The 56,799-nt window shown below is 68.6% G+C and carries 52 protein-coding genes, 1 rRNA gene and 1 pseudogene (1 of these 54 only partly in view); 23 read left to right on the forward strand and 31 right to left on the reverse strand.

Annotation, left to right across the window (positions count from 1 at the left end; translation table 11 throughout):
• The 4 genes from ACFXHE_RS37240 to ACFXHE_RS37255 all read right to left on the reverse strand — a co-directional run.
• Positions 1 to 88, reverse strand: a 16S ribosomal RNA gene (locus ACFXHE_RS37240); the annotation flags it as partial.
• A 560-nt stretch (positions 89 to 648) separates the two neighbouring features.
• Positions 649 to 1,938: a tyrosine--tRNA ligase gene (gene tyrS / locus ACFXHE_RS37245; protein ID WP_379389365.1), complete on the reverse strand. Its 1,290-nt coding sequence runs from the start codon at positions 1,936 to 1,938 to the stop codon at positions 649 to 651.
• A 207-nt stretch (positions 1,939 to 2,145) separates the two neighbouring features.
• Positions 2,146 to 2,571, reverse strand: coding sequence for a DoxX family protein (locus ACFXHE_RS37250; RefSeq protein WP_354848373.1), 426 nt, complete (start codon positions 2,569 to 2,571; stop codon positions 2,146 to 2,148).
• A 103-nt stretch (positions 2,572 to 2,674) separates the two neighbouring features.
• Complete coding sequence (locus ACFXHE_RS37255) at positions 2,675 to 3,349, reverse strand: FadR/GntR family transcriptional regulator (RefSeq protein WP_379389533.1); 675 nt, start codon at positions 3,347 to 3,349, stop codon at positions 2,675 to 2,677.
• A 214-nt stretch (positions 3,350 to 3,563) separates the two neighbouring features.
• Between ACFXHE_RS37255 and ACFXHE_RS37260 the strand changes: the two genes are divergently transcribed.
• Positions 3,564 to 5,171: a 2-isopropylmalate synthase gene (locus ACFXHE_RS37260; RefSeq protein ID WP_379389535.1), complete on the forward strand. Its 1,608-nt coding sequence runs from the start codon at positions 3,564 to 3,566 to the stop codon at positions 5,169 to 5,171.
• 6 nt (positions 5,172 to 5,177) lie between these two features.
• Here the strand turns inward: ACFXHE_RS37260 and ACFXHE_RS37265 are convergent, their stop codons facing one another.
• The 5 genes from ACFXHE_RS37265 to ACFXHE_RS37285 form a co-directional block, all read right to left on the reverse strand.
• A complete protein-coding gene (locus tag ACFXHE_RS37265; RefSeq protein ID WP_379389368.1) occupies positions 5,178 to 5,753 on the reverse strand; it encodes a Clp protease N-terminal domain-containing protein in 576 nt (191 codons plus the stop codon).
• Between the two features lie 111 nt (positions 5,754 to 5,864).
• Positions 5,865 to 6,488: a DNA-3-methyladenine glycosylase gene (locus ACFXHE_RS37270; RefSeq protein ID WP_379389370.1), complete on the reverse strand. Its 624-nt coding sequence runs from the start codon at positions 6,486 to 6,488 to the stop codon at positions 5,865 to 5,867.
• 91 nt (positions 6,489 to 6,579) lie between these two features.
• Positions 6,580 to 6,873, reverse strand: coding sequence for a DUF3761 domain-containing protein (locus ACFXHE_RS37275; protein ID WP_379389372.1), 294 nt, complete (start codon positions 6,871 to 6,873; stop codon positions 6,580 to 6,582).
• A gap of 122 nt (positions 6,874 to 6,995) precedes the next feature.
• Positions 6,996 to 7,919 carry an RNA polymerase sigma-70 factor gene (locus ACFXHE_RS37280; RefSeq protein WP_379389374.1) on the reverse strand — a complete coding sequence of 308 codons (924 nt, stop codon included), beginning with the start codon at positions 7,917 to 7,919 and terminating at the stop codon, positions 6,996 to 6,998.
• 112 nt (positions 7,920 to 8,031) lie between these two features.
• Entirely contained in the window at positions 8,032 to 9,219 is a 1,188-nt protein-coding gene (locus ACFXHE_RS37285; protein WP_379389376.1) for an NAD(P)/FAD-dependent oxidoreductase, read from the reverse strand.
• A 179-nt stretch (positions 9,220 to 9,398) separates the two neighbouring features.
• Here ACFXHE_RS37285 and ACFXHE_RS37290 point away from each other — a divergent pair, with 179 nt between their 5' ends.
• The gene (locus ACFXHE_RS37290) at positions 9,399 to 10,118 is read left to right on the forward strand and encodes a DsbA family oxidoreductase (protein WP_379389378.1); all 720 of its coding nucleotides are present in this window, start codon (positions 9,399 to 9,401) and stop codon (positions 10,116 to 10,118) included.
• Positions 10,119 to 10,124: 6 nt separating this feature from the next.
• Here ACFXHE_RS37290 and ACFXHE_RS37295 read toward each other — a convergent pair whose 3' ends face one another.
• On the reverse strand, positions 10,125 to 11,333 hold the full coding sequence (locus ACFXHE_RS37295) for a low temperature requirement protein A (RefSeq protein ID WP_379389380.1): 1,209 nt from the start codon (positions 11,331 to 11,333) through the stop codon (positions 10,125 to 10,127).
• 300 nt (positions 11,334 to 11,633) lie between these two features.
• Between ACFXHE_RS37295 and ACFXHE_RS37300 the strand changes: the two genes are divergently transcribed.
• Positions 11,634 to 12,347, forward strand: a complete 714-nt coding sequence (locus tag ACFXHE_RS37300) for a response regulator transcription factor (protein WP_379389382.1) — start codon at positions 11,634 to 11,636, stop codon at positions 12,345 to 12,347.
• Positions 12,337 to 13,368, forward strand: a complete 1,032-nt coding sequence (locus ACFXHE_RS37305; RefSeq protein WP_379389384.1) for a sensor histidine kinase — start codon at positions 12,337 to 12,339, stop codon at positions 13,366 to 13,368. Before ACFXHE_RS37300 ends, ACFXHE_RS37305 begins: the two co-directional genes overlap by 11 nt.
• Here the strand turns inward: ACFXHE_RS37305 and ACFXHE_RS37310 are convergent.
• From ACFXHE_RS37310 to ACFXHE_RS37325, 4 genes are all read right to left on the reverse strand, one after another.
• Entirely contained in the window at positions 13,295 to 13,750 is a 456-nt protein-coding gene (locus ACFXHE_RS37310) for a hypothetical protein (RefSeq protein WP_379389386.1), read from the reverse strand. The two genes, ACFXHE_RS37305 and ACFXHE_RS37310, sit on opposite strands and share 74 nt — an antisense overlap.
• The gene (locus ACFXHE_RS37315; RefSeq protein WP_379389388.1) at positions 13,747 to 14,853 is read right to left on the reverse strand and encodes a molybdopterin-dependent oxidoreductase; all 1,107 of its coding nucleotides are present in this window, start codon (positions 14,851 to 14,853) and stop codon (positions 13,747 to 13,749) included. Before ACFXHE_RS37315 ends, ACFXHE_RS37310 begins: the two co-directional genes overlap by 4 nt.
• Positions 14,854 to 15,236: 383 nt before the next feature.
• The gene (locus ACFXHE_RS37320) at positions 15,237 to 15,926 is read right to left on the reverse strand and encodes a DUF2064 domain-containing protein (protein ID WP_379389390.1); all 690 of its coding nucleotides are present in this window, start codon (positions 15,924 to 15,926) and stop codon (positions 15,237 to 15,239) included.
• Positions 15,923 to 16,588 (reverse strand): glycosyltransferase family 2 protein, encoded by a 666-nt coding sequence (locus ACFXHE_RS37325; protein WP_379389392.1) that lies wholly within the window; start codon positions 16,586 to 16,588, stop codon positions 15,923 to 15,925. The genes ACFXHE_RS37320 and ACFXHE_RS37325 overlap by 4 nt, the downstream gene beginning before the upstream one ends.
• Before the next feature lie 125 nt (positions 16,589 to 16,713).
• Here ACFXHE_RS37325 and ACFXHE_RS37330 point away from each other — a divergent pair, with 125 nt between their 5' ends.
• Entirely contained in the window at positions 16,714 to 18,099 is a 1,386-nt protein-coding gene (locus tag ACFXHE_RS37330; RefSeq protein WP_379389394.1) for a hypothetical protein, read from the forward strand.
• A gap of 15 nt (positions 18,100 to 18,114) precedes the next feature.
• On the opposite strand, the gene ACFXHE_RS37335 is transcribed toward ACFXHE_RS37330, so the two are convergent.
• Positions 18,115 to 19,173 (reverse strand): NAD-dependent epimerase/dehydratase family protein, encoded by a 1,059-nt coding sequence (locus ACFXHE_RS37335; protein ID WP_379389396.1) that lies wholly within the window; start codon positions 19,171 to 19,173, stop codon positions 18,115 to 18,117.
• 208 nt (positions 19,174 to 19,381) lie between these two features.
• Between ACFXHE_RS37335 and ACFXHE_RS37340 the strand changes: the two genes are divergently transcribed.
• The 3 genes from ACFXHE_RS37340 to ACFXHE_RS37350 are packed head-to-tail and all read left to right on the forward strand — an operon-like array spanning position 19,382 to position 21,529.
• Positions 19,382 to 20,116, forward strand: a complete 735-nt coding sequence (locus ACFXHE_RS37340; RefSeq protein WP_379389398.1) for an ABC transporter ATP-binding protein — start codon at positions 19,382 to 19,384, stop codon at positions 20,114 to 20,116.
• Entirely contained in the window at positions 20,113 to 20,901 is a 789-nt protein-coding gene (locus ACFXHE_RS37345) for an ABC transporter permease (RefSeq protein WP_379389400.1), read from the forward strand. Before ACFXHE_RS37340 ends, ACFXHE_RS37345 begins: the two co-directional genes overlap by 4 nt.
• Positions 20,902 to 20,917: 16 nt before the next feature.
• A complete protein-coding gene (locus tag ACFXHE_RS37350) occupies positions 20,918 to 21,529 on the forward strand; it encodes a TetR family transcriptional regulator (RefSeq protein WP_379389402.1) in 612 nt (203 codons plus the stop codon).
• Between the two features lie 422 nt (positions 21,530 to 21,951).
• Here the strand turns inward: ACFXHE_RS37350 and ACFXHE_RS37355 are convergent, their stop codons facing one another.
• From ACFXHE_RS37355 to ACFXHE_RS37365, 3 genes are read right to left on the reverse strand one after another with little or no spacing between them, the layout of a single operon-like run.
• Positions 21,952 to 22,173, reverse strand: coding sequence for a Trm112 family protein (locus tag ACFXHE_RS37355; protein ID WP_379389404.1), 222 nt, complete (start codon positions 22,171 to 22,173; stop codon positions 21,952 to 21,954).
• Positions 22,174 to 22,183: 10 nt separating this feature from the next.
• Positions 22,184 to 22,672, reverse strand: a complete 489-nt coding sequence (locus ACFXHE_RS37360) for a GtrA family protein (protein ID WP_379389406.1) — start codon at positions 22,670 to 22,672, stop codon at positions 22,184 to 22,186.
• Positions 22,669 to 24,870, reverse strand: a complete 2,202-nt coding sequence (locus ACFXHE_RS37365) for a hypothetical protein (protein WP_379389537.1) — start codon at positions 24,868 to 24,870, stop codon at positions 22,669 to 22,671. The genes ACFXHE_RS37360 and ACFXHE_RS37365 overlap by 4 nt, the downstream gene beginning before the upstream one ends.
• A 381-nt stretch (positions 24,871 to 25,251) precedes the next feature.
• Here ACFXHE_RS37365 and ACFXHE_RS37370 point away from each other — a divergent pair, with 381 nt between their 5' ends.
• Complete coding sequence (locus ACFXHE_RS37370) at positions 25,252 to 26,307, forward strand: glycosyltransferase (RefSeq protein WP_379389538.1); 1,056 nt, start codon at positions 25,252 to 25,254, stop codon at positions 26,305 to 26,307.
• Complete coding sequence (rffA, locus tag ACFXHE_RS37375; RefSeq protein WP_379389408.1) at positions 26,304 to 27,443, forward strand: dTDP-4-amino-4,6-dideoxygalactose transaminase; 1,140 nt, start codon at positions 26,304 to 26,306, stop codon at positions 27,441 to 27,443. Before ACFXHE_RS37370 ends, rffA begins: the two co-directional genes overlap by 4 nt.
• A 53-nt stretch (positions 27,444 to 27,496) precedes the next feature.
• Here rffA and ACFXHE_RS37380 read toward each other — a convergent pair whose 3' ends face one another.
• Entirely contained in the window at positions 27,497 to 27,943 is a 447-nt protein-coding gene (locus ACFXHE_RS37380; RefSeq protein WP_379389410.1) for a MarR family winged helix-turn-helix transcriptional regulator, read from the reverse strand.
• Between the two features lie 141 nt (positions 27,944 to 28,084).
• Between ACFXHE_RS37380 and ACFXHE_RS37385 the strand changes: the two genes are divergently transcribed.
• The gene (locus ACFXHE_RS37385; RefSeq protein WP_379389412.1) at positions 28,085 to 29,560 is read left to right on the forward strand and encodes an MFS transporter; all 1,476 of its coding nucleotides are present in this window, start codon (positions 28,085 to 28,087) and stop codon (positions 29,558 to 29,560) included.
• A 70-nt stretch (positions 29,561 to 29,630) separates the two neighbouring features.
• Here ACFXHE_RS37385 and ACFXHE_RS37390 read toward each other — a convergent pair whose 3' ends face one another.
• From ACFXHE_RS37390 to ACFXHE_RS37400, 3 genes are all read right to left on the reverse strand, one after another.
• Positions 29,631 to 30,503, reverse strand: coding sequence for a sterol desaturase family protein (locus tag ACFXHE_RS37390; protein WP_379389414.1), 873 nt, complete (start codon positions 30,501 to 30,503; stop codon positions 29,631 to 29,633).
• 85 nt (positions 30,504 to 30,588) lie between these two features.
• A complete protein-coding gene (locus ACFXHE_RS37395; protein ID WP_379389415.1) occupies positions 30,589 to 31,188 on the reverse strand; it encodes a TetR/AcrR family transcriptional regulator in 600 nt (199 codons plus the stop codon).
• A gap of 147 nt (positions 31,189 to 31,335) precedes the next feature.
• On the reverse strand, positions 31,336 to 34,269 hold the full coding sequence (locus tag ACFXHE_RS37400; protein ID WP_379389540.1) for an AMP-binding protein: 2,934 nt from the start codon (positions 34,267 to 34,269) through the stop codon (positions 31,336 to 31,338).
• A gap of 396 nt (positions 34,270 to 34,665) precedes the next feature.
• Between ACFXHE_RS37400 and ACFXHE_RS37405 the strand changes: the two genes are divergently transcribed.
• From ACFXHE_RS37405 to idi, 4 genes are all read left to right on the forward strand, one after another.
• On the forward strand, positions 34,666 to 36,072 hold the full coding sequence (locus ACFXHE_RS37405; protein ID WP_379389417.1) for a family 2B encapsulin nanocompartment shell protein: 1,407 nt from the start codon (positions 34,666 to 34,668) through the stop codon (positions 36,070 to 36,072).
• A 15-nt stretch (positions 36,073 to 36,087) separates the two neighbouring features.
• A complete protein-coding gene (locus tag ACFXHE_RS37410) occupies positions 36,088 to 38,142 on the forward strand; it encodes a family 2 encapsulin nanocompartment cargo protein terpene cyclase (protein WP_379389419.1) in 2,055 nt (684 codons plus the stop codon).
• A gap of 68 nt (positions 38,143 to 38,210) precedes the next feature.
• Complete coding sequence (locus tag ACFXHE_RS37415; protein WP_379389421.1) at positions 38,211 to 39,083, forward strand: geranyl diphosphate 2-C-methyltransferase; 873 nt, start codon at positions 38,211 to 38,213, stop codon at positions 39,081 to 39,083.
• A complete protein-coding gene (idi, locus tag ACFXHE_RS37420; RefSeq protein WP_379389423.1) occupies positions 39,080 to 39,646 on the forward strand; it encodes an isopentenyl-diphosphate Delta-isomerase in 567 nt (188 codons plus the stop codon). The genes ACFXHE_RS37415 and idi overlap by 4 nt, the downstream gene beginning before the upstream one ends.
• 39 nt (positions 39,647 to 39,685) lie before the next feature.
• On the opposite strand, the gene ACFXHE_RS37425 is transcribed toward idi, so the two are convergent.
• The 3 genes from ACFXHE_RS37425 to ACFXHE_RS37435 all read right to left on the reverse strand — a co-directional run bounded on the left by ACFXHE_RS37425 (position 39,686) and on the right by ACFXHE_RS37435 (position 43,083).
• Positions 39,686 to 40,957, reverse strand: a complete 1,272-nt coding sequence (locus tag ACFXHE_RS37425) for a globin domain-containing protein (protein WP_379389425.1) — start codon at positions 40,955 to 40,957, stop codon at positions 39,686 to 39,688.
• Positions 40,958 to 40,965: 8 nt separating this feature from the next.
• Positions 40,966 to 41,424: an RrF2 family transcriptional regulator gene (locus ACFXHE_RS37430; RefSeq protein ID WP_379389427.1), complete on the reverse strand. Its 459-nt coding sequence runs from the start codon at positions 41,422 to 41,424 to the stop codon at positions 40,966 to 40,968.
• A gap of 168 nt (positions 41,425 to 41,592) precedes the next feature.
• The gene (locus ACFXHE_RS37435) at positions 41,593 to 43,083 is read right to left on the reverse strand and encodes an NCS1 family nucleobase:cation symporter-1 (protein WP_379389429.1); all 1,491 of its coding nucleotides are present in this window, start codon (positions 43,081 to 43,083) and stop codon (positions 41,593 to 41,595) included.
• A 141-nt stretch (positions 43,084 to 43,224) separates the two neighbouring features.
• On the opposite strand from ACFXHE_RS37435, the gene ilvA reads away from it, so the two are divergent.
• Positions 43,225 to 44,448 carry a threonine ammonia-lyase gene (ilvA, locus tag ACFXHE_RS37440; protein WP_379389431.1) on the forward strand — a complete coding sequence of 408 codons (1,224 nt, stop codon included), beginning with the start codon at positions 43,225 to 43,227 and terminating at the stop codon, positions 44,446 to 44,448.
• 27 nt (positions 44,449 to 44,475) lie between these two features.
• On the opposite strand, the gene ACFXHE_RS37445 is transcribed toward ilvA, so the two are convergent.
• Positions 44,476 to 44,799, reverse strand: a complete 324-nt coding sequence (locus tag ACFXHE_RS37445) for a DMT family transporter (protein ID WP_379389433.1) — start codon at positions 44,797 to 44,799, stop codon at positions 44,476 to 44,478.
• A gap of 48 nt (positions 44,800 to 44,847) precedes the next feature.
• Between ACFXHE_RS37445 and ACFXHE_RS37450 the strand changes: the two genes are divergently transcribed.
• The gene (locus ACFXHE_RS37450) at positions 44,848 to 45,075 is read left to right on the forward strand and encodes a hypothetical protein (RefSeq protein WP_379389435.1); all 228 of its coding nucleotides are present in this window, start codon (positions 44,848 to 44,850) and stop codon (positions 45,073 to 45,075) included.
• Positions 45,076 to 45,215: 140 nt separating this feature from the next.
• Here ACFXHE_RS37450 and ACFXHE_RS37455 read toward each other — a convergent pair whose 3' ends face one another.
• On the reverse strand, positions 45,216 to 48,152 hold the full coding sequence (locus ACFXHE_RS37455; protein ID WP_379389437.1) for an ATP-binding protein: 2,937 nt from the start codon (positions 48,150 to 48,152) through the stop codon (positions 45,216 to 45,218).
• 189 nt (positions 48,153 to 48,341) lie between these two features.
• Here ACFXHE_RS37455 and ACFXHE_RS37460 point away from each other — a divergent pair, with 189 nt between their 5' ends.
• The 6 genes and pseudogenes from ACFXHE_RS37460 (at position 48,342) to ACFXHE_RS37485 (ending at position 53,300) form a co-directional block, all read left to right on the forward strand.
• Entirely contained in the window at positions 48,342 to 48,689 is a 348-nt protein-coding gene (locus ACFXHE_RS37460; protein WP_379389439.1) for a VOC family protein, read from the forward strand.
• A 49-nt stretch (positions 48,690 to 48,738) separates the two neighbouring features.
• Entirely contained in the window at positions 48,739 to 49,194 is a 456-nt protein-coding gene (locus tag ACFXHE_RS37465) for an iron chaperone (RefSeq protein WP_379389441.1), read from the forward strand.
• Positions 49,195 to 49,425: 231 nt separating this feature from the next.
• On the forward strand, positions 49,426 to 50,718 hold the full coding sequence (locus ACFXHE_RS37470; protein ID WP_379389443.1) for a DUF222 domain-containing protein: 1,293 nt from the start codon (positions 49,426 to 49,428) through the stop codon (positions 50,716 to 50,718).
• 9 nt (positions 50,719 to 50,727) lie between these two features.
• Positions 50,728 to 50,979, forward strand: a pseudogene (locus tag ACFXHE_RS37475) (hypothetical protein); the annotation flags it as partial.
• Positions 50,980 to 51,633: 654 nt separating this feature from the next.
• Positions 51,634 to 52,935, forward strand: coding sequence for a hypothetical protein (locus ACFXHE_RS37480; RefSeq protein ID WP_379389445.1), 1,302 nt, complete (start codon positions 51,634 to 51,636; stop codon positions 52,933 to 52,935).
• Positions 52,936 to 53,117: 182 nt separating this feature from the next.
• Entirely contained in the window at positions 53,118 to 53,300 is a 183-nt protein-coding gene (locus ACFXHE_RS37485; protein WP_354848491.1) for a hypothetical protein, read from the forward strand.
• 60 nt (positions 53,301 to 53,360) lie between these two features.
• Here the strand turns inward: ACFXHE_RS37485 and argH are convergent, their stop codons facing one another.
• The 4 genes in view from argH to ACFXHE_RS37505 are tightly spaced (at most 54 nt apart) and all read right to left on the reverse strand, a layout consistent with a single transcriptional unit that may run on beyond the window.
• On the reverse strand, positions 53,361 to 54,782 hold the full coding sequence (gene argH / locus ACFXHE_RS37490) for an argininosuccinate lyase (protein ID WP_379389447.1): 1,422 nt from the start codon (positions 54,780 to 54,782) through the stop codon (positions 53,361 to 53,363).
• Complete coding sequence (locus ACFXHE_RS37495; RefSeq protein ID WP_379389449.1) at positions 54,779 to 55,006, reverse strand: hypothetical protein; 228 nt, start codon at positions 55,004 to 55,006, stop codon at positions 54,779 to 54,781. The genes argH and ACFXHE_RS37495 overlap by 4 nt, the downstream gene beginning before the upstream one ends.
• Complete coding sequence (locus ACFXHE_RS37500; RefSeq protein WP_379389451.1) at positions 55,006 to 55,695, reverse strand: SAM-dependent methyltransferase; 690 nt, start codon at positions 55,693 to 55,695, stop codon at positions 55,006 to 55,008. The genes ACFXHE_RS37495 and ACFXHE_RS37500 overlap by 1 nt, the downstream gene beginning before the upstream one ends.
• 54 nt (positions 55,696 to 55,749) lie before the next feature.
• Positions 55,750 to 56,799, reverse strand: the 3' portion of a protein-coding gene (locus ACFXHE_RS37505; protein WP_354848500.1) for an argininosuccinate synthase. Its footprint extends 153 nt past the window's final position; 1,050 of the gene's 1,203 nt are visible here — the last part of the coding sequence; its start codon lies beyond the right edge, outside the window; its stop codon occupies positions 55,750 to 55,752.

Here is a 56,799-nt window from a genome sequence, read left to right on the forward strand (position 1 = left end):
TGTACCCCGAAGGGCCTTACCGCTCGACTTGCATGTGTTAAGCACGCCGCTAGCGTTCGTCCTGAGCCAGGATCAAACTCTCCGTTGAAGACTCTCGATCCACTCCCGAAGGAGCCAATCAGAAGAATGTTCGCAGAGTCCGAAAACCTAGCGATATAAACGCCAGCTGGAAATTAGCTGACTTAAATGTCCGACCCCAGCACACGGGGGGTGTGAGGCCGGAACCAAATTAAATATTTGGCACTGACATTCATCGACACACTATTGAGTTCTCAAAGAACACACGCACAAGCAATCGATCCAAAGTTGATTGGATGTCCTGCGAGGCAACTTTTCCAGCCTAGCCGCGAGACTCCGTAGAGTCAAGGGCCAATTTTCTGGCTGGCGTGTTCATGTCCGGCGCTCCTCGTCCAACCTCGTATCCGCTTCCGATGATTTCCAGCCTCTGAGCTGGGCGTTTCGGTCCCGGTCGGTGTCCGTGTCGCTCTGACCTGGACTAAGTTACGCGGCGGATAACGCGAGGTCAAATCCGCTGGTCGCGAAGTCGTTTGCGCTGGTAAACGGGCTGCTGACCGGGGCGATCGGCGACCTGGGCCACTGGTTTGTGACCCAGGTCATTTCGATCTTGTTTCGGTATCGGCGAACCGGTCAGTCGGCCGCGCGGCGCACGCCGGCGAAGTTCTTCTTGCCGCGACGCAGCACCAGCCAGCGTCCATGCAGGTAGTCGGCGTCGGACGGGGTCCACTCCGGATCGGACACCTTCTCGTTGTTCACCGCGGCGCCGCCCTCGTTGACCGCGCGACGGGCCGCACTGCGGCCCTCGCACAGACCCGAGTCGACCAGCAGATCCACGATGGTGGAGGTTCCCGTCGCTTCGGCGACCTTGCCGTCGACCGCGGATTCGGCCAGGGCGGCCGACAGCGTCGACTCGTCGAGTTCGCGCAGATCGCCGCGGCCGAACAGGGCCTGGCTGGCCAGCTGCACCGCATGGGTGTTCGCCTCGCCGTGCACGAGCGTGGTCATCTCGGCGGCCAGTCGCTTCTGGGCCTCACGGGCGAAGGGGCGCTCGGCGGTCGCCTTCTCGAGTTCGTCGAGTTCCTCGCGGGAGAGGAAGGTGAACCAGCGCAGGTAGCGGACCACGTCGGCGTCGGCGGTGTTCACGAAGTACTGGTACCAGGCGTAGGGGCTGGTCATATCCGGGTCCAGCCAGAGGCTGCCGCCGCCAGTGGACTTGCCGAACTTCTTGCCGTCGGCCGAGGTCACCAGCGGGACGGTGAGGGCGTGCACGTGCTCGCCGTCGACCCGGCGGTTGAGCTCCACGCCCGCGATGATGTTGCCCCACTGGTCGGAACCGCCGACCTGCAGCGTGCAGCCGTATTCGCGGCGCAGCTGCAGGAAGTCGTTGGCCTGCAACAGCATGTAGCTGAACTCGGTGTAGGACATGCCGTCCGACTCCAGTCGGCGCTTGACGGTGTCGCGGGCCAGCATGACGTTCACCGAGAAGTGCTTGCCGATGTCCCGCAAGAACGAGACCGTGCTCAGCGACCCGGTCCAGTCCATGTTGTTGGCGATGATCGCCGCGTTCGGGCCGTCCAGATCCACGAATCGCTCGAGCTGGGAGCGGATGCGGCCGGCCCATTCGGCGACGGTGTCGGTGGAGTTCATGGTGCGCTCGCCGACGTCGCGGGGGTCGCCGATGAGACCGGTCGCGCCACCGGCCAGCACGATCGGGCGGTGGCCGGCGCGCTGGAAGCGCTTGAGTGCCAGCAGGGGAACCAGGTGTCCGGCGTGCAGGCTGGCCGCGGTCGGGTCGAACCCGGCATACAGGGTGATCGGGCCCTCGGCCGCGGCCGCACGCAGGGCGTCCAGGTCGGTGGACTGCGCGATCAACCCGCGCCAGGTCAGTTCATCGATGATGTCGCCGCTCACGGTCCCCATCTTTCCATTCCGCCTCTCCGCGACTTTTTCGCCCGGCCTCGGTTCCGTCGCCAGTACTGCATGCGGCCGCCGGTGGAGAGCCGAAACAATTTGGCCGTCCCGACGAGTTACCCCGGTCGCAACGAAATCAGTTGGCGCGTGACATACGAGGAAACCCGTCGCCGAGTTTCGTCGGCGACGGGCTGCGGGTCGAGCGACTATCCGGGGTCACTTCACCAGGTTGGTGAAGGTGGAGAAGGAGGCGCGGCGCTCATAGGCGATCCAGGCGAAGACGCCGACCAGGATGAGCGGGAACACCGCCAGGGCCGGGGAGCCGAGGACGAAGGCCTGGGTGGCGGCGGCGCACACCATGGTGATGGACAGGCCCGCGGCGGCGGGTCCGTTCAGGCGGGCGACCAGCAGGCCGATGCCGCCGGACACCTCGACCAGGCCGGTGAAGTAGCGGAACCAGTCGCCCCAGCCGATCTGGTGGAAGACGCGGACGGCGTCGGCCTGGCCCGCGAACTTCGGCAGGCCGGAGGCGACGATGAAGAACAGGCCGAGCACGATCTGCAGGGTCCACAGCACGCGGTTGCGGAGCTTGCTCGGGGTGGCGGTGATGGCGACGGTCGGGGTGGCGGCGATGGCGGTCATGTCGAATGTCCTTCCGGGGCTTGTCGGTTCGGTGTCGAACTCGCTTGCTCACTAGGACGGGGGCCGTCGCGGAAACTCATCGCCGCTCGGGAGAATTTTTTGGCTAGGGCTCGAAGGCGGCTTTGAGCGCGGTCAGGTGGACGCGGCTGGCCGTGGCGGCGGCCTCGGGATCGCGGGCGCGGATGGCGTCGTAGAGGTGCTCGTGCGCGTCGTGGTCGGTGGCCGGATCGCGCATGGGGCGGATGCGGAGCATGTCGATCATGGCGTGGCGCGAGCGCGGGACGAAGGCATTGAACAGCTCGAGCAGGATGTCGTTGTGGGCGGCGGCCACGACCGTGCGGTGGAAGGCGGTGTCGGCGTCGACCAATCCCTCGACGGAGTCACCGCTTTCGGCGCGGGCGGCCAGGGCGCGGAGCATGGCGCGCATGTCGGCGGGGGTGCGGCGGCGAGCGGCCAGGGCCGCGCCCTCGGCCTCGATGGCGATGCGGGCCTCGATGACGGTGACGATGTCCGAGCGGCGCAGCACCGTGTCCCAGTCCTCGGCGACATCCAGGGCGGTGACGAAAACGCCCGCGCCCTGGCGGCTTTCGAGCACGCCCCTACCTGCGAGTTCGCGTATGGCCTCGCGGAGCGTCGAGCGGCCGACGCCGAGCTGGGCGGCGAGCGTGGTCTCGCCGGGGAGACGGTGGCCCAGCTGCCACTCCCCCGCACGAATTCGCGAGAGCAGGACCTCGGCGGCCTGGGCGGCGAGCGGATGCCTCTGTACCTGCGCCACTATTGCTCGGCCTCTCTACTTGTCTGAGGAGTGAATCCCCTCTAGTCTAGTCCCCATGCTTCTGGGTGCCCTGCTTCTCCTTCACCGCCGCGGCGGGGTCTGACCGACCGGCACCCCGCTAGCGGGCTCGCTGTGCTGCGCCGGTCACCTCCTCCGACGCGAAAGCGAATCTCCCGTGAGCACTCCCCCGAGCTGGAATCGTCAGCAGCCGTCCGTCATGCCCTCGCATCGGTATCGCGATGTGTACCAACGGGTTTCGGTGCCGCTGACCGAACGTTCCTGGCCCGCCAACCGGATCACGACCGCACCGCTGTGGGTGCCGGTGGATCTGCGCGACGGCAATCAGGCCCTGGCCGAGCCGATGGATCCCGACCGCAAGCGGCGGTTCTTCGAACTGCTGGTGGCCATGGGCTACAAGGAGATCGAGGTCGGCTATCCCAGCGCCTCGCAGACCGACTTCGATTTCGTGCGGTTGATCGGGGCCGAGCGGCTGGCTCCCGAGGACGTCACCATCGTTGTCTTCACCCCCGCGCGCCGGGATCTGATCGAGCGGACCGTGGAATCGGTACACGGCATTCTCAATGATGTGGTCATCCACATGTACACCGCCACCGCGCCGACCTGGCGGAATGTGGTGCTGGGCAAGACGCGCGACGAGCTGGCCGAGCTGATCACCGCCGGCGGGCGCGACGTGCTGGAACTGGCCGGGGACATGCCGAATGTCCGGTTCCAGTTCTCGCCCGAGGTGTTCATGCTGACCGAACCGGATTTCGTGCTGGATGTCTGCGACCGCATGACGACCCTGTGGGACGCCACGCCCGAGCGGCCGGTGACGCTGAACCTGCCCGCGACGGTCGAGGTGGCGACGCCGAATGTGTATGCCGATCAGATCGAGTACATGCACCGGAACCTGGCGCGTCGCGACAGCGTGATCCTGTCGGTGCATCCGCACAATGATCGCGGCACCGGGATCGCGTGCGCGGAGTTGGCGGTGCTGGCCGGGGCGCAGCGGGTCGAGGGGTGCGTGTTCGGCAACGGGGAGCGCACGGGCAATGTGGATCTGGCGACGCTGGCGTTGAATCTGCATGCGCAGGGCGTGGATCCGATGATCGACTTCTCCGATATCGACCACGTGCGGCGGACCGTCGAGTACTGCACGCGGCTGCCGGTGCACGAACGCCATCCCTACGCGGGTGATCTGGTGTACACGGCGTATTCGGGGACGCATCAGGACGCGATCAAGAAGGGGTTCGCCGAGCATCGCGAGCGCGCGGCCCGGTTGGGGCAGCCCGAACGTGAAATCGCCTGGGAGGTACCGTATCTGCCCATCGATCCCGCCGATGTCGGCCGCTCCTACGACGCGGTGATCCGGGTCAATTCGCAGTCCGGCAAGGGCGGGATCGCGTACCTGCTGGAGACCGAGTACGGCCTGGAGTTGCCGCGCCGCCTGCAGATCGACTTCGCCCGCCACGTGCAGCACCACACCGACCGGACCGGGACCGAGGTGTCGGCGCGGACGCTGTGGGAGCTGTTCACCGCGACCTACGCGGGGAGCCCGGCCGATTCGGGTATCCCCGCCGACGCGACGGTCGAGGACGCCATCGGTCTGCTGGGCCGGCGTGGGTTCTCGGTCGAGGTGTTGTCGGTGACACATCAGAGCGTGGACCGCGCCGGAGTCGATCCGGCCGTCGCCTACCTGGAGTACCGGACGGACGATGGCGTGGCCTGGGCCTTGGGTACCGGTGAAACCTCCGCCCGCGCCACGGTTTCCGCAGTGCTGGCGGCCGGGGAGCGAGCCGCCCGGGCGGTACCGCTGAGCGTGTAGCCGGAGCTACCCGATGATGTCGCCGAGGACGGTCCCGGTGCCGGGGCCGTCCAGGCGGCGTTCGAGTTCGGCCACCCGGTGTTCGAGTTCGGTGATGCGCTGGCGGAGTTCGGCTTCGGCCGAGGGTGCGCCGGTCGGGCCGGGGCTCGCGGCCATGCGGGCGTCGATCCGGTCACGGAGGTCGTCGGTCGTGGCGCCCTCGCTGATGAGGACCTGCGAGGCCACGCCGGAGCCCTCGGCGACCAGGGCCAGCAGCAGGTGTTCGGGGCCGATATGGTTGTGCTGCAGGCGCATTGCCTCGCGCAGCGACATCTCCAGCACTTTCTTCGAACGGGGTGTGAAGGGAATGTGCCCGGCGGGGGCGCTGTTCTCCTGGACGCCGACCGCCTGGTTCACCCGCTCGCGGAGGCCGGAGAGGTCCAGGCCCACGTCCGCGAGGGCCTGCCCGGCGATCGGATCACCGCCGTGCAGGATGCCGAGCAGCAGGTGTTCGGTTCCTATCCAGTCGTGCCCGAGCAGGCGGGCCTCCTCCTGGGCCAGCACGATGGCGCGGCGGGCAGTGTCGGTGAACCGTTCGAACATGGGCTATTCCACCTAGGGTGAGCTGTCGATCCGTTCACCGTAGTCCTCCGGTCCGCCCGCCGATACGGACTCCGGTGCGCCGCATTCCGCCCGGCGCGCGGACGATCCGGACTAGGCGGAACGATCCAGCTTGGGAGCGCGCGGGCTGCGGCGGTAGGTCGACACCGCCGGGGAATCCGGCAGCCACAGGCGCCACGGACGATCGGCTGCCAGGCTCACCCCGACCCGGGGACCGGCGGATACGGCAGCGGGATCGGTGATCTCGGGGCCGAGTTCCAAGCGAATCGGCGCGTCCGGGTCGAAGAGGTGAGTTCCGTAGTCGTCCAGGCGAATTCCGAGGGCGCTGCCGACATTGCCGGGGCCACGCGCCAGGTCGGCGTCGGTTTTGGCGGCGGGGCGGCGGGTGCGGGCGAGATCGTGGCCCGCGATGATCTCCCCGGCCCGGACGAGGACGGCACTGGCGACGCCGTCGGGACCGCTGGTGACGTTCACGCAGGTGTGCATGCCGTAGCTGAAGTAGACGTACAGCACGCCGGGCGGGCCGAACATGACCGCGTTGCGCGGGGTGCGGCCGCGGCCGGAATGGGCGGCCGGGTCGGGCCACGGGCCGGCGGGGTCGCTCCCGTAGGCCTCGGCCTCGACGATGCGCAGGCCCACCGCACCGGACCAGAGCGTGCTGCCGAGCAGGCGCCGCGCGGCGCACAGTGGTTCGACGGCAAGCTCTTCGGCACTCACGCCGACCTATTGTTCCGCACGGCCGTCCCGCCCGGAGTGCCGGGACGGCCGTGCGGGGCCCGTTACCGCGTCGCCGGAGCCGAAGCGGTGGTCAGAGCCAGGTTGCGACGCCGCCGTGGTGCGAGCAGGTGCCGCTGCGGTGCTGACTGAAGCTGTAGGTGCCGTCCTTGCAGCGGGCGGTAGCCCCGTCCGGGACCGTGGGAGACTGCTCCGGGCGCGGCACGCAGGCGCCGCTCACGTTCTCGTATTCGCTGGCAGCGCAGGCGGTGTGGAGCACCGGCGCGGCGACCGCGGGACCGGCGAGCGCGCTGCTCGCACCGATGAAGGCCGCGGCGGCCCAGGGCAGAATGTGTCGCGCCGCACGGCGCTTGGTATAACCGATCACTACGAAATCCCTTTCAGAATAGCGGTGTCGAAACGGGAGCGGATGCCCCCGACGAGCGCCGAACAGTACGGGACCGCTATCGCCGCGACACCGGATTCCTGTCGACCGACCGATTCGGTGACCTATTCGCCGCCACCCTGTTGCTGAATACCGGCCAGTTTGTCCGGATTCACCTGGAAGCGAATGTTTTCGATGTGACCATCGCGAATGTCGTAGGTCAGAGCACCCACGCGGTAGTCGCCGATCATGGCCAGCACGCCGAGTTCACCATTGATGTAGGCGGATTCGAGGCGGATGCCCGCGCTGATCGGTTTGGCCATGGCGCCGAGCATCCAGCGAGCCACATGGTCGGGACCGTAGAGCGGGCGGCGGGCGGCGGTGACCTTGCCGCCACCGTCGTTCCACAGCGTCACGTCGGGGGCCAGCAGTTCCATGAGCGCGTTGACATCTCCGCCCTGGGCCGCGGCCATGAACTTCTCGGTGATCTCCGAGCGGATCGAAACATCGGTGTCGAAGCGCGGGCGGCGCGAGTGCACATGGGAGCGGGCGCGATGCGAGATCTGGCGGACGGTGGCCTCGGGGCGGCCCAGGAAACCGGCGATCTCGGCATGCGAATAGCCGAAGACCTCGCGCAGCACGAAGACCGCGCGCTCGACCGGGCTCAGGGTTTCGAGGACGACCAGCATGGCGGTCGACACGGTGTCGGCCATCTCGGTCTCCTCTGCGGCGTCGGCCGTGCTGGTGAGCAGTGGTTCGGGCAGCCACGGCCCGACATAGGTCTCGCGGGTGGCGCGCGCCGAGGTGAGGCGGTTGAGCGCCAGATTGGTGACGGTGCGGACCAGATAGGACTTGGGGTGGGTGACCGTGTCCCGGTCCACCTCGTGCCATTTGATCCAGGCGTCCTGCAGGACGTCCTCGGCGTCGGTGACGGTGCCGAGCATCTGGTACGCGGTGCCGAACAGCAGCCTGCGGTGGGCGACGAAGGGATCGATCGAATCGTCCTGCCGGGCAGCGGGTACGGGCTGGTCGGGCGTGTGGTCCTGCATGGGACTCATACCTACCGGGTCTTGCGAAATGAATCCATCGACGGGCCGGGATGTCGCATCGACATCCCGGCTACCTGGGCGGACGCGAACCGGAGAGAAGTTCGGGTCGTTCTCAGCATGCGATCGCGCGGGTGGCACGGCCGCCGTTGGCGAACTGCACCTGCATGTTCATGTGCCTGCTCATCTTGTACACCGGCACCGGGCTACCGCTGACCTGCTCCTTGTATACGACGGCGGCGCGGCCCTTCAGGTACCAGCGGCGCGGGGTGTCGTCGGCCTCGGTGAACTGGATGACCGCGTCCTTGCGGCCCAGGCTCACCGGCTGGTGGATGTAGCCGAAACGGAAGGGCTTCACGGTCTTTCCGCGCAGCCGGCGGGCCAGGCTGTCGGCGGCGTAGGCGGCGGTGGGCATGCCGCTCTGGCAGGTGCCGTGCAGGACGCCGAAGGGCATGCGCACCGCGGCGGCGTCGCCGATGGGCAGGATCTCCGGGTGCGAGACCGAGCGCAGGGTGGTGTCGGTGACGATCGATCCGCGCTCGTCCACGGCGATTCCGGCCTGGGCGGCCAGTGGCGACACCTTCACGCCCGCGGTCCACAGGGTCAGGTCCGAGGCGATCAGGTCGCCAGTGGTCAGGCGCACGGCATCGGGCAGCACCTTGGCGACCTGCACACCGACCTTGCGGACGATGCCGAGCCGGTCCAGGGCGCGGTTCAGGTGCGCGCGGGCCTTGTCGCCCATCATGTGTCCGGGTTCCTGGGCGCTGATCAGGGTCACGGTCAGGCCCGGGTGCGATTCGGCGATCTCGGTGGCCGCCTCGATACCGGTCAGACCGCCGCCGACCACGGTGACAGTGCCTGCGGCAGCGGCGATTTCGGTGAGCCGGTGCGAGAAGCGGCGGGCCTGGCGCGGATCGTTGAGGGTCCAGGCGTGGTGGTCGGCGCCGGGCACGATCGAGGTGTCGGTGGTGCTGCCGAGGGCGTAGATCAGGGTGTCGTAGGGCAGGTCGGTGGCGTCGTCGAGGGTGACGACGCGGGCTTCGGCGTCGATGGCGACGACGGCCGCGCGGTGGAAGACCACTCCCGAACCGGCCAGCAGCTCGGGGATGCGATGGTCGGCCAGTTCCTGCCCGGCGGCGATCTGGTGCATGCGCAGCCGCTCGGTGAAGCGCTCCGAGGGGTTCACCAGTGTGATGTGGGCGTCCAGCTTGCGGGTGCGGCGGGCCAGGCGGATGGCGGCCAGCATGCCGGTGTAGCCGGCGCCGAGGACGACGATTCGGTGAGTGTTGGTGGTGGCGTTCATGGTCGGCTCCGTGGGGCTCGTTCCTGCTGGGTCGGGCATGAGACAGGACAGCCCCGCGGAACGTGACAACCCGCCATTGTGAACTGGGTCACAGCGGAACATTCGGGCCCGGTCGCCGGTTGGCAGAGGGGTGGCCGGACCATCCGGCCTGCGGAAACAGCGTCGGAGTGTGAGGTGTGATGGCCGTACAGGTCGAGATCTGGACCGATATCAACTGCCCGTTCTGCTATCTGGGCAAGCGGCGTTTCGAGGAGGCGCTGGAGGCGTTCCCGCATCGGGATGCCGTGTCGGTGGTGCACCGGTCCTTCGAGCTGGACCCGACACTGCCCCGGGATCACAGCGACGCGGTGGTGCCGCACATCGCGGAGAAGTACGGCATCAGCGAGGCGCAGGCCGCCGCCAATGAGCGCGGCATCGCGGCGCAGGCCGAGGCGGTCGGGCTGCCCTACCTGACCTCGGGACGGGACTTCGGGAACAGCTTCGACATGCATCGGCTGCTGCACTTCGCGCTCGAGCAGGGCAAGCAGGAGCAGCTGCTGGATGCCTTGTACACGGCCAACTTCGCCGAGGAGGAGCCGCTTTTCGGAGATACCGAACGACTGGTTCGGGTCGCGGTGGCGGCCGGATTCGACGAGGCCGCCGTACGCGAGGTGCTCGCGGATCCCGAGGCCTACGCCGACGCGGTGCGTGCCGACGAGGCCGAGGCCGCCCAGCTGGGCGCGCGTGGCGTGCCGTTCTTCGTGCTCGACCGCAAGTACGGGGTGTCGGGCGCGCAACCGTCGGAGGTGTTCGCGCAGGCGCTGGAACGGGCGTGGAGCGATCACGCGCCGGAGCTCGAGATCGTCGCGGACGGCGAGGCCTGCGGTCCCGACGGTTGCGCGCTGCCGCAACGGGATTGAGCGCGGCTAGCGATCGCCGTCGCGAATGATCCGGTGCCCGAACCCCGAGATGTCCTGCAGGTACGCGCTGCGCTCCCCGGATCGGAGTCGGAGCAGGTCGTCTGCGATCACGAAGCCGTAGGCGACCAGCATCAGGATCACGAGCTGTCCCCAGGCCACCCAGGCGATGCCGATCGGCGCGGTGGCCAGGACGGCGATCGCGGCGATGAATCGCAGACCCGGGCGGGGAATGCCCAGGGCCAGCCGGAACAGGCACTGGCCCAGCAGGAACAGGGCCACGCCGCCCGAAAGCGCCAGTGCCGCGGCCTTACTCGCGGGCTGATTGCCGTGCCCGATGGTCATGGAGATGCCGGCCGCGGTCAGGATGATGCCGAGCACCAGCACGAACAGTGAATAGCCGTAGGCGAGTACCGCGGTGCGGATCTGCGCCGGGCCCCGCAGTGCCCGCAGCCGGTGCTCGCCGCGCTCGTCGTCGAAGCCGAAATAGGCCCACCACAGCACATATCCGAGGGTGAGGCCGAGGCCGGCGGTCGCGACCAGGCCGACGGTGAGGTCCATACCGGTCAGGTTCGCGCCGATGGCCACCACCGATTCGCCCAGCGCGATGATCACGACCAGACCGTGGCGTTCGCAGAAATGGCTGGGGCGGATGACGAATCCCTCGGTACGGGCCAGGTACGGCGAGACCACCTGCACCGCGACCGCGATCATCCACAGCACGGCGCGCACCCAGCCCTCGGCGATGCCGCCCGCCAGTACCAGCGCCGCGGACACGGCATTGAGCGGCGCGAGACGCAGGATCGCGGAGCTCGCCCCCCGGCTGCCCGACCTCGCGAACATGACGCTGTGCACCGTGTTGATCACGAAGTACCCGAGCCCGAAGGCCAGCCCGGAACCCTGGAACGCACTCGGAATCGCGAGGGCGATGACGAAGAAGCCGAACATGCCGATGAGCAGGAACGTGCGGCGCGACGAATTGCTCGGGGCGACCTCATTGGTGAGGAAGACGTACCCGCTGTACATCCACCAGATGATGGCGAACATGAGCGCCACATGCCCCAGCTCGGACCAGCCGGGATGGTGGGTGAAGGCGTGGGCGAGCTGGGTGATGGTGAAGACGAAGACGAGGTCGAAGAACAGTTCCAGGGTCGAGGCCCGGACCTGTCCGCCTTCCGCTTCGACCTCGCCGGCCGGGCCGGACATATCGCTGGTCACGTCCAGAGCGTAGAGCCGCCCGGCTCCGGCCGCCGCTTGCGCCCGGCCGCCGGCCGATCCCGCGCTCGGTGCGCCCAGCACCGCGCCAGCCAGGCGATCGGCCGCCCCGATACCGTGACCGCGGCGACCACGCGGAGCTCGGCGGCCGCGGCCGGCTCGGGGCGCGTTCGATGCCCACTCGCACCCATCGCACGGGCGTTCCGGGCGCCGTCGCGCGGGGTGGTGACGAAACTGTGACGGCGACTGCGGGAATGGCTCGGACCAGGTGATTCGCGGTTCGACGCCGCCTAGGGTGGGGAGATGCGGATTCTGGTGGCGGATGACGATCCCGTGGTGCGCGAGGTGGTGCGGCGGTATCTGGAGCGGGACGGGCTCGAGGTGGTCGAGACCGCGGACGGGCCTGCGACCGCAGCCGTGCTGGCCCGGAACGAGATCGATCTGGCGGTGCTGGATGTGATGATGCCGCCGCCGGATGGGATCGATCTGACGCGGGCCGTGCGCGCGGGCGCGCATCCGGAGACGCCGATCATTCTGCTGACCGCGCTCGGCGAGGAGGACGATCGGGTGGTCGGGCTGCAGGCGGGGGCGGACGACTATGTGACCAAGCCGTTCAGTCCGCGCGAGCTGGCGCTGCGGGTGGCGTCGGTGCTGCGGCGCACGCATCCGCAGCCGGTGGCCGACGAGGTGCTGCGCGGGGACGGGGTGGAGTTGAACCGGGCGGCGCGGACCGTGGTGGCCGGTGGGATGCCGGTCGAATTGACCGCGCGCGAATTCGATCTGCTGGCCTTCCTGCTGGCGCACCAGCGGCGCGTCTTCAGCCGGCAGGAGTTGCTGGCCGAGGTGTGGGGCTGGAACTTCGGCGACCTGTCCACGGTCACCGTGCACGTGAAGCGGTTGCGCGCCAAACTCGGCGCCGCACATCGGATCGAGACGGTGTGGGGTCGCGGATATGCCTGGGGCCGCGCCGATCTCGGCACCGATCCAGGAACCGAGGAGGTGTCCGGTGCCGACTGATACACCCGGGCTGATCGGGTACGCGCTGGCGGGAACGCTGCCGGTGGTGGTGATCGGCGCACTGCTGCTGCGCTACACCCGCAATCGCGCGATGACCACGAGCATGGCCGTGCTGGTGCTGATTCCGACGCTGGCCACGCTGTGCGGGGTGGTGGCGGTGAGCGGGCTCATGTTCGGGGCCGAATTCGAGCGCACGGCAGTGGTATTGGCCGTCGTCACCGCCGTCACGGTGCCCGCGGCTATTCTGCTCGGCCGCGAGCAGGCCCGCGCCACGGTGTGGGAGCGCGAGATGCTCGAGCAGGAGCGCGCGGCGGAACGGTCCCGGCGCGAGCTGGTGGCCTGGGTCAGCCACGATCTGCGCACCCCGCTGGCGGGGATTCGCGCCATGGGCGAGGCGCTGCTGGACGGGGTGGTGTCGCGTCCCGAGGATGTGCAGCGGTACGCGGACCAGATTGTGCGCGAGACGAATCGGCTCTCCGCGATGGTGGACGACCTGTTCGAGATGTCGAAGATCAATTCGGGGGCGCTGCGGCTGCAGATGGAGCCGGTCGATCTGCGCGAGCTCATCGACGAGGTGCTGGCGGCCAACCGGCCGACGGCCGAACGTGCTCGGATCACCCTGGCCGCAACGCAACCCGAGGACAAGATCGTGGTGGCGGGCAGCGATCGGGCGCTGGGCCGGGTGCTGACCAACCTGGTCGCCAATGCCATCGCGCACACCCCGCCCGGCGGGCGCATCGACATCTCGGCGGGCGCCGACGACGGGCACGCCTGGACCCGGATCGACGACACCGGGCCCGGCATCTCCGAAGCCGATCTGCCGCGCATCTTCGAGGTCGCGTACCGCGGCAGCTCCGCCCGCTCCCCCGGCGCGGCCGAACTCGGCAGCAGCAGCGGCATGGGGTTGGCCATTGCCGCCGGGCTGGTGGCGGCGCACCACGGGGACATCACCGCGCAGAATCGTTCCGACGGTGCGCGATTCGAGGTCCGGCTGCCGCTGCTGACCACCGACGGGCGGTGAACAGCAGGTAGGCGGCTACCCCCGCCCAGACTACAGCGAGCGCGACCAGCAGGCCGACGGTATAGTCGCGGTCCAGGATGGTGGCGTTGCCGGGGACCGCGCCCTCACGGCCGAACACCGGGACGGCGATGAGTATCAGGGCCAGGCTGATGAACGCGCCCACGGCGTAGGCGGGCCACCAGCGGGCGGGCAGCACGAGGCGGCCGAGCGCGCCGGCGAGGGCCGCGGCCGGGCCGAAGACCAGGTTCTCGGCGAGGATGACGCCGATGAACCAGACCGCGACCGAGCGCAGGTCCGGGGTGCTCATCTTCAGCAGCAGTTCGACGCCGTACGCGGCCAGGCCGATGCCCAGCGCGCCCAGCAGGATTCGGGTGATCATCATGACAGTTCCTCGATCGATTTCAGCCATTTGGTCTGCAGGACGCCCGGGCGGCTGGGTGCGATGAGGCGGCAGGGGTAGCCGTGGTCGAGGGCCAGGTCTTCGCCATTGAGGCGCAGGGCGATCAGCGTGGCGGCATCCACCACGTGAGTGCGGGGCAGGACGGACGAACCGTAGATGCCGGTCGTCTCCAGGGACACGAAACGTACGTCGCCGCCCCCGTATTCGCCCACCCGGGCCAGCAGGTCGCGCAGGCGGACACCGGACCAGTGGCCCTGCGCACTCCAGCCTTCGACGCAGGCGATGGGCAGTGCGCTGTCGGCCTGCGGCAGGGCCTCCAGGTCGGCGCGGGAGAAACTGTGTTCGCGGCCACCGACTTTCACCGTCAGCGCGTACTGCGGCGAGCGGGCGGTCTCGGCAACTCCAGCGGCTGTGGCAGTCCGGTTGATCGGAACACCTTGCGGGCCTTCGCCACTGCGTGGCGCGAGCAGGGAGACCCAGCGCAGGAACGGGATCGACTGGCCCGCCACCGCCAGGCCCGCCACGATCGTGCCCAGCCCGGCCGCGGCGAGCACCGCGCGCCGCGATACACCCGGCTGCGCGCGTTCCGATTCTCCGGCCTGTTCGGTATTCGGGACAGGGTCGTCGATCGGGCGCGAAAGCGCCTGCCGCACAACGGGAAGCTTGACCGCCAGATGCACCAGGACCGCACCGAAGGCCACGTACGCCATGGCGTGATGTGTGGTGGTGAAGAAGAACTTCCACGGGTAGAACTGCGCAGTATTGAAGAGCCCGGTCACGATCTCGAACAGCACCGCGCCGATCAGCACTGCCACCGACAGCCGCTCCAGCGCGTCCGGAAGACCCCGCCGCAACGACGGTTTGATGAAGAACCGCGGATACACCGACCAGAACTTCACCAGCAGCAGCGGGATCATCATGACCCCGACCGTCACGTGCGTGCCCTGCGTGAGCCGGTACAGCCACACCGGATGCGCGGGCCACCAGAACCAGTCCGGCGGATGCTGGATCAGGTGGCTGATCAGGCCGGTCACGAACAGGATGGTGATGCCGACGCCGAGGGCAATGCCCGTCCGCGCGGCCACGGCCGTGGAGCGGGCAGGACTCAGCCGATCGGAAAGCGCGACCGGCAGCAACAGTTGGAGCGGCCCGGTCCCCTCGATCCGGCCGGCCCCCTCGACCGGGTCACGATGAGCTGTCCCACCAGACTGGGCCGTCCCGCTGGGTTTAGCTGCCCCGCCGGACTGAGCTGCCCCGCCGGACTGAGCTGCCCCAGCGGGTTGAGCTGCCCCAGCGGGCTGGGCCGTCACGCCGGGCTGAGCTCTCCCGCCCGACTGGACTTTTCCGCCGGGTTGGACTGGCCCGCCGGGCAGTACGGGTTTATCGGGCGGTGCGGTGGGTTCTGACATGGCGTCCGCGGCGGGGCCGGTTCGGGCGGCCACCGCGGGCTCCTTTCCAAGCTCGAATCTCAGAGTGGGGCGGGGGTTTTCGCGGTCACCAGGTCGGCGACGGCGCATTTGAAGCGGCCGCGGGACACGGCCGCTACGGAGACGGCGTCGGCGTAGGTGTCCACGTCGGTGAGGGTGGGGAGGGAGTGCACCCGGAATCCGCTGTGGCGCAGGGCTGTTGCGGTGAGCTCGCCGGTGCGGGGGGTCGACATGGGGACGTCGGTGAGCAGGTGCGCCGGGCGCGGCTCGGGGAGACCGAGGGCCCACCAGCCGCCGTCCGCCGCGGGGCCGAGGACGGTGTCGCCGGTGGCCACCAGGCGCGCGGCCGAGCGGTTCAGCAGGTCGGCGTCGACCTGCGGGGTGTCCATGCCGATCTGCAGCACCGGGACACCGAACTCGGCGGCATCGACGTGGGCGTTGGCGAGGCGTTCGCCGAAGCTGTCGCCGCGCTGCGGCACCACGGTCACCTCGCGCAGGGCGGCGGCCAGTTCGACCGAACGCTCGGCGCGGTCGAGGTCGCCGGTCCAGGCGACGACACTGTGCCGGATGCCGCTCTCGCGCACCGCGTCCAGCGTGTCGAGCAGGGCGCAGGCCGCCAGGTAGGCGGCGTCGACCGGCGAGAACGGCGGTGTGAGACGGGTTTTGGCGAATCCGGGGATGGGCGATTTGGCCACCACGAGCATGGTGGCGGGGACATCGGTCGGGTTCATCGCACGCTCCAGAAGTCTCGGGCGGCACGCACGGTGCCGAGCCAGGAACCGGAGACCTTGGACTCGCCGTGAGTCCGCGGCCGATAGGTGATGTCGCGCTCCAGCACCAGCCAGCCCGCGCGGGCCGCACCGGTGAGCAGGGCCAGTGGATAGCCGGAGCGGGCGTGCAGGTGGCCGAGCGCCTGCAGGCGGTCGCGGCGGGCCACCCGCATGGCGGCGATATCGTGCACCGGCAGGCCGTAGCGGCGCCGCAGCCGGAAGGCGAAGGCCCAGTTGCCGATTCGCGCATGCAGGGGTTGCGCACCGGGTACCGCCGCGCGGCGGCGACCGACCACCATGTCGACGTCGGGGCCGAATTCGGCCACCAGCCGTGGAAGTTCGCCGGGATCGAGGGAGCCGTCGCCGTCCAGGACGGCGACCAGTTCGGTGCGGGCGGCGTCGACGCCGGCGTGCACGGCGCTGCCGTAGCCGGGGGTCGATTCGGTCACCACGGTCGCTCCGGCGGCACGCGCGACCTCGGCGGTGCCGTCGGTGGAGCCGTTGTCCACCACGATCACCCGGTAGCCCACCGGAATTGCTGACAGTACGCCGGGAAGCGCTTCCGCTTCGTCCCGGCAGGGGATCACCACCGTGACCCCGGGTACGGAGTCCAACTCGGTCATGGCCTCGACCGTACGGCCAATCGGGGTCTTCCGGCCCCGGGACACGCATGACGAAAGTATGACAAGACCAGGAGAAATGGCGATCCGGACAGTTCCGGCGGTTTTCGGAGCCTAGGGTTTCCGGCATGGCGAACGCTTCCGCGACCCGGGTCGCGCGCTACGTCTCCACCCGTGTCGACGGCTATTGCGCGCTCGCGGCTCTCCTGTTGGTCTTTGCCGCCTTTGCGTTTCCGCGAATCGAGGGCAAACCCTGGCGGGATCGGCTCTACGCCGGGGCCGCGCCGATCTTCGGTAACTGGCTGCCGCATCTGGGGTGGGGCACGGTGCCGGCCGTCGCCCTCGCCGTGGCCGTGGTGCGTTTCGGCCCCGATCTGGCACGGCGGCTGTCGTGGGGACGACTGCTGCTGGCGGCGTGGGCGACGGCGACGGCGTGGGCGTTCGCACTGGCCATGGTGGACGGCTGGCAGCGCGGCTTCGCCGGGCGGCTCACCACCCGCGACGAGTACCTGCACGAGGTCGGCGGAGTGCACGACATCGGGGCCATGCTGCGCGGATTCTCCGGGCGCATCCTGGATTTCCAGCCCGATTCGTGGACCACCCACGTGTCCGGGCATCCGCCGGGCGCGCTGCTGGTGTTCGTGCTGCTGGACCGGATCGGATTGGGCGGCGGAGCCTGGGCGGGACTGCTGTGCGTGCTGGCCGGGACCAGTGCCGCGGCGGCGGTGCCGTTCGCCATCCGGGCGCTGGGGTCCGAGCATCGGGCCCGGGCCGCAACGCCTTTCCTCGCGCTCATGCCCGCGGTCATCTGGATCGCGGTCTCCGCGGACGGGCTCTTCGCCGGGGTGGGCGCCTGGGCGGTGGCATTGCTGGCGTTGGCGACCCGGCTGGAGCGCGGCTGGCCCCTGCTCGCGCTGGCGTCCGGAGTGCTGTTCGGGTTCACCATTTTCCTGAATTACGGCCTGGTGCTCATGGTGATTCCGGCCGCGGCGGTGCTGCTGGCCCGGTCGCTGCGGCCCGCGCTGCCGGCGCTCGCGGGTGCGCTGGCGGTGGTGGCAGTCTTCGCGGCGGCGGGATTCTGGTGGCTGACCGGCTATCACCTTGTGGTGCAGCGCTACTACCAGGGCATTGCCCGCGAGCGGCCCTACTCGTACTGGGTCTGGGGCAATCTCGCGGCGACGGTGTGCGCGGTGGGGCTGGCCACCGCCGCCGCGGGCAGCCGGGTGCTGGTCGAACTGGAGATCCTGCCGGTGCAGCCGTGGCGGAACTGGCTCTCGCGCTGGCGCTCCCATGTCGATCCGGCGGCGCTATTGGCCGCCGCCGGGATCACCGCCATCCTCATCGCGGACATCAGCGGGCTGAGCAAGGCCGAGACCGAACGCATCTGGCTGCCGTTCGATGTGTGGGCGCTGTCGGCGACCGCGCTGCTCCCCCGCCACAGCACGCGCTTCTGGCTCGCCGCGCAGGCGGCGGGGGCGCTGCTCGTCAACCACCTGATCCTGACGAATTGGTAGTCGCCGCAGCCGAATTCACCGCCAGGTGGGGGCTCCGTTCCCGGCGGCGGAGCGTAAAGGCGCGGTCGCGAATTCGGCGAGCCCCAGACTCGGGGTGACGGCGGCGACGAAACCCAGTGAGCGGCGTGCGCGTTCGGGACTCGCCACGATGTGGCGGACGTCGCCGGCGCGGTAGTCGCCCGTCACCACGGGCTGTTTGCCGCCGCAGGCGCGGGCCAGGGTGGCGGCCACCTCGCCGATGGTGATGGGGGTGCCCGAGGCGATATTGAGCGGGGTGAACGTGCCGAGCGGGTGTTCGAGGGCGGCGACATTGGCCTCCGCGATATCGCGGACGTGAATGAAATCGCGGGCCTGCGTGCCGTCTTCGAACACGCGCGGGGACTCACCTGCCTCGAGTGCGGAGCGGAAGATGGCGGCGACCCCGGAATATGGTGTGTCCCTGGGCATATCGGGTCCGTACACATTGTGGTACCGCAGTGCGGTGACGGTCCCGCCGGTGGTCGCGGCCCAGGCGATGGCGTAGTGCTCCTGGGCCACCTTGGAGGCGGCGTAGAGGCTGCGCGGACGCAGGGGCGCGTCCTCGTCGATGGGCGCCCAGGTGAGGGGACGGCCGTCGGGGCCGCGGTAGTCGAAGCGGCCGTTGTCGAGATCGGTGCGGGTGCGCGGGGCCGGCTCAGCGAGCACGCCCGCGGAATCGACGTAGCGGCCCTCGCCGTAGACCACCATCGAGGAGGCCAGCACCAGGTGGCGGCAGTGGGCGCGGTGCATGGCCGCGAGCAGCACGGCGGTGCCGAGGTCGTTGTGGCTGGCGTAGGCCGGGGCGTCCTGGGCGCTGACGCCCGCGCCGACCACGGCGGCCTGATGACAGACGACGTCGATGCCGTGCAGGAGATCGCCGAGGGCGTCCGGGTCGCGCACGTCCACCCGGGCGATGCCGGGCGGGGGCACGGCGGCGGATCCGTGGGCGGCGGCGAGCATGAAGTCGGCCGCGACGACCTCGTGTCCGGCGGCCAGTGCCGCGCGGTGAATGTGCGAGCCGATGAATCCGGCTGCGCCGGTCAGAAGTACACGCATGCGGCGATTCTGGATGGACCGCCGCCGGAATGCGCCCGGACTGGCCGACCTCGCGTGATTCGTCACGATTTGGTCAGCGGAATCGGTCAGATACGACCGGATCGCCACGCCGGAAAACGACACGCAGCGGGGTCTTGCCCCCGGGCCCCGGATGAGCGCACAATTCATCACGTAGTGAATTCAACACTCGATGAATTGAGGGTGACCCGTGACGGCACCAGCGACGACAACCGACGCCATCGCCATCGAGCACCTGGAAGTGCGGCGCGGCGGGCATCAGGTTCTGCAGAACATCTCCCTGACCGTTCCCCGGGGCAGCATCACCGGACTGCTGGGGCCGTCGGGGTGCGGGAAGACGACGCTCATGCGCAGCATCGTCGGGACACAGATCATCGAATCCGGGTCGGTGTCCGTGCTCGGTGAGGAGGCCGGATCGCGCGGGCTGCGGCGGCGGGTCGGGTACGTGACCCAGGATCCGAGCATCTACGACGACCTCACCGTGGCCAACAATGTCGCGTATTTCGGTGCGCTGTACGGGGCTTCGTCCGCCGACGTCGAAACGGCGCTGGCCGCCGTGGGTTTGAGCAGTCATGCGGGGTATCGCGGCAACGAGCTGTCCGGCGGGCAGCGCACCCGCGTGTCCCTGGCCTGTGCACTGGTGGCCGATCCGGAGCTACTGGTCTTGGACGAGCCGACGGTCGGCCTCGACCCGGTACTGCGCGCCGACCTGTGGGAGCAGTTCCAGGCGCTCGCGAAGCAGGGCCGGACACTGCTGGTTTCGAGCCACGTCATGGACGAGGCCGAGCACTGCGACCGGCTGCTGCTCATGCGGGAAGGCCGGCTGCTGGCGCAGCTCACGCCCGCCGAATTGCGGTCCGACACCGGCGAATCCAGTCTGGAGAACGCCTTCCTCAAGTTGATCCGGATGGGAGAAGAGCTGTGACCGCGACACTTTCACGCCCCGCGGGCCCACGGCCACTGGGCTGCTACACCGCCACCACCGTGCGCATCCTGCGCCAGCTGCGCGCCGACAGGCGCACGGTCGCCATGATCGTGCTGGTGCCCGCGCTGCTCATGACGCTGCTGTATTTCGTGTACAAGAACTATCCGACCATGCCGGGCGCGCCGCGGCTGTTCGACCGGGTCGGCATCACCATGCTCGGCATCCTGCCGTTCGTGGTCATGTTCCTCATCACCGCCATCGCCATGCAGCGCGAACGGGTTTCGGGCACGCTGGAACGGTTGATGACCACGCCGCTGTCCAAGATGGACCTGCTGGCCGGGTACGGGACCGCGTTCTCCATCGCGGCCGCGGTGCAGGCGGCGGTGGCCTGCCTGGTGGCGTTCTGGCTGCTCGGATTGAACGCGGCGGGCAGCCCGGGGCTGGTGGTGCTGATCGCGGTGGTCGACGCGGTGCTCGGGGTCGCGCTGGGCCTGCTGGCAAGCGCGTTCGCGCGCACCGAGTTTCAGGCCGTACAGTTCATGCCCGTGATCGTGCTGCCGCAATTCTTCCTGTGCGGCCTGCTGGTGCCACGCGGTCAGCTGCCGAGCTGGCTGGAGGCGATCAGCAATGTGCTGCCGCTCAGCTACGCCGTCGACGCGCTGGAGCAGGTGTCCACGCACACCGGGGCCACCTGGCAGATGTGGCGGGATGTGCTGATCGTGGCCGTCTTCGCCGCCGTCGCACTGGGATTGGGCGCGGCCACCCTACGCCGGCGCACCGCATGACCGGGAGACACGCGGCGTGAGCGGAGGCAACGGGACCCGCAGCGGTCGGCGTCCGGGCAATTCCGGCACCCGGGAGGCGATTCTGGACGCCGCCCGGGTGCGCTTCGCCGAAGTCGGCTTCGACCGCGCCTCCATCCGTTCCATCGCCACCGCGGCCGGAGTGGATCCCGCACTGGTACACCACTACTTCGGCACCAAACACCAATTGTTCGCCGCCGCCCTGCAACTCCCCGTCGACCCCCAGACCATCCTCGCCGGCTTCGCCGCCGTCCCCGTGGAAAACCTTGGCGCCCATATCATCCGCACCGTCGTCGGTATCTGGGACTCCCCCGTCGGCATGCCCGCCGTAGCCGCCTTCCGCAGTCTCCTCGCCAGCGACGACCCCACCCTGGCACGCACCTTCATCCTGGAAATAGTCCTGAAAGAGATTCGCCCCCTGGTCGATTCACCCCCCGGCACCGGCGCCCAACGCGCCGCCCTCGCCGCCTCCCAGCTGGCCGGCCTCCTGGTAACCCGCAAAATCCTCCGCCTGGAACCCATAGCCTCCATGCCGGTCGAAGACCTCGCCACCATCATCGGCCCCACCCTGCAACGCTATTTCACCGGCGATCTCCCCCAGCAGGGCTGACCCCGCCCGAGACATCCACCGGCAGTACCGAACCCACCACTACTGGCCAGCGGTCCCCCTTCTTGCTGCGGCGGTGTCCCCTGTTGCGGCACCGCTACCCAACCCTGCTGCTGCCCTTGCCATCCCTGCGGCTGCGGTACAACGCTTGGGGCCGAGCGACCCACCTTGCGGCTGCCCCGCCATGACATGCGACTGCGGTGCCCCCACGGCCACAATCGCCGCAACGGCGAAAACCCAGAAACCAGGACCCAGCACCACGCTGCGCGAGCCTCGGGCATGCATCAGCTTGGAGCCGATATCGACCAGCAGGGTCGCGGCCGATCCGGTCGCCATACTCGCGGCCGCCACCGCGACCGCGCGAGCCGGCCGACGGCGGGACGCAGCCCGGTCAGCGGGCCGTCATGGAAGGGGCGGCGGGGGGATCAGGATTGGGTGAGGAAGAGGGTGTGTTCGTCGTCGGAGACGTCGCGGGCCTCGTCGACAAGGAGCACCGGGATGCCGTTGTCGACCGGGTAGGCGCGGCGCAGGCGGGGGTTGTAGAGCACGGTGTCACCGGTGGCGGTGTGGACCAGCTGCAGGGGGCCCTTGTCCTGGGGGCAGGCGAGCAGACTCAGCAGGGTGGGGTCCAGGATTTCCTCCGACATGTCCGACAACCTACCGGTCGGCGTGGGCGGGAGGGGAATCGGCGGGGCGGCGGAAGCTGATGTGGCGGTGGCCGAAGTAGCTGGCCACCGCGACCAGGCCCATGACCACCACGGCAGCCGGTTTGGCGGGGGCGTGCAGCAGGGAGACGGCGAGTTGCAGCAGCACCATGTTCAGCACCATGCCGACCGCGTTCACGCCGACGAAGGCCACGAAGTCGCGCAGCAGGTGGCCGCGCACCCGGAACACCAGGGTGCGGTGCAGGACGAAGGCCACCACCATGCTGACCGCGTAGGCCAGCGCCACCGACAGGGCGGCGGCGACGTCCTTGGACACCACGCCGCCGAGGACGGTCAGCCACACGATGGTGAGCACCATGCCCATCAGCGTGTTGAAGCCGCCGACCAGGGCGAAGGCGATCTCCTGCCGACGCACCAGCCGGAGCAGCGGCCCGGCCGGGGCGGGCTCGACGCCGGTGAGCGAGGGGCGCGTCTCGGTCACTTGGCGGTGCCCACCAGTTCGCGGTCCGGATCGTCGTCGAGCTGTTCGGCGGCGGGCACGTCCTGTCCGCGCCGACGCGAGCGAACGTACAACCACTGGAGCAGCCCGAGGCCGACGAGCCCGCCCGCGGCACTGCCGATTCCGATCTTCCAGCCCGGCGGCCGCCAGCTCACCTCCAGCACGGCCTTGTCGGTGCCGGCCGGAATGTCCACGGCCACGAAGACTTTCGCGACGGTGTGGAACGGGACGGTCTTGCCGTTGAGGGTGACGCGGTAGCCGGGCCAGCCCAGGCGCGCGAAGGTGACGCGGCCGCCGGTCTCCGAGGAGACCTGTACGCGGCTGGTGGTGTCGGTCTCGTCGAGCGAGGTGGCGGTGACGTCGTGGGCGTCGCCGACGCGGCCGTTGACCGCGGAGATCGGGCCGTTGTCGCGCTCGAGCACCCAGATGTACTTCTCGTGCCCGGGCACGTCGACGAAGTGCCAGCCCTCCGGGGCGGGTTGGTCACCGGCGTCGGGGAACATGGCCTTCTGCAACACAACCCGGTCGATCAGCATGAGGTCGGCGAGGGTGCGGCCGGTGGTCGGCTCGGCGCTGAACAGCCGGCGGTACGCGTCGGGGCAGACGCTGGAGTCCCAGCGCATGCAGAGCATTTCGCCGAAATAGAAGTGCCCGTTGGGCGTATAGCCGTTGACGTAGTCCTGCTGCAGGTCCTTGGCGTAGTTGCCCCACACCAGCGACCCGTACGCGCCCTGCAGGTTCTTGTCGGCGGGCTGCAGCAGGCCGCGGTCGGAGAGCTGAAGGGTGGTGCCGGCCTGAAACTTCGGGAAGGCGGCCATGGCCTCGTTGCGGTCGGCGGGCAGGTTCCACGACATGGGCGTGGGCTGCACCCACCACACCTGGAACCAGGCGATCGGCACCATGGCGGCGATGACCAGCGCGGTGGCTCCGGTGGCGCCGCGGGTGCGGCCCAGCCACACCGCGCCGAACCCGAGGGCGATCACCACGGCGGCCGAGCCCAGGTGCCACAGCACCTGGTGCGGGTCGGCGGAGAAGGTGCGCACCCACAGGGCCAGGACCAGCACCAGTGCCGAGATGATCCGCGTGTTGCGGTCCCGCAGCGTGGCGAAGCGGCCCAGCAGCACGCACACCAGCACGAGCAGGCCCAGCGCCAGCATGGGCAGCACGCGGGCGGGCCAGCGCAGCGGGCCGACGGTGCCGGGCCCTGCGGTCCACATGAGCGCCATCAGTGCGAACAGGGCAATCGCGACGAGCTGCTTCCAGTGTTTCTGCGCCGCTTTCCAATCCACGAACGCCAGCGCCGGGATCAGGAACCAGGCGATGTAGGTCATGGGCAGCGGCTGGACGTAGCCCCACCACGAGGTGAACGCCGGCATGGTGGTCGGCAGGCTGGCGTTCAGCGATTCGGACCACGGCACGGTCAGGAACTGGTCGTTATTGATCTGCGAATTGCCGCGCCAGCTCACCTGCGCCGACAGCATCGAGGGCAGGAAGGTCAGCAGACCCGCCGCGCCCGCGCAGGCCGCCGCAGCGGCCAGGCGCAGCAGCGGGCCGAACGCGTCGCGCCACTGCGGCCAGGCCCGCGGCCCCCGGCACACCAGGTAGCCGACGGCCACCGCGATCAGCATGAGCACGGCCTCGACCGCGGGGAACACGTACTGCACCGAGATCGCCAGGTACAGGTACACGAAGACCGGGATCGGACCGCCCTGGCCGCGCAGGTAGCGCTCCGCGGACGCCCAGGCGTGGATCATCCAGGCGGTGCCGGCCATGGCGGTGAACCAGCTGGCCGAATCGAAGAACAGGAAGAAGCCGGTGAACGGCATGGCCACCCCGGCCACCGCGGCCCACTGCGGGCGGGCGCCGTACACCAGGCACACCCGGTACACGCCGAGCCCGGTGATGATCGCGAAGGCCAGCTTCACGATGGTCGCGTACACGGCAAGGTTGGGCACCGAAGGCGCGATCAGATCGATCAGCAGCTGCGGCGGGTTGAACAGTCCCGCTTCCTCATTGGTGTAGTTGCCCGTCATCCACTGGTCCGGAATCAGCAGCGGGAAATGGCCGTCACGGAAGGCGCGGCCGAAGAACACCCACAGGCCCGTGTACTGGGATTCGGAGTCGTCGGTGAAGAAGTGGCGGGAGTTGGCCAGGATGACAGCCAGATACCCCAGGGTCACCCCGATCGAAGTGACGATGCCCCAGCGGTACACCTCACGCCGAGCCGCCTTGTCGTCCTGCCCGGATTCGGCGGCCCCGACCACCTTGGAAACTGAGCTTTCCACCACGAGTTCCAGACCCTACAGGGCGGCGATGTCGATGGCACTTACGCCGGTCCGTTGCGGGATGGACATAGGGAATGATGGCCGGGTGTCGACACTTCGCCCCGAATGCCGCGCCGAGCAGCGTGTTAGAGTTCAGCGCGGCTCGGGCTCCGGTTTCCGGGCTGGAGTTCCGGCGCATACCGTCATCGAAAGTACATTCAGCTGATGCCGATTCCGTCCGCCCGCACCTACGCGAGCGACCCCAGCGTGACCTCCGGCAGCGAGCGCCCGGCGCGGGTGCACGCGGTCTCCGTCGTGGTGCCCGTGTACCGCGGCGAGGAGACGATCGCCGCACTGGTCAGTGAGCTGGACAAGCTCGGGGAGCCGGTCACCACGCCGCAGGGCGCCACCTTCCGGGTCGAGGAGATCGTGCTGGTGCACGATCACGGGCCCGACCGCTCCGACGTGGTGCTGCAGGAGCTCGCCGAAACCTACCCGCAGGTGCGGGTGGTGTGGTTGAGCCGCAATTACGGCCAGGATGCCGCCACCATCGCCGGTATGGCCGCCGCGCAGGGCGACTGGACCGTCACCATGGACGAGGACGGCCAGCACGATCCGGCCTTCATCGCCGACTTCCTTGACGCGGCGCTCGAGCAGCGCGCCGATCTGGTCTATTCCAAGCCGGTCAACACCCGCCCGCACGGCTTCCTGCGGAATGTCACCTCGCGCGGCGCGAAGATCGTGCTGGCGACGGTGTTCGCGTTCCCGGACTCCACTCGCTTCGAGAGCTACCGGCTGATCCGCGGCGATATCGCGCGGCAGCTGGCGCAGGTCGCCTCCAATGGCGTGTACCTGGATGTGGCGCTCACCTGGGTGGTGGGCGAGGCGGCGCAGGTGCCGGTGCAGTTGCGCGCGGAGGGCCGCGAGGAGTCCGGTTACAACTACCGGCGGCTGTTCTCGCTGTTCTGGAAGATGGTGCTGTGCAGCGGAACTCGCGGCCTGCGGCTGGTGAGCATGCTGGGTGTGACGCTGGCGCTGGGCGGGCTGGCCATGGCGGGGTGGGTGGTGTACCACCGGCTGACCGACAGCGGCACCGACCCCGAGGGCTGGGCTTCGCTCATGACAGTGCTGCTGCTGTGCTCGGGCGCGGTGCTGTTCTCGCTGGGTCTGATCGCCGAATACCTCGGTGTGGCACTGCATGTGCTGGTCGGCAAGCCGCTGTATCTGACGGTGGATTCGCCGACGCCGCGGCCACAGCAGTTGCGCGGCGAAATGCGCTACGACGGTGGAAATCACCACAACGGCACGACGAATCGGTTCGCCGAAGACATCGAGGGGGAGCTCCGCGCGTGAGCAGTGACCGCATCATCTTCAGCCGCCCGTTCCGCGCCGCGCGCGAGCTGCCGAATGTGGAGGCCGTGCTGTCCTCGGACCACAGCCACGGCGATGGTCCCTTCACCGCGACTGCCACCACGAAACTGCGTGACATCACCGGCGCGCGGCACGCACTGCTCACCACCTCGTGCACGCACGCGCTCGAAATGGCCGGGCTGCTGCTGGAACTCGGGCCCGAGGACGAGGTGATCGTGCCGAGTTTCGCGTTCACCTCCAGCGCGACGGCCATGGCGCTGCGCGGCGCGACCGTGGTGTTCGCCGATATCGACGCCGCCACCGGCAATCTGGATCCGGAGTCGGTGGCCGCGGCGGTCACCCCGCGCACCAAGGCCGTCATGGTCATCCACTACGGCGGTGTGGCTGCCGACATGGAGGGCCTGCAGCGGCTGGCCGACGCGCACGGCTTCGCCATCATCGAGGACAACGCGCACGGCCTGGGCGGCTCCTACCGGGGCCGCCCGCTGGGCACCATCGGCACCGTGGGCGCGCTGTCCTTCCACGACACCAAGAACGTGCACTGCGGTGAGGGCGGCGCGGTGCTGCTCACCGACGAAATCCTCATGGCGCGTGCGGAAATCATTCGCGAGAAGGGCACCGACCGGGCCCGCTTCCTGCGCGGCGCGGTGGACAAGTACTCCTGGCAGGACATCGGATCCTCCTACCTGCCCAGCGAATTGAACGCCGCCGTCCTCGACGCCCAGCTCGCCGAGTTCGACACCATCCAGCGCAACCGCCACCGCGTGTGGGACACCTACGCCGCCGCGCTCCCGGACTGGGCCGCCCGCAACGACATTCGCCTCATGACGGTGCCGTCGGACCGCGAGCACACCGCGCACCTGTACTACCTGCGCGTCCCCACCGAACACCGCCGCGACGACCTCATCGCGCACCTGTCCCAGCGCGGCATCGTGGCTCCCTTCCACTACGTCCCGCTGGACTCCTCCCCCGCCGGCCTCAAGCTCGGCCGCACCCCGTTCCCGTGCGTGCGCAGCGCCGAGTTCTCGGCCACCCTGGTGCGGCTCCCCCTGTGGCCGGGCCTGACCGAGGAGCAGCTGACCCGCGTCGTCGACGGCGTCACCAGCTTCACCGTCTAGTAGCCGCGGGCCCGGCGGCATCGCGGATGCCGTTGCCACGCAAGGGGTCCGCGTCAGGGGCGCGCGGAAATACGATTTCGGTAGCGGTCGATGTCGGCGTTCAGGCGCGCGAGGGAGTCGGCGAGGACGGTGACCTCCTCGTCGGTCCAGTCGGCGACGATCTCGTCGAGGTGGCGGATGCTCTGCGCGCGTTCGCCGTTCAGGCGGGACGCGCCTTCCGGGGTGAGGCGGAACTTGCGGGCGATGCCGCCGTCGGGGTCGGGGATGCGGTCGGCGAGGCCGGCGCGGAGCAGCGCTGCGGTCTGCCGGTTCAGGGTGGAGACGTCGAGGCCGAGGATTTCGCTGAGCCGGCCGATGGACATCGGGCCGTCGGCTTCGAGCAGGCTCAACAGCAGGTAGGCGCTGCGATCGAGGCTGGTGTCGGTCGCCTTGCGTGCGATGAGGCTGAAACGGCCCATCAGCATGGTCTGGAATTCCAGCAATTCGGTGGGCTTCGGCACGTCCCGTCCTTCCGCGATCCGCATCGACCTGCGGGTTCAACCCCTGTTCACCCACACCCTAGCGTTGTGCATCCGCCACTGCATGTGCATCTTGCACTTTATGTGTACAGTACACATGGTTACGCATCGTGAGGAGATCCCATGACCCAACCCGATTCCGCTACGGCGTCCGGCTCGACGCCGGCGCGCACGGGCGCGGGCCGCACCCTCGCGGTGCTCGCCTACGCCGGTGTCATCGCGTCGCTCATGCAGACGCTGGTGGTGCCGCTGCTGGGTGAGCTACCCCGCATTTTGAATACGTCGGCCTCGAATACCAGCTGGGTCGTCACCATCACGCTGCTCGTCGCGGCCGTCGCCACTCCCGTCGCGGGCCGGCTCGGCGACATGTACGGCAAGCGGCGCATGATGATCGCCTCCACCATTCCGCTCATCGTCGGGTCGATCGTGTGTGCGGTGTCCGATTCGCTGGTGCCGATGATCGTCGGCCGCGGACTGCAGGGGCTCGGCGTCGGCATCATCCCGCTCGCCATCGCCCTGCTGCGCGATGTGATGCCCGCCGAACGGCTCGGCTCGTCGATCGCGCTGATCAGCTCGTCGCTGGGCATCGGCGGCGCACTGGGCCTGCCGATCGCCTCGGCCGTCACCCAGTACAGCAGCTGGCGTGTGATGTTCTGGGTCGCAGCGGTTCTGGTGGGCATCGCCACCGCGTTGATCGTGACCCTGGTGCCCGAGGGCAGCTCGGAAGGACCGTCGGGACGTTTCGACGTGCCAGGTGCGGCGCTGCTCGGCGCCGGTCTGGTGTCGTTCCTGCTGCCCGTGTCGAAGGGCGCGACCTGGGGCTGGACCAGCGGTACCACGCTGGGCTTGTTCGCTGCGGCGGTCGTCGTCCTGCTCGCCTGGGGTTGGTGGGAGCTGCGGTCGCCCGAGCCGCTGGTGGACCTGCGCACCACCGCGCGTCCGCAGGTGCTGGTCACCAACCTCGCGAGTATCGCGATCGGTGTCGGCATGTACGCACTGCAGTTGAGCATGCCGCAGCTGTTGCAGCTGCCGACGTCGCTCGGTTACGGCCTGGGCCAGTCGATGATCATGATGGGCCTGTGGATGGCCCCCGGCGGCATCATGATGATGCTCGTCTCACCGGTGGGCGCCCGCCTGTCCGCCGCGCGCGGCCCGAAGATCACCCTGTTCACCGGCGCGTTGACCATGGCGGCCGGGTACGGGGTGGCACAGCTGACGATGGGCTCCACCTGGGGCCTGGAGCTGGTGAACATCATCTGCAGCACGGGTGTGGCGCTCGCGTACGGCGCAATGCCGGCGCTGATCATGAGTGGGGTTCCGCTGTCGGAGACGGCCGCCGCCAACAGCTTCAACACCCTGATGCGCTCGGTCGGCACCTCCGTCTCCTCGGCGGTCGTGGGCGCGGTGCTGGCACAGCTGACCATCTCGGTTGGCGGCCATGCCATTCCGACCGAGAACGGCTTCCGCACGGTGTTCCTGATCGGCAGCGCAGCCTGCCTGGTGTCCGCGGTGATCGCGCTCGCGATCCCGGTCCGCAAGGCGGCCGCGGCCCGCACCACCGCAGCAGCCGAGCCACAGAAGGTGCTGGCGGAGAACTGAACCGGAGCGCACGGAGCACGGCCGATTTTCGAAAGCCCGGTCTACGACCGGGCTTTCGTGCGGTGCGAGCTCAGGCGGGCTGGTCGCGCAGCTCCGGGGGCTGCCAGCCGGGCGGGGCGAAGATGTAGCCGAGTTTGTTGCGGTAGCCGTCGGCGGTGCGGACGTCCCGAATGATGTTGCCGTACTCGTGGTATTGCAGCTTCAGGAGGTTGTAGGTGCCGACCGGTTTGGTGAGACCGTAGGTGGGGCGGTGCATTTCGGGCTGAAAGGTGCCGAACAAGCGGTCCCAGATGATGAGGATGCCGGCGTAGTTCTTGTCGAGGTATTCGGGATCGCTGCCGTGGTGGACGCGGTGGTGGGACGGGGTGTTGAAGACGAATTCGATGGGGGCCCACAGCTTTCCGATGGTCTCGGTGTGGGTGAAGAACTGGTAGATCAGGTTGAGGGTGAAGGCGATGTAGATCGTCCAGGGGGCGAAGCCCAGCAGCGGCAGGGGCGCCCAGAAGATGGCCTCGGACCACGGATTCCACTTCTGCCGCAAGGCGGTTCCGAAGTTGAAGTACTCGCTCGAGTGGTGGGCCTGATGGGCGGCCCAGCCGATGCGGACGCGGTGGGAGAAGCGGTGGTTGAGGTAGAAGAGCAGGTCGAGGACCACCTTCAGCAGCACCCAGCTCCACCAGGCGCCGGTCGGGAGGTGCCACGGCGCGAGGTAGGTCCACATCAGGACGAACAGCACCAGGCTGGCCGTCTTGAAGACGAAGGACGAGACCATCGAGCCCATGCCCATGCTCAGACTGGTACGGGTGTCGGGGGTCAGGTACCCGGTCACCCGCTCGCGGTCACTGTCGCGCAGTGTCACCGCCTCCGCCGCGATGCACAGCAGGAACACCGGGATCGCGTAGAGCAGCGGCGTGTTGATCTCGTGCCAGACCTGCGACAACATCGAACCTCCATGAATTGACCGATTCGTAAGTTACCAATCGGTCAATTCAATGGCAAGAGCCCGAACCGAACCGCTCCCGGTCGGATCAGGTGAGCGCGGCGAACAGGCGGGCGCTGCGCGCGATCATGGCCTCGGCCGTCTCGTCGGGATGACCCAGCCACCAGTCGACCAGGGCGGCGACCAGCCCGGTCCATACCGCGATCAGCGCCGACAGATCCTGCGGGTCGGTCAGCCCGTGCCCCGTCACGAACGCGCCCACACCCTGATCGGTCTGGGCCGCGATGCGTGCGCGCGCGGCCAGCGCGGCGTCCGCCGCGGGCCCCTCGGCCGGATGGGACTGGTCGTGCACGACCTTCCAGTCATAGGGCCGCGGCTCCAGCGCGGTGAAGATGGCGGCCAGCGTGCGCTCGGCCATCTCCAGCGAGGCCGTCCCCGAGATGGCCTCGTCGATCGCGTCCCCGAGCACGCCCGCGGCCCGCTCCACGCAGGCCACGTACAACCCGTCCTTGGACCCGAAATACCCGTACACCAACGGTTTCGACACCCCGGCCCCCGCCGCCACCACCGCCGGCGACAGCCCCGCGTACCCGACCCGCGCGATCTCCGCGGCCGCCACATCGAGGATCTGCGCCTCTCGCTCGGCTCGCGGCACCCCCTTGGTCCCCGCCGTGCCGACCCGCTTCACGGTTCCGCTCCCACCTCCGACATCCGATCGCATGCTCGAAAATTACCATTCGGTCAATTCGATGGATCGCAGGCGAAATGCGAACGCGCCCCGGCCCTGCCGTGTCTTCTCCGGTACGACACGGTGGCGGGGGCGCGTTCGAGGCGATCAGCCGAACAGGCGCGCGGCGAGGTCGGGGGTGAGGACCTCGTAGGCCTCGGTGGTGCGGTTGTACCACCAGGTGCGGTCGTCGGGTTCGGCGCGGCCTGCGGCCTGCACCGCCCGCGTCGAGGGACGGTAGGTGGAGCTGCGGGGGATGTCGTCCACGACATAGACGATGTCGGGGCGCTGATCGGGGGCCAGGGCCCGGACCGCCTCGGTCACATCCTTGGGAGCCAGGCCGAAGCCCGCGCGGACGCTCACCGCGGCGACCGCGAGGATGCGGTCCCCGGCGGGGAGGCCGAAGGCCACCTCCATGTCGACGGCGGTGATGTCGTTCAGCACATCGACGATCGGCTGGGTGTAGACCGGGCCGCGCGGCGTCGGGATGACGGTGTCGCGGCGGTCCATGAGCCAGTAGTCGCCGTCGCTGTCGCGGCGGAAGAGGTTCTCGGTGGGCATCCAGGCGTCGCCGGGTGCGAAGACGCCGCGGAGTCCGCCCGCGGAGAGGTCGACGAGGTCGGAGACGGTGCCGATGAGCAGCCCCACCTCGTTGTCGGCGCAGCGCCGCGCGAAACCGCTGTCATCGACCAGGATTTCGTCGGTCAGCGGGTCGTAGGCGATGAGTTCGACCTTGGCGGTGCCCGGCACCGGACGGCCCTTGGAGCCGATCTTGGCGCCGGAGACGTTGGCCAGCACCACATCTCCCTCGATGGAAGCGTAGAACTCCAGCACCTTGGCGGGCGCGAAGCGCTCCTCGGTGCGCCGCCACAGGCCCCTGGGCATTCCGGACCCGATGAACAGGCGGATCGGATGCGCATGCCCGTCGGCGAAGGTGTCGGCGTCGAGGATGTCGCGCAGCATGGTCCAGGTGTAGGTGACCACGGTGACGCCGTAGCGGTGCACCTCCTCGGCGAACCGCGCCGGTTCCAGCGAGCGGGCCAGCGCGATGCGGCTGCCACCGGCCACCGCGCCACCCAGACTCACCAGTAATCCGGACGAATGGTGCAGCGGCGCAAGGCAGTACACGGTGTCGTGGCGGCTCAGGTTCGCCGCCGACGCGGTGCCGAAGGCCGACAGCGCCCAGCGGTGATTGGTGACCTGCTTGACGTCGAACTTGTCGCCGGTACCGGTGACCAGGATGAAGGCCAGCTCGCGCGCCAGGCCCGGATCCGGCCGGTACCAGGCGGGCAGCTCCACCTGCGCCGGGTCGATCTGTTCCAGGTCGACCACATCGGCGCCCGGCGGAATATCGAGGACACGGGCATTGCCGCCGCCGAGCACCAGCACCCGGTGACCGGTGGCGGCCGCGCTGGCGAGGTTCTCCGGATCGGCGATGAGCAGCCTGGTCCCGGTCAGGTCCGCGACCTTGGAGAGTTCGCTCCCCGGCGCCAGCAGCACCGCGACCGCGCCCAGCCGCGACAGCGCGGCGATGGAGGCCAGCGCGCTCGGCCGGGTCTCCATGACCACGCCGACCCGGGTGGCCGGCCGCACCCCGACGGAGATCAGCCCGCGCACCACATTGTCGATGCGCTCGTTGACCGCCTCCTGGGTGTGCACGCGGTCGTCGAACACGAACAGATCGCGCTGCGGCGCGCGCCGCGCCTGCTCGGCGACCAAGCGGCCCAGCGAGATTCGAGTGTGCGGCTGGATCATGCCCAGCCGGGTCAGCCGGGGCAGCGCGCGGGCGGCCTCGCCGGTGAGTTCGACCGTACCGCGCAGCGTCTGCCCGGCCACGCCCTCGATGGACTTGCCGACGCTGGTTCCGGCCTCGGCCAGCGTGCCGAGGGCGTGCACGACCCGGGTGAGCCCGGTGCGCGGGCCACTGCGAACCACCTCGGTGCTCATGCGCTCGACCTGCCCGGGCAGTTCGCCGCGGCCGCTGAGGTAGTTGACCCAGTCGCGCACCACCGGCCAGGTCTGCTTGGTGGCGGTGGAGCCCGACACCAGTCCGAAATGCCCTGCCACAATGCTGGTCTCGTACACATCGGCATTGGGCGCGGCGTGCACGATGCCGCGCACGGCGGCGGGCTGGCCGATGTCGTCGACCTCGCCGACGAAGGCCAGGATCGGGCACTTGATCTCCGCCAGCGAGATGAGCTGATCGCGGATCACGAAGCCGCCCAGCATCATTCGATTGTGCTTGACGAACTGCTGGAGCAGGTCGGTGAGCGCGGGACCGGGGTAGCCGAGCCAGCCGTCGACCTCGAGGAAACGGCGCTGACGCTCCTTGGGCAGCAGCGCCTCACGGTTGTGCAGCTGGCGCAGGAAGTCGATGCGGGCGCGGGCGGTCTTGACCGGATCCAGTGCCTGGAAGCCCAGGCGCACCATGGAATCGGTGATGGGCAGCCGGTTCAGCACGTGATCGGTGAGGAAGTCGGCGGCGTCGGAGACCAGCCCGTGCGGTAGGCCGAAGGGCATGCCCGCGACGGCGTCGACCGGGCTGCCGAAGGTCACGATGGACTCGACGCCCTTGCCGTAGCGGTAGGCCGCGGCCTGGTAGGCGAACATGCCGCCCTGCGAGTACCCCATGAGATGCACTGCGCGGCCGGTGATTTCGGTGACGGTGTCGATGGCGCTCGAGACCGCCAGCACGTGGTCGGCCAGATCCCGGTCCCAGCCGCCCTCCTCGGTGGCCGGTGAGCCGAAATCGACCACCCAGCAATCGATTCCACCCTGGTGCAGAATGCCGACCGCCCCGTCGGCGGCATTCACGTCCCAGATCTCGGCGGTCACCATGATGGGCGGCACCAGCACCACGACCGGACGCTCCGCCCCGGTGTCGTCCGGGAAGTAGTGGCGCAGGCGGTACATCCGCTTCCGCTCCACCACCTCGTACGGCGACGATTCCATGTCGTGAACCAGTCCCCCGAACCGGATCACCTCGAGCCCGTTCTGTGCGGTCGCGACGAGTCGCTCGATCGGACCCACCACGGACCTCATATTGAATTTCACGGCTTCTCTCCCAGACATTTCCTGGCCTTGACCAGCGTCACCCGCCCCGACGCGTCGCGATGAGCTTGCCATACGTCCACCCTACTGCGCTGGCGCTGTGACCAGCACCATGCGGGCTACGCGTCGCGGAGCGATCCGGGCCCGCGCCAAAGCAAACCGGCCGTTCGGGGTTTACGGGATGCAGCAACATTCCAGGCATCATGTTTTGGCATTTCGGCGCGCCGGGTGATCCGGAGCTCTACCATCGGAATCGCTGGAATCGCACTGTCGCGCTTGTCAATTCACTCACTTGACTAATTCACGCAGGCCCCGCTCGGGTCTGCTGTTTCGCCGTGGACTCCACCGCCTTCCGTCGCGGTGACCCTTCGAGGTGAGGACCGCAGCATGACCATCGAAATGCCCCTTCAGACCGAAAACGGCCAGCGCAAGTCCCTCAGTACCGCTGCCGCCCACCAGCTGGCACACACCACCAAATCCGAACCGCAGATGCAGGGCATCAGCTCCCGCTGGCTGACCCGTTCGCTGCCCTGGAGCCAGGTGAAGGGCGGTATCTACCGCGTCAACCGGCGCCTCACGCACACCGTCGGCAACGGCGAGGTGGAGTACGTCATCAACGGCCCGCACGCCCGGGTCATCCCGCTCGAACTGCAGGAGCTGCCGCAGCTGCGCGGCTTCGCGGACGAGGAGATCCTGGCCACCGTGGCAGGCCGCTTCGAACAGCGGGATCTGCCCGCCGGCACCGTGGTCGCCGAGTTCGGCAACCCCATGGACCAGGTGCTGCTGATCGTGCACGGCAAGCTCTCCAAGATCGGCACGGGCGAGTACGGCGAGACCACCAAGCTGGGCATGCTGGGCGGCGGCGACTACTTCGGCGATCAGACCCTCACCGATCCGGACGCCATCTGGCCGGTCACCATCAAGACGGTCACGCCCACCACCATGCTGGTGCTCGCCCGCTCCACCGTGAACCAGCTGACCGAGAACATTCCGGCACTGGCGGAACACCTTTCCGCCGTGGCACACGCCCCGGCGCTGCCGCAGAACAAGTACGGCGAGGCCGAGATCGTCATCTCCTCCGGCCACTCCGGGGAGCCGATGCTCGAGGGCACCTACGTCGACTACGACGATCAACCCCGCGAGTACGAACTCAGCCTGGCCCAGTCGGTGCTGCGCGTGCACACCCGTGTCGCCGACCTGTTCAACGACCCGATGGATCAGATCGAGCAGCAGCTGCGCCTGACCATCGAGGCCCTCTACGAGCGCCGCGAGTACGACCTGGTCAACAATCCGGACTTCGGCCTGCTCAACAACTGTGATCTCAAACAGCGCATCTACACCGAGTCCGGCGCGCCCACTCCGGACGATATGGACGAACTGCTCTCCATGCGCCGCAGCACCAAACTGTTCTTGGCGCACCCCAAGGCAATTGCCGCGTTCGGGCGCGAATGCTCCAAGCGCGGAATCTATCCCGACCCGGTGGAGGTGGACGGCCACCGCGTGCCCGCCTGGCGCGGGGTGCCGATCTTCCCGTGCGGCAAGATCCCGGTCAGCGACACCCAGACCACGTCGATTCTCGCCATGCGCACCGGCGAGAAGGACCAGGGCGTGATCGGCTTGCACCAGACCGGAATTCCGGACGAGTACGAGCCCAGCCTGAACGTCCGGTTCAAGGGCATCGACGATCAGTCGATCATCTCCTACCTGGTCAGCTGCTACTACTCGGCCGCCGTCCTGGTCCCCGACGCGCTCGGCATTCTCGACAATGTGCTGGTCGCCCGTCAGTCCGACTGAGCGAGGTGTCCCGTCATGTCGGTGCTCTCACGCGCCGCGGCCCCGCCTGCCACCCATGAGGTGGCGGCGGCCGTCGCCGCCCTGCTGACCAACCTCGACACCACCGCGCCCCAAACCCTGCTCGCGGCAACCGAAGCCCTCTCTGCCCTGGAATCCATTGCCGCCCTCGGTGATGATCCCCGCCTCGGCGCCTCCGACGCCGCCGAGGCGCACTCCCCCCGACGGCTGCTCGGCCCCTCCGGCCTCGGGGCCCCGAGCCTCCGCGTGAACCTACCCACCCCCCAGGTGATCACGGAGCTCGCGGGACAGGCATCGCGTCCGCCGTCGCCTGCCGGCGGCGCGATGCCGGCCCCCAGACCCCCGACCTCTCCACTCGCCCAACCCCTCCGCCCCATCCCCCGCACCCTGGGCTCCGGCCGCCTCCCCTCCCCACCGGCCGAAACCCATGCCGCGAAACAGAGCTCGCCCGGCCCGGCCCGGCCGATCGATGCCACCACTCGGCCCGGACCCGGCGCCGGAACCAGCCGAACAAACAACGGCCACAACGCAATCAGCGGAGCCTCCGCCGCAAGACCGGGCACCGCCACGTCGGCAACCCCGGTAAGTCCGACCGCCATCGCCGCCGCGCCCGAAAGCCCGTCGCGGCCGGGCACCGCTGCGGCGCCGGGCGCGGGTCTTGCACGGCGAGTTGCGAGCGGCCCCACCGGAATCGGTACGAACTCGACACACCGCCGGGCCGGGGTACCGGGTGGCTCCACTCCGGTCGCGCCTACTTCACCTGCCGCGCGAGCGGACACGGTGGTGCAGGCCGATGCGGTCGCTCCGGCCATCGCCACCTCGGTCGCCGCCGCTCCGGGCGGCGTGGGCCCGGCCGATGCGGCGGCTATCCTGCCCGAGCCGAAGCCGGCCCCGGGCGAGATCGCGGACGTCATTACGGCGGCTCCCACACGGACCCTCGATCCGGCGTGGGATCTCGGCTCAATCACCGAGCTGACATCGGCGGCACCGAGTTCCACTGGGGCCAAGCGGGTTTCGCATGGTCCGAGTGGCATCGGGACCAGATCGGTGCGGCGGGCGGAGGGGGCGGCGATTCCGGCGCTCTACTGTCCGCCGCCGGTGCGGGACAATCCGGCGCTGGCGGAGGCGGTGAATTTCGGGATCATCGCCTGGGCCGAGGAGATCCGGCTGTACGAGGGGCGGCTGGATGATCTGCGGAAGGCCGACTTCGGGCGGCTGATCATGCTGGCGCATCCGGATTGCGATGATGCGGATCGCTTGCTGGCGGCGGCCAAGTGCGCGGTGTCGGAGTGGTCGGTGGACGACTACTACTGCGAGGAGGACGCCAGCGATATCGCGCCGGACGGCAGCAGGTCCAGCGCGGAGGCCGAGCTCGGGCCGCGGCTCGAATTGGCCGCCGCCGCCATGGATCCCGTGCACCTGCCACCGCGGTACCAGGTCAAGGTGCAGGAGGCCATGCAGAGCGATCCGATTCTGCGGGCATTCCGGACCTCCTTCGAGCATCTGTCGCGATTCGCCACCCCGACGCAGGTGGCGCGGCTGCGCACCGAGATCGCCGGCTGGTTCATCGCTTTGGGCGCCGAGGCGGGGTGGCGCGCGGCGGGCCGCATGCCGCCGGTCTGGGAATACCTGCTGAACCGGCAACCGCACAGCTTCCTGCCCTGCATGGCCCCGATCGACGCGGTCGGCGGCTACGAGGTGCCGGCTGCGGAGTACACCGATCCGCGGGTGCGGCGGGTGGTCACCACCGCCGCGCTGGCCAGCCAGATGGTCAACGACCTCTACTCCATGGCGCGCGAAGACCTCTCCGGCGGAAGGGAATTCAACCTCCCCACCGTGCTCGCCGCCGAGGAGCAGTGCTCCCGCCGCCAGGCCGTCCAGCGCACCGCCGAGGTCCACGACGAACTGGTGCACCGCTTCGAGGCCGAGGCGGGCGCTCTCGCCGCCGCCGGCTCCCCGGAGCTGCGCCGCTTCCTGACCGGCCTGTGGGCCTGGATGGGCGGCAACCGGGCCTGGCACGCGGACAGCCGCCGCTACAACGAAACCCCGTGAATCACCTCACCCTTCGATGCGCGCAGTACTTCCAGCGTCATATCACCCATTCGAGAGGATGACCTGCCATGACCGCGCTCCACCCCCGGCCGGATGCCGTGCTGAAGACCGAATACCAGAAATCGGTCGCGTCCTACTGGAACAACAATCCCAATGACGATCGCGTCAACACCAAGCTCGGCGAGGTGGACGGGCTCTATCACCATCACTACGGCATCGGCGAGCCGGACCTGTCGGTCCTGGAAGGCCCCGAGGAGACCCGGCAGGAACGGATCGTCAAGGAACTGCACCGCCTGGAGACCGCGCAGGCCGACGTCCTGCTCGACCAGCTCGGCGACGTCCGCCCCGGCGACCGGCTCATGGACGGCGGGTCCGGCCGCGGCGGTACCAGTTTCATGGCCAACCAGCGCTTCGGCTGCGAGGTGGACGGCGTCACCATCTCCGAATACCAGGTGGGTTTCGCCAATGAGCAGGCCCGCGAGCGCGGCGTCTCCGACAAGGTGCGCTTCCACTTCAAGAACATGCTCGACACCGGTTTCGACTCCGGCTCCCGGCGCGGCATCTGGACCAATGAAACCACCATGTACGTGGACATTCTCGAGCTGTTCGCGGAGTTCTCCCGCCTGCTCGAGCCGGGCGGCCGCTACGTCTGCATCACCGGCTGCTCCAATGACGTGTTCGGCGCCCGCTCGGCCTCGGTGAGCTGGATCGATGCCCACTACGGCTGCAATATCCATCCGCGCAGCCGCTACTTCCAGGCGCTGGCCGCCAATGGCCTGGTCCCCATCGCGGTCACCGACCTCACCCCCGCGACCATCCCCTACTGGGAGCTGCGCACCCGGTCCGAACTCGCGACCGGCGTCGAGAAACCCTTCCTGACCTCGTACAAGGAGGGCAGCTTCCAGTACCTGATGATCACCGCCGATAAGGTGGTTAGGTGACCGGCACCCTCGACGCATCCGACACCACCCCGGTGGTGGACCGTGAGACCCTGCTCGTCGAACTGGTCGACGAGCAGGGCCGGGCGCAGGGTTCGCTGTCGGTGGCAGCCGCCCACACCGCGCCCGGGCGGCTGCATCGCGCCTTCTCGGTGCTGCTGTTCGATGCCGCCGGACGGGTGCTGCTGCAACAGCGGGCGGGCGTGAAGACGCGCTTCCCACTGCTGTGGACCAACACCTGCTGCGGGCATCCGGCGCCGGGACAAGCGGTGGTGGAGGCGGCCGCCAAACGGCTCCACGAGGAACTCGGCATCACCGCCGAGCTGTCCGAGGCCGGCACCTTCACCTATCAGGCCACCGATCCGAATACCGGCCGCGTCGAGTTCGAATTCGATCACGTCCTGATCGGACGGCTGGAAGACACCGCGCCGCACCCGAATCCGGACGAGGTCGCCGATACCGCGTGGATCCGGCCGGACACCCTCGCCGAGAACGTGGCGGCGGAACCCGCGCGCTACACCCCGTGGCTGAGCGGAGTGCTGCGGATCATCGCGGCGCACGGCTAGCCGGTCGATCGCGGCCAGGGGGTCGATTGCCGCCCGCGGTCAGGCGAGGGCGGGCTGCTGATCGGCGTCGAGCAACCAGTCGTTCGGCGCGAAGAGCTCGAAATGGACTCGGTCCGAAGGGATTCCGGCGGACATGAGCTGGGCGCGGACGTACTGCAGGAATCCGGTGCCACCGCACAGGTAGTAGTCCGCGTCCTCGGGCAGATCGACCTGGGTCACGTCCAGCAGGCCGTGACCGTCGGCCTCGTACCAGGTGCGGAAGTACACGTCCGCCAGCCGGTGGGTGAGCGCGTCGACCGTCTCGCGCAGGGGGTGCGCCGTGGTGGAGCGGTCCGCGTGCAGGATCACCGCCCGGCGCGTGGGAGTTTCGGCCGCCAGGTATTCCAGGATTCCCGCCATCGGGGTGACGCCGATGCCCGCGGAGATGAGCACGACCGGCGTGGTGGCCTCGGTGTCGATGGTGAGATCGCCGAAGGGCAGCGTGATTTCGAGGGTGTCGCCCGCGCCGACGGTGTCGTGCAGCCAGTTCGAGACCTCACCGGCCGGCGTGTCCGCGTCGGCGAGCACCTTGCGCACGGTGAAGGCGAGCCGGCCGTCGCCGCCGCGATTGATCAGGCTGTACTGACGCAGCTGGCGGGCGCCGTCGGGCAGCCGCGCGCCGACCGAGATGTACTGTCCCGGAACGAATCCCGGCAGCGGTTCGGACGGATCGGCGGACTCGACCACGAAGGTGGCCACACCCGACGGGTCGTCGAGGCGCTGCACCACCCGGGTCTCGCGGAACACGTCGCCGGGCGCGACGCCCGCGGCGTCGTAGAGCTCCCGCTCGAAATCGATGAGCGTGGTGGCCATCAGCCAGTACACGCGATCCCAGGCCGCGGCGATCTCCGGGGTCACCACGTCCGCGCCCAGCACCTCGACGATGGCGGCGAACAGATGCTCGTGGACGATGCGGTATTCGGGCTCGGTGACGCCCAGCGAGGCGTGCTTGTGGCCGATGCGGGCCAGCAGTTCCCGCGGGTGCGGCAGGCCGGGGTCGACGAGGTGGGTCGCGAACACGGCGATGGAGGCGGCGAGCGCCTTCTGCTGTGCGCCCTGATGCTGGTTGCCGCGGTTGAAGCGGTCGCGCAGCAGCTCGGGGTGGGCGGTGAACATCTTGTTGTAGAACAGCGGGGTGATCTGGTCGATGTGCGCGGCCACCAGGGGCAGAGTCGCGCGAATCACCTCGGCGTGCTCGGCCCCAAGACCTTGGGTAGTGGATTCAGCCAGCTCGGGGAAGGTGTTCAGCGTGGAATCCGGCGCGAGCCTCATGAGGTCTCCTAGGTGTCGATGAGTGAAGCCGCCGGGAATACCGGCATATACAGCAGCTCCACGGTGCGCTGATCCACCAGATCGGACAGGACGTACCGATCGAGTTCGGCGTAGAAGGCGTTCCGCGCAGTGGCGAGGACGCCCCGCAAACGGCACGCATTCGCCAATGGGCACGGATTGTCGCCGCCACACTCGATGACTTCGTTATCACATTCGAGGTGCCGAACAATAGTGCCGATGGTGGTTTTTCTGCCCGCCTCGGTCAGGAAGATCCCGCCGGTGCGTCCGCGCTGGGACTCGACGTAGCCCAGTTCGGCGAGCCGGGAGACGGCTTTGGCAACGTAGTTTTCGGAAGCATTCACCTGTCGCGCAATGAGTTTGACGGTGACTCTTTCCTCGGCATCACTGCTGACCGCCAGGCGCATGAGCGACCGCAAGCCGAGATCGGTGAACCGGGAGAGCTGCATGGGCCCAACGGTACTTATTCCGATTGGGAAAAGCAGGTTTTCCTGCTGTGTGCTTTAATACGTGGATCCGTGCGGAATATGTTACGCCGGACACATTTTCAGGAGACGGTTTATCACTGGTCCAGCAAATCCCTGGCAGCGACCGGTATCGCTGCCAGGGATATCCCCTCAGGCTTCGACCATGAGCGTGGTGCGTGTGGCCAGCGCGTAGTAGATGACCAGCGCCAGACCGCATCCGATGAACCAGCTGTACTGGGCCGCGGTGTGCATGCCGTAGACGTCCTTGGCCAGCACCGGGAACACCGCCGCGATGGCGCCGATCACGGTGGCGATCACCGCGACCGGATTGAACCCGTTGCGGTACCAGTACTTTCCGCGCTCGGCCATGGTGAACAGGTCGTCCACCACGATGGTCCGCTTGCGCACCAGGTAGTAGTCGGCGATGAGCACCCCGAACAGCGGGCCGATGAACGCGCCCAGCACCTCGAGGGTGTAGTGGATGACGTCCGGGTTGTTGTACAGGTTCCACGGCGTGATCAGCACCGACCCGACCGCGGCGATCATCCCGCCCATGCGCCAGCTGATCTTCTGCGGGCTCACGTGCGAGAAGTCGAAGGCCGGGGAGATGAAGTTGGCGACGATATTGATGCCGACGGTGGCGATGGTGAAGGTCAGCGCGCCCAGCACGATGGCGAAGGTGGAGTCGATGCGCGAGACGGTCTCGACCGGATCGGTGATGAGCTCGCCGTACACCGGGATGGTCAGCGACGCGGTGATCACCACCAGCAGCGAGAACGCCAGGAAGTTGACCGGCAGGCCGAGCAGGTTGCCGCGCTTCACCGCCGCCATGGACTTGCTGTAGCGGGAGAAGTCACCGAAGTTCAGCATCGGGCCACAGAAGTAGGACACCACCAGCGCGATCGCGCCCAGGACCACGGGCAGCGCGTCCCAGCCGTGGTACTTCACCGCGCCCAGCTGCAGGTCGATGGCGCTCCAGCCGGCCTTGTAGATCAGGTAGCCGCACAGGAAGAACATGACGACATACACGGCGGGACCGCAGAAGTCGATGAACTTGCGAATGGACTCCATGCCCTGCCAGAACACGGCCGCCTGCACCACCCACAGCACGAGGTAGGCGCACCAGCCCAGCAGCGACAGGCCGAGGAAACCGTAGTCGCCGGACTTCGCGTACGGCGCCAGGCTCGGGAAGAGCTTGACCGCCACCACGATCAGCGCCGCCGAGGCCAGGTAGGTCTGAATCCCGTACCAGGCCACCGCGATCAGGCCGCGGATGATGGCCGGGATGTTCGCGCCCTTCACGCCGAAGGCGCTGCGGCACATGACCGGATACGGCACACCCGCCCGCTGGCTGGGCGCGGCCACCAGATTGCACAGGAAATATACGATCGTGATGCCGATGAGCAGGGCGGCCAGCACCTGCCAGCCGGCCAGGCCGAGGGCGAAAAGGCTGCCCGCCGTGACGTATCCGCCGACGCTGTGCACATCCGACATCCAGAAGGCGAAGATGTGGTACGAGCCCCAGGTCTGTTTCTTCAGGGGGGCGAGATCGTCATTGGTGAGCCTGGGGTCGTAGTCTGGAGCGGGTGTCGCCGCGGCGGGCTCCGCGCCCGCCGACGCGGGGGTGACGATGTCGGTCATGGGGTGTATCCGATCCGAAAGCCGATGATGGTGGGCTCAAGGTAGGAACGAGCCGTTCCCCGTGGATTGCTTTTCGGTTTCCGGGTTATTGCGTGATCCATATATCTTTCGCGAACGACAGGCGCGTGAATACCTGGCAACATGGCCCGTATGGAGCTCATGGCGCGGATCGAAGCGGCGGCGACCCTGCTGACACCGGTGACCCGGCGGACTCCCGTGGTGGCCTCGCGGGTGCTGTCGGAGCACATCGGGCACGACGTCTGGCTGAAGTGCGAGAACCTGCAGCGCACGGGATCGTTCAAGCCGCGCGGCGCCTACAACCGGATCGCCAATCTGTCCGCGGCCGAGCGGGCACGCGGGGTGGTGGCGGCCAGCGCGGGCAATCACGCGCAGGGGGTGGCGTGGGCGGCGACCTCGCTCGGGATCGACGCCACGGTATTCATGCCGGTGGGTGCGGCGCTGCCGAAACTGGTGGCCACCAGGGCCTATGGCGCGACCGTGCATCAGGTGGGCGACACCGTCGACCAATCCCTCGCCGCCGCACGGGATTTCGCGGAACGCGCCGGGGCGACGCTGGTGCACCCGTTCGATCACATCGATATCGTGGCCGGGCAGGCGACGGTCGGGCTCGAAATCCTCGACCAGCTCCCGGATGTCGGCACGGTGCTGGTGCCGACGGGCGGCGGCGGCTTGCTCGCGGGGGTCGCCGCGGCGGTGCAGCGGCTGAAGCCGCAGGTCCGGGTGATCGGTGTGCAGGCTGCCGAGGCGGCCGCCTGGCCCGCCTCGCTCGCGGCCGGGAAACCGGTGGCGCTGGAGCAGATGTCCACCATGGCCGACGGTATCGCGGTGGGCCGGCCCGGTGAGGTGCCGTTCGAGCACATTGTGGACAGCGCGCCCACCATCGTCACCGTCGACGAGGACGCGCTGTCCAAGGCGCTGCTGCTGTGCATGGAGCGGGCCAAGCTGATCGTCGAGCCCGCGGGCGCGGCGGGCGTCGCGGCGCTGATGGCCTGCAGCCCAGCCGAACTCGCGCTGGAGGGCCCGGTCTGCGCCATCCTCTCCGGCGGCAATATCGACCCGCTGCTGCTGACCCGCGTGATCGGCCACGGCCTCAGCGCCGCCGGCCGCTACCTCGCAGCCCGCGTCACCATCTCCGACCGTCCCGGCAGCCTGTCCCGCCTGCTCGCCGAGCTCGGCCGCACCGGCGCCAACGTCCTGGACGTGGTCCACTCCCGCACCGGCGCCTGGCTCGCCATCGACGAGGTCGAGGTGCTGCTCACCCTCGAAACACGCGGCCCCGCCCACCGCGCCGAGATGCTCACCGCCCTCGCGGACGCTGGATACCTGGTGCGCGTACAGGATTGACGACGGCGGAGGTCGCACTACCCAAGGTCAGTGCGCCCCACCGAGTTCCAGCGCCAGCACCCCCGCGATCACCAGGACGATCCCCCCGATCTGCACCGCCGTGATCCCCTCGTCCAGGAACAACGCCCCGATCGTCGCCACCGCCACCACCCCCACCGCCGACCAGATCCCATATGCCACCCCGATCGCCATCCCCCTCTTCAGCGCCTGCGACAGAAAATAGAACGCAGCCCCATACCCGATCACCACGATGATCGAAGGCACCAGCCTGCTGAACCCCTCCGAGATCTTCAGCGAAACAGTCGCCGTCACCTCACACGCAATAGCCAACGCCAGCAACAACAAGGTCATATCGCACTGTAACCACCCTTCACCCCGCTTCCGGAGTGCCTGGGCGACATGGAGCGCGCATGCGCCGAGCTGCGACGGGTGCTGCGTCCCGGCGGCCGGGTGGTGGTGGGTGTCGGCGAGCCGGAGGCCATGGCGAGAATGCCGTTCGCCCGCTACGGGATCCGGCTGCGGCCGGTGGCCGAGGTGATCGGGGCACTCGAACGAACCGGTCTGGTCGTCGAGCACAGCGTCATCGAACGCTGGCCGATCGACGGCCATTTGCTGGCCGGTCGCTGAGGCCGGCGCTGGGTCGCGCCCGCTCCGACGCCCTGGTCACCCGCGCTCGACACCGTTCCGAAGCGGGGTCTAGAGCGGGCGTAGTGCCAGGTCACGTCGTCATCCGGGGCGGCGAAGCAGAATACTTCGCTGCTGAACTGTTAGAGGTGCACGAGTGCTGTCATCGGGGACAGGCCCAGGGTCGTGAGCATGGCGGCGCCCTCGTTGGCGTCCGCACCGCCGGCCAGGATACGGGTCCGGGCCGACTGGTAAATGCAGCCAGCGGCGTCGAACGTGGTTGCGGTGGAGAGCAATCGGGCGCGGTCCTTGGCCGACAGGGCCTCGGACCGGTCGATGATGGCCGTGGCCACCGGGTTTCCGGTGACCTCGGCGCGTGCCTGTGCGAGATCGCCTGATGTGGTGGTGTTCCCGGTCAGGGCGGCGGCTTCGGCGTGCAGGGCCAAGTACCAGGGCAGCCACGCGCCGGACACCCGGGTGCGCGCCTCGGCCGGGGTCAGTTCGGTGCGTTCCAGCGCGTCCTCCGGCTGGCCGTGGTGCAGCATGAGCAGTGCGTCGAAAACGGCCTGGTAGCCATCGGCATCCGTGGCCGGGGTGCCGAGTTGCTGGAGTACGCCGGTCCATTCGCGTTCGGCGTCGTAGTCGTCGCGCAGGCCGTGGATCATGCGCACCCCGGCCACGGCCGCGCCGAGCGCCGAGCGGGCCGGGCGCTCCTCGCGATGCCAGGCCTCGAGGAAGCGCGCGCTGTGCGCGAGGACGTCATCGACATTGCCCGCCAACGCATCCGCCACCAGCAGGCGGCTGGTCGCGGTGTGTCCGACCTCGGCCAGCATCGGATGCTCGGCAAGCTGCCGTCCCCAGCGGCGCGCTCCGGCCAGATCGCCGGCCCCGAGACCGAATTCGGTGGCCTGGCCGAGCGCGTCGATCAGTTCGTGGGTACCGACCGGGTTGTCCGGTGTGGTCGAGAGCAGCCGGATGCGCCGCCGTGCGGTGGCCGCCGCGGCGCGCAATTCCCCGGCGCGGCTCTGAGCGGCGGCGAGAGCATCGAGGGCAGCGGATTCGGCGAACGGGTCACGGGTGCCGTGCGTGAGCTCGACAGCTCGCTCCGCACTCGAAACCACCTCCGGCGCAGGAACATCGGTAACGCCCTGCGGCGCACCGAAGGGATTGGCGAGAACAATGGCCTCGGCCAGTGCGATGGCAGCCCGAGCAGCCTCCGCCCGAGCAGCCTCCGCCCGAGCCGGATCGACCGTGACAGCCCCGGACCGAGCGATATCGGCCGGAGCAGCGGAAGCCGGCACGGTATCTGCCCCCGCCGCAACGGCCGACGCGATATCGGCCGGAGCGGCGGACGTTGGTGCGGTAGCGAGGCGGCGCGCCTCGGCGATGAGCGCGACCAGGTCTTCGCGGGCCGGGATGTGCTCGAACTTGCCCCAGAATCGGTAGGCAGATGCTGCCGCGGTCGCCAGTTCGATGGATGCGCCGACGGAATCCCCGGCGCGCTGGGCGAATTCGGCGGCGGCGTGGTGCAGGCGGTACATGTCGTCACCATTGCCCTGGCAGCCGGCGGCGGCCGCGGCGTGCCGCAGCAATTCCGCGGCGGCGGCCGGGTCGTCGGCGAGGTAGGCGGCCTGCTCGTAGCGCCATTGGGATTCGCCGGTGAGGTGCCGGGTGAACATCAGGGGAGCCAGTAGCCGCGCCAGGCCGTAGGCGTCGCTCCGATGGTCGGGTTGTTCGCCGGCCCAGCCGAGTGCCGCGCGGAAATCGTCTGCGGCGGCATCGAATCGGGCCCGCCAGTCGGCACGCACCACCGAGAGGTCGCCCGCCTCGGCCAGGCACCAGCGCAGATGACCGGCGCGGGCGTCGGTGACCTCACCCGCCGCCTCGAGTTGTTCGAGCCCGTACTGCCGGATGGTCTCCAGCGCGCGGAATTGGGTACCGGTCGGCGTATCGGTCACCACGAGCAGGCTCTGTTCGACCAGTCGCGCCAATCCGGCTGCCACCGCGCCCTTGTCGAGGCCCGCCGCATCGGCCGCCGCCTCGACGGGGAACGAGGTCATGAACACCGAGACCCGCCGCAGCAGCATCCGGTCCTCGGGCTCGAGCAGGGCGTGGCTCCAATCCAGGGCCGCGCGCACCGAGCGGTGCCGGTCGTCGGCGCGGGCGCCGCCGGAGAGCATGCGCAGCTGATCGTCCAAACCGGCGGCGAGACCGTCCAATCCGAGCGTGGTCCAGCGGGCGGCCGCCAGCTCGATGGCCAGCGCCACGCCGTCCAGGCGTTCGCAGAAGGTCGCAACCTGGTCGCGCATGGCGTGGTTGGGCGGCCAGCCGCCCGCCGCCGCGCGATCCATGAACAGGGCGACCGCGTCCGAATCACCGTCCCCGGCAAGCGACATCGGCGGGACCGTGTACACGCGCTCGAATGGCACCATCAGCCGGGCGCGGCTGGTGGCCAGCACGCTCATACCCGGGCACGCCGCCAGCAACTGCTCCACGAAGGGAGCGACGCCGTCCCGCACGTGTTCGCAATTGTCCAGCACCAGCAGTGCGTTCCGGTCGGCGAGCGCGGCCAGCACGGCGCGGTCGAAGCCGCGGCCCGGCTGCTCACCGATGCCCAGCGCCATGGCGACGGTGCCCGCGACCACACACATATCCGGGCTGGTGATCGGCACCAGGTCGACGAACCACACGCCGTCGGCGAAGTCGGCGGCCACGTCCGCCACCACCGCCAGGGCGAGCCGCGTCTTGCCGACGCCGCCGGGTCCGACCGCGGTCACCTGCCGCTGCGTCTTGATCAGTTCGGTGAGCTCGGCCCGCTCCCGCGTGCGACCGATGAACGAGGTCAACGGTTTCGGCAGCGCCGGCGCGGGTCGCGGGCTCGCGGCCCGGGTCGCGGCGGCGTGCAGGGCCAGCGCCCGCCGGTCGGGCATGTCCAGTTTCCGCAGCAGCGAGGACACGTGGCTCTCCACCGTGCGCACCGAGATGAACAGTCGCGCACCGATCTCGGCATTACTGAGGTGCTCGCCCACCAGGGTCAGCACTTCCGCCTCGCGAGTGGAGATTTCCGACGTCACAGCCATGAATTCAGTCTGCCCCATCGGTCGCCGGAAGACGGTACCGATGGGTTCGGTGTGGCTCTCCGTGGTGGATTCCGTGGTCACCACGGATGTGACCGAGGGGCCCCGGGAGCGAAGCTGAATGCACACCGGGTTCGCAGGAGCCAACCGGACCACAGGGTCGCTTCGGACCCCCACTCACCAGGAGAAATCATGACCACGCTGGGCATCAGGACCGTGCTGCACCCCGTCTCCGACCTCGCCGCCGCCAAGACCGTCTACACCGCGCTGCTGGGCATCGAGCCCCAGACCGACTCGCCCTACTACATCGGTTTCGAGTCCGAGGGCCAGCACATCGGCCTGGTCCCCGCGGGCAGCCCGCAGAGCCCGGCCGCCCCCGTCTCCTACTGGCACGTCGGCGATATCGAGGCCAAGGTCGCCGAGCTCACCGCCGCCGGCGCGACCGTCCAGCAACCCGCGCGCGAGGTGGGCGGCGGCCGCCTGGTCGCCACCCTCACCGATGCTGACGGCAATGTCCTGGGCCTCATCCAGGACCGCTGACCGCAACCCCGTCCAGCCCTCTCCCCCACTCCCGCAAAGGAATCCAGCCATGGCCACCGAAACCACCACCAAGAAGACCACCGTCGGCTTCAGTGCCGAAGAGCGCGCCGCCATGAAAGCCCATGCCGCGGAACTGAAGACCGCCGCCCGCCGCAGCTCCCGCTCCGCCAAGGCCGACGGCGAACAGGACGTCCTGGCCAAGATCGCCGAAATGACCAGCACCGACCGCGAGATCGCCGAACGCCTGCACGCCCTCATCAAATCCGTGGCCCCCGAACTCACCTGCAAAACCTGGTACGGCATGCCGTCCTACATGCGCGACGGCAAGATCGTCTGCTTCTTCCAGACCGCCGCCAAGTTCAAGACCCGCTACGCCGTCCTGGGTTTCAACGACATCGCCAACCTCGACGACGGTGACCTGTGGGCCGTCAACTACGCACTGAAGGCAATGACCCCTGAGACCGAATCCCGCATCACCGACCTCCTGAAGCGGGCCCTGAGCTAGTGCCGCCTCCGGGACGGTTGATGGTGTAACCCCCCACCCGCGGTGGCGGGTTACACCATCGGCCATCGACCCGGTGGTGCCGCGTCAGGCAATGCGGGTAGGTTGATCCGTTGGAAAGCAATAGGATTGGAAAGAAAGCCACTCCCCACTTCGCCGGAATTCTACTGAATTACCTTGGCATACTGGACATTTCGGATTCCCATGCATTGTTGACAGCGGTAGAATTAGCACATGGATTCGAAGAGGACAACACTCGACACCTGCGGCATCGCCGAATTGGCGACCGCGGTCGAGACCTTGTTGAATTCGATCCTCCACGGCAACCTGGATCAATTCACGGACGGTGATGTCGTGGAATTGATGCGAAAGCTGGAAACCTGCAAACGGCAACTGTCCGCACTGGATTCGCGATTGATCATCGAAACCTCCGATCGTTCGCTGCCGCAGAAGAATGGGGACAAGGATCTGGTGCCGTTCCTGCGCCACACCCTCGGCTTGTCCCGCTACGACGCCTCGGTGCGGGTGAAGATCACCGGTGCATACGGAGAGTTCTTCGACCGCACCGGGCAACTCTCCGCAGCGACTCTGGCCGCGACCGCCAAAGCCTTTGAGACCGCCGACATCTCCCGCGACCACGTGCGCGGCATCGTCGAGATCATGACGCACCTGCCCTCCGATATCCCCACACAAGCACGGGCCGAGGCCGAGGAACTGCTGGTCGCGTTCTGCCACACCGGCTCCCCCGATGACCTGCCCAAGATCGGCCGCGAAATCCTCGCCCGCCTCGACCCCAACGGGACCGTGATCTCCGATGCCGACCGGCGTCGCCGTCGCGGCATCGTGATCGGCCGCCCCGGCGTGGACGGCATGTCGAAGATCGAAGGCTGGCTCACCCCCGAACTGCGCGCGTCGCTGGACGCGATCCTCGCCAAGCTCGCACGGCCCGGCATGTGCAACATCGACGACACCGAAATCCTCGCCGCCACAGCTCGAATCGATTCCAAGGTCCTCGAAGCCGCCGCACGCCGCGACCGTCGCGATGCCGCGCAGCGCACCCACGACGCGCTCCACGCGCTGCTGCAGCCGGATATCAACATCGGCAAGGCTGGCGTCAACGCCACCAAGCCCCATGCCAGCGCGGCCGAGTCTGGCGTCAACACCGCCGAACTCGCCGTCAACACCGGCAAGCTCGGCATCAGCGCTGCCGAGCTCGGCTCCCACCGAGGCATGCGCGTACAGCCGGTGCTGACAATGAGCCTGGCCGATGTGGAGCGCGGCGCGGGTGTGGCGACCACCAGCACCGGCGGCCACGTAAGCATCCATGAGGCCCTCGAGATGGCTCAGGGCACCCGCCCGGTGCTCGCAGTGTTGGACACCAACGAGATTCCGCTCTACCTGGGCCGCTGCGAGCGCCTTGCGACCTCCGGTCAGCGCCTCGCCCTCATCGCCCGGGACAAGGGCTGCACCCGCCCGGGCTGCGATGCACCAGCGAGCATGTCCGCCGCCCACCACATCACCGACTGAGCCGGCGGCGGACCCACCGACCTGAACAACCTGGCGTTGGCATGCGATCACTGCCACGCACTCGTCAACAACAGCCGAGACGGGTGGAAAACAATTGTGATGGGCCAGGATTCACCACACCCCGGACGGTGCGGATGGATCGCACCGAAGCACATCGACCCCACCCAAACCCCACAGGTCAACGAGCGTCATCACGTGGCGGAGCGGCTGGCCGCCAGGATCGAATCCAGTTGCCGGAAGTGGGGTTCACGGGTGGCGTGAGCCCCGAGGCGGCCGGTGTCCCACCATGTGTGCGCAGGGACGGGGAGGTGTAGTTACGTCGCCCGCCCTGCCGCACTGGAGCTGACGCCCAGCCGGGAGCCACACATCACCTCCCAGCCCACCGGTTGCACGTATCACCTCTACCGACAACTCGAGACCGCCAAGGATTTCCCCAGCTCGTGGTTCTTTGACAACTACATAGAGACGATGAACGGCCGAGCCGTAATGGGGCTGGTAGGTGAGGGGGCCTCCAAGCTCGGCCACCCTCTCTCCCTCCTCCAGGCATCTTTTATCTTTTGTCTCTTCAGTCTTTTGGCTCTATCGTCCTACTGTGATCTTCTTCGATGGAAAGGGCGCCAAGCGCCCCTGCCGGTGATCCCCGGCCAGTGGCCGACCTCCGAGAACACGGATGGCCGGACCACTTTTCTTGCTCACGCCCTCAGCCTCGCAGCCATGCACGGTGCGGAACCCTGGCCACACGGTGGCAATCCGCTCCCAGATGACGATCCTGGCGAGCGAACATTCCTCAATTCGACTGTCCTGGACGGCGTCCGAACCCATCACTTCGCTATGGACTCCGAATCACCGCCCGCCACTGCCCTTGCCGACCTGATCACTGAGGTCGCCACCCTTCCAGAGACAAATACCCCAGCGGTGCTTCATGATCGGCTCGCCGAATACCGAGCCCTCGATGTGGCCGACGATCTCGCCCGGGAACTGCGGACGCGGGAAGTCCCCGCCGCGGACCTGCGATCGCTGGCCCGCCGACTTCTGGAGAACGGCACCCGCCGCAATGCCGTCGCACTCGGCATCGTCATGCTGGGCATTGCGGGTGATCACCGCGACCGTGAACTGCTCCTACTCCTGGGCAGTTTGGAAGACCTCACACTGTATGCGGCCGTCGCGCTGGCCAATTCCCAGCCGGACCGTGATGCGGCGGTTTACGAGCTGGCCCAGCGCGTGGATGGCTGGGGACGGATCCATGCCGTGGAACGCCTGGCGGGGACCCAGAATCCGGAGATCAAGAATTGGCTGCTACGCACCGGGTTCCGCAATCGCATACTGAACGAATACCTCGCACATCTCGCGGCGACCACCGGGGATCTCCACAGCGCACTACTCGCACCCGATGTCGACGCCGAACTGCTGAACAGCACCGCCGATCTCCTCGCGGCTCTCACCGGGTGGGGCGGACCAGCGCAGGACATCCGTCATTACCCTGATGCGCTACCCGTGCTGGCTCGATTCGCCGAACTGCTCCACGAAGCGCCCCCGACCCTCCGTATCGTCTGCGCGGTCGGATCGTTCCCCCAGCAGCTGAAACGTGCTGCCCCGAAAGCGGACTGGGAGCCCACTCGAATATCCGCCGTCATCGACCAGTACTCGGCACTGCTCGAGCGTCCCGACTGGCGTGAACTGGTGATGGCCGAACTCCTCGACCCCGTAGATGATTTCGCCTTGAACCAGGCCCTGCGAAGCTCCGAGGCCGTAGGCTTCGACGCCTACCCACATGCACTGGCACACCTCCGCAAGGGTGTACTCAGCGTTTACGCGTGGCAATGGGTCGCCAAGCGGACACCCGACCACGAGGTCGCAGGACTCGCCAGGCTGACACAGGAGCAGTTGCCGCTGGATGAGATGGCGAGCGGACCGCTCTCACGAAATCAGAGCCGCTCCCTGTGGCAACCCGAAGACCACATCCTCTCGGTTGTACTCGCTCGTCTGGACCACAGATCGGGTGACGTGGGAGCGCCCTTGCTGCGGGCCGGGATTCGCGGCCGCACCGTGCGATTGCGCAACGTGGCCATCCGCAAGCTTGCGGAGGTGTTCGGGCCAGATCTGCCGGCCGATGTCCGCGAGTGGGTCGGCGCGGCCGCCGTCGCGGAACCCGACGATGTTGTCCGCGCCGAGCTGGTGAAACTCCTGGAGCGGGCGACCTTGGACTTCGAGCAATAAATGGGATGCGTTGAATGCCCAGGCCCGGTTACAGTGCTCCGCATGTGGCTGCAGCTGTTCTCCTGAGCACGATTCGTTTGTGACGCCCGGCGGTCTGCCGATTTGACCGTGCCTGTGGCATTCCCGATTCCGACCGGCGATCGAACCCGGTCCGTCGGTCACGCATACCCATAGGAGGACTCATGCCCGAGCGCTTTCCGCTGCCCGAAATCCCTGCCGAGGACCCCGCCGAACGCCCGTTGTCGCGGCGCGAACGGCGCGGGAAGGGCGACAAGAAGCAGCAGACCACCGCGAACGGAAAGGTGCACGACGCCGGTCGTGCCGCGGTGCCCGCCGCGAAGCACATGAATTATCGACGCGGATGACGAAAGCGGCCCGTTGGATTTTCAGGTTGGAAATCCAACGGGCCGTTACCGTTTCGAGTATCAGCTGAGCCAGGCGCGCTGGGTGGCGGCGGTGCCGCGCACCTCCTCGAGCTGCTTGGCGACCTGGGTTCCCGCGGTCCCGCCGCGCGCATTGCGGGAGGCGATGGAGCCTTCGACGGTGAGGACCTCACGGACACCTGGCGTGATGGCCGGGTCGACGGCGGCGAACTCCGCGTCGGTGAGCTCGTCCAGGCCGACGCCGCGGGACTCGGCAACACGGACACATCCGCCCGCGGCCTCGTGGGCGACGCGGAACGGAACACCCTGGCGGACAAGCCATTCGGCGATATCAGTGGCGAGGGTGAAGCCAGCGGGGGCGAGCTCGGCCATGCGGTCGGTGTGGAAGGTCAGGGTGGAGACCAGACCCGCGATGGCGGGCAGCAGCAGTTCGAGCTGGGCGACCGAGTCGAAGACCGGCTCCTTGTCCTCCTGCAGGTCACGGTTGTAGGCCAGCGGCTGAGCCTTCAGGGTCGCGAGCAGGCCGGTGACATTGCCGATGAGGCGGCCCGCCTTGCCGCGGGTGAGCTCGGAAACGTCCGGATTCTTCTTCTGCGGCATGATCGAGGAGCCGGTGGACCAGGCGTCGGCCAGGGTGATGTAGCCGAATTCCGGTGTGCTCCAGATGATCACCTCTTCGGCCATGCGGCTCAAATCGACGGCGATCATGGCCAGTATGAACGCGGCCTCGGCGGCGAAGTCACGCGAGGAGGTGGCGTCGATGGAGTTCGCGGCGGAGGAGTCGAAGTTCAGTTCGGCGGCAATGGCTTCCGGATCCAGGCCCAGAGAGGAGCCCGCCAGCGCGCCGGAACCGTACGGCGACACCGCGGCCCGCTTGTCGAAGTCGCGGATCCGGTCGATGTCACGCAGCAGCGGGTGGGCGTGCGCGAGCAGGTGGTGGCCCAGCAGCACCGGCTGGGCGGCCTGCAGGTGGGTCTTGCCCGGCATGACCGCGTCGGGGTGCGCCGCGGCCTGCTCGACCAGGGCGTCCACCACGTCCAGCACGCCGGAGGCGATGCGCCGCACCGCATCCCGCAGCCACATGCGGAACAGCGTGGCCACCTGGTCGTTGCGGGAGCGGCCCGCGCGCAGGCGGCCACCCAGCTCGGTGCCGACTCGGTCGATCAGCCCGCGCTCCAGCGCGCCGTGCACGTCCTCATCGGATTCGAGGGGGCCGAAGGCGCCCGATTCCACATCCGCCGCAAGCTGATCCAGGCCCGCGAGCATGCCCGCCAGGTCGGTCTCCGACAGCAGCCCGGCCTTGTGCAGCACGCGCGCGTGAGCCTTGGAGGCGCGAATGTCGTACGGCGCGAGCGCCCAGTCGAAGTGGGTCGACTTGCTCAGCGCCGCCATCGCCGCGGCCGGGCCGGACGCGAAGCGTCCACCCCACAGCGCGCCTTCATTGGTGCTGCCGCCCTGGGTCATAGCGTGTCGTCTCCTCGCGGTTTCGTCGCGGTCATCAGAATGTGTTGGGTCATAACGGCCCGGACCGCCTCGGGAACGGCCCGGCCGCGGTCCTCGAGCAGGGCGACCGGGTCGCCCTCGGTGACCAGCCAGCGGTGCATGGCGAACCAGCTGCGGGGGTCCTCGCGGCCCTCCCACGGGTAGAACAGATCTTCCAGGTCCAGCTTCAGCCCGGCATCCGCCATCACCTTGCGGCGCCGCTCCCGGAACTCGTCGGCAGGTCACCGGACCCGGTGCCGAGGTTGATCGCCATCCGGCTGCCCGGCGCGCTGAGTTCCACCACGCGCTCGAGCAGTTGAGTCTGGGCGTGTCCGGGCAGGTAGCGCAGCAGCCCCTCGGCCAGCCAGGCGGTCGGCCGATCCGGTTCGAACCCCTTGTCCAGCAAGGCTTTCGGCCAGTCCTGCCGCAGATCGACCGGCACCTCACGGCGATCGGCCACCGGCTCGTCATCGGCGAGCGCCCGGGCCTTGAACGCCAGCACCTTCGGCTGATCCAGCTCGAAAATCCGGGTGTCCGAGGGCCATTCGAGCCGGTAGGCCCGCGCGTCCAGGCCGGCGGCCAGGATCACGATCTGCCGGATCCCGGCCCGCACGGCCGCGGCGAAATATTCGTCGAAGTAGACGGTGCGGGCCACCAGGACATTGCCCAACGACCAGGCCTGGTAGTCGCCGTCGCTGATGCTCCGGCGGCTCAGCGCCCCGGACATCATGGCGTTCCAGCCCTCGGACCCGACCGCGGCTACCAGCTTCGCCGCGTACGGGTCGTGGAACAGGGCGTCCTCGCGGCTGGTCTCATAGGCGCGAATGGCCGACACGCCGATGGCGGTCGCGCCCACGCTCTCCGTGATGTCCCAACTGTCGTCATCGGTTCGCATGGACGCGTCTCCTTCGGCCGGCGCTTGAATGGAATCAGCTCCGGTCGCAGGCTACTACTTGCTGTTGAGATCCCGCCGCGCCGCGACCTTGGAGGACAGGCCGTGGATCTGGACGAAGCCCTTGGCCAGCGACTGGTCGAAGGTGTCGCCCTCGTCGTAGGTGGCGAGGTTGAAGTCGTAGAGCGACTCGTCGGAGCGACGGCCGTTGACCACGACGCTGCCGCCGTGCAGGACCATCCGGACATCACCGGACACGTGCTGCTGGGTCTCGGCGACGAAGGCGTCCAGCGCGCGCTTCAGTGGCGAGTACCACAGGCCGTCGTACACCAGCTCGCCCCAGCGCTGCTCGACCTGCCGCTTGTAGCGGCCCAGCTCGCGCTCGATGGTGACCGCTTCCATCTCCTGGTGCGCGGTGATCAGCGCGATGGCGCCGGGGGCCTCGTAGATCTCGCGGCTCTTGATGCCGACGAGCCGGTCCTCGACCATGTCGAGGCGGCCCACACCCTGGCGGCCGGCCCGCTTGTTCAGCTCGGTGATGGCCTCGAGCATGGTGACCGGGCGGCCGTCGATGGCGACCGGCACACCCTTGTCGAAGGTGACGATGAGCTCGTCGGGCGCCTCGAAGTTGACGGTCGGGTCGACGGTGTAGTCGTAGACGTCCTTGGTCGGGGCGTTCCACAGGTCCTCGAGGAAGCCGGTCTCGACCGCGCGGCCCCACAGGTTCTGGTCGATGGAGAACGGCGACTTCTTGGACACGTTGATCGGCAGCTTGTTCTCGCCGGCGAACTCGATGGCCTTCTCACGGGTCCAGGCGTAGTCGCGGACCGGGGCGATGACCTTCAGGTCGGGCGCGAGCGCGCCGATGCCGACCTCGAAGCGGACCTGGTCGTTGCCCTTGCCGGTGCAGCCGTGCGAGACGGTGTCGGCGCCGTGGTACTCGGCGGCCTCGACCAGGTGCTTGACGATCAGCGGCCGGGAGATGGCCGAGACCAGCGGGTAGCGGCCCATGTAGAGGGCGTTGGCCTGGATGGTCGGCAGGCAGTACTCGTTGGCGAACTCGTCGCGGGCGTCCACGACGATGGACTCGACGGCGCCGCAGTCCAG

The sequence above is a fragment of the Nocardia sp. NPDC059229 genome, from assembly GCF_042754165.1.
In the GTDB taxonomy this organism is placed as follows: Bacteria; Actinomycetota; Actinomycetes; order Mycobacteriales; family Mycobacteriaceae; genus Nocardia.

Bases quoted from the DNA above. Each gene is read 5' to 3' on its own strand.
- tyrS (WP_379389365.1), bottom strand. From the start codon at position 1,938: ATGGGGACCGTGAGCGGCGACATCATCGATGAACTGACCTGGCGCGGG.
- ACFXHE_RS37250 (WP_354848373.1), bottom strand. From the start codon at position 2,571: ATGACCGCCATCGCCGCCACCCCGACCGTCGCCATCACCGCCACCCCG.
- ACFXHE_RS37260 (WP_379389535.1), top strand. From the start codon at position 3,564: ATGCCCTCGCATCGGTATCGCGATGTGTACCAACGGGTTTCGGTGCCG.
- ACFXHE_RS37265 (WP_379389368.1), bottom strand. From the start codon at position 5,753: ATGTTCGAACGGTTCACCGACACTGCCCGCCGCGCCATCGTGCTGGCC.
- ACFXHE_RS37280 (WP_379389374.1), bottom strand. From the start codon at position 7,919: ATGCAGGACCACACGCCCGACCAGCCCGTACCCGCTGCCCGGCAGGAC.
- ACFXHE_RS37285 (WP_379389376.1), bottom strand. From the start codon at position 9,219: ATGAACGCCACCACCAACACTCACCGAATCGTCGTCCTCGGCGCCGGC.
- ACFXHE_RS37290 (WP_379389378.1), top strand. From the start codon at position 9,399: ATGGCCGTACAGGTCGAGATCTGGACCGATATCAACTGCCCGTTCTGC.
- ACFXHE_RS37300 (WP_379389382.1), top strand. From the start codon at position 11,634: ATGCGGATTCTGGTGGCGGATGACGATCCCGTGGTGCGCGAGGTGGTG.
- ACFXHE_RS37310 (WP_379389386.1), bottom strand. From the start codon at position 13,750: ATGATGATCACCCGAATCCTGCTGGGCGCGCTGGGCATCGGCCTGGCC.
- ACFXHE_RS37320 (WP_379389390.1), bottom strand. From the start codon at position 15,926: ATGAACCCGACCGATGTCCCCGCCACCATGCTCGTGGTGGCCAAATCG.
- ACFXHE_RS37325 (WP_379389392.1), bottom strand. From the start codon at position 16,588: ATGACCGAGTTGGACTCCGTACCCGGGGTCACGGTGGTGATCCCCTGC.
- ACFXHE_RS37330 (WP_379389394.1), top strand. From the start codon at position 16,714: ATGGCGAACGCTTCCGCGACCCGGGTCGCGCGCTACGTCTCCACCCGT.
- ACFXHE_RS37335 (WP_379389396.1), bottom strand. From the start codon at position 19,173: ATGCGTGTACTTCTGACCGGCGCAGCCGGATTCATCGGCTCGCACATT.
- ACFXHE_RS37355 (WP_379389404.1), bottom strand. From the start codon at position 22,173: ATGTCGGAGGAAATCCTGGACCCCACCCTGCTGAGTCTGCTCGCCTGC.
- ACFXHE_RS37385 (WP_379389412.1), top strand. From the start codon at position 28,085: ATGACCCAACCCGATTCCGCTACGGCGTCCGGCTCGACGCCGGCGCGC.
- ACFXHE_RS37390 (WP_379389414.1), bottom strand. From the start codon at position 30,503: ATGTTGTCGCAGGTCTGGCACGAGATCAACACGCCGCTGCTCTACGCG.
- ACFXHE_RS37400 (WP_379389540.1), bottom strand. From the start codon at position 34,269: ATGAGGTCCGTGGTGGGTCCGATCGAGCGACTCGTCGCGACCGCACAG.
- ACFXHE_RS37405 (WP_379389417.1), top strand. From the start codon at position 34,666: ATGACCATCGAAATGCCCCTTCAGACCGAAAACGGCCAGCGCAAGTCC.
- ACFXHE_RS37410 (WP_379389419.1), top strand. From the start codon at position 36,088: ATGTCGGTGCTCTCACGCGCCGCGGCCCCGCCTGCCACCCATGAGGTG.
- ACFXHE_RS37415 (WP_379389421.1), top strand. From the start codon at position 38,211: ATGACCGCGCTCCACCCCCGGCCGGATGCCGTGCTGAAGACCGAATAC.
- ACFXHE_RS37425 (WP_379389425.1), bottom strand. From the start codon at position 40,957: ATGAGGCTCGCGCCGGATTCCACGCTGAACACCTTCCCCGAGCTGGCT.
- ACFXHE_RS37430 (WP_379389427.1), bottom strand. From the start codon at position 41,424: ATGCAGCTCTCCCGGTTCACCGATCTCGGCTTGCGGTCGCTCATGCGC.
- ACFXHE_RS37435 (WP_379389429.1), bottom strand. From the start codon at position 43,083: ATGACCGACATCGTCACCCCCGCGTCGGCGGGCGCGGAGCCCGCCGCG.
- ilvA (WP_379389431.1), top strand. From the start codon at position 43,225: ATGGCCCGTATGGAGCTCATGGCGCGGATCGAAGCGGCGGCGACCCTG.
- ACFXHE_RS37445 (WP_379389433.1), bottom strand. From the start codon at position 44,799: ATGACCTTGTTGTTGCTGGCGTTGGCTATTGCGTGTGAGGTGACGGCG.
- ACFXHE_RS37450 (WP_379389435.1), top strand. From the start codon at position 44,848: ATGGAGCGCGCATGCGCCGAGCTGCGACGGGTGCTGCGTCCCGGCGGC.
- ACFXHE_RS37455 (WP_379389437.1), bottom strand. From the start codon at position 48,152: ATGGCTGTGACGTCGGAAATCTCCACTCGCGAGGCGGAAGTGCTGACC.
- ACFXHE_RS37460 (WP_379389439.1), top strand. From the start codon at position 48,342: ATGACCACGCTGGGCATCAGGACCGTGCTGCACCCCGTCTCCGACCTC.
- ACFXHE_RS37465 (WP_379389441.1), top strand. From the start codon at position 48,739: ATGGCCACCGAAACCACCACCAAGAAGACCACCGTCGGCTTCAGTGCC.
- ACFXHE_RS37470 (WP_379389443.1), top strand. From the start codon at position 49,426: ATGGATTCGAAGAGGACAACACTCGACACCTGCGGCATCGCCGAATTG.
- ACFXHE_RS37485 (WP_354848491.1), top strand. From the start codon at position 53,118: ATGCCCGAGCGCTTTCCGCTGCCCGAAATCCCTGCCGAGGACCCCGCC.
- argH (WP_379389447.1), bottom strand. From the start codon at position 54,782: ATGACCCAGGGCGGCAGCACCAATGAAGGCGCGCTGTGGGGTGGACGC.
- ACFXHE_RS37495 (WP_379389449.1), bottom strand. From the start codon at position 55,006: ATGGCGGATGCCGGGCTGAAGCTGGACCTGGAAGATCTGTTCTACCCG.
- ACFXHE_RS37500 (WP_379389451.1), bottom strand. From the start codon at position 55,695: ATGCGAACCGATGACGACAGTTGGGACATCACGGAGAGCGTGGGCGCG.